Consider the following 54,466-nt stretch of genomic DNA (forward strand, 5'->3'; position numbering starts at 1 on the left):
GTTCGGGACGATCTATCTCGGTCGGCATACGTTGAATCTAATACAATAACAATACCCTCCTTCGCTTTCTCCTTTAATCGTCATGCGTCGTTTTTCCAAAAGTTCGTCCAACAGGCTGTCCGGTGACAGCCAGCGTCTGGTTGCCTTAGCCCAAGGCAAGACTCAGGCCGCAAGCCGCCTGGAGGAGCGCAGCTGGGAAGGCTGCGTGGATGCCTTGCTGCACAAGCTGTTGAAATCAGGGCATCAGGATACGATCGATGCCGCCCTCGAACACCTGTTCAAAACCGACCTCCCCGCGTACGACACGCTGATGGAATCAGTCGAAGCCAGCAGTGAATCCTGCATGATCGAGCACGATGGCGTTCAGTACGATGTGCTGCTGATCGCCGCGCCGATTCTGGCATGGACACGTTTTACCATTGCCTCCGGCACCATTCCGGATGAAATGCGCATGACGTTGTCAGCGCATCTGCACGGCCATCTGCTGGCACCCGATACGCGTCTTGCCCTGCAGCCGACGCTGTTTTCAATCGATCAATTGCCGCGTACCCATGTCGAAACCTTCGCCATGACTCAGCGCATGGCCCAGTCGGCCGTCAAGGGCGCCGCCCTTCGTCCGCTCGCCAATCCACCGGAGACGGCTCCCTTTCTCGCCGACACGCGCTACCTGCTGGCTGCCGTGGCCGCTCGCCGTGGGGAGCCGCTGTTTGCGTGGCAGGCATCGCTGCATCTCTCCGATCGCATGCAGGCACTGGCGCAATGGCGGGCGCAGGCGACGCCGAACATCATGTCGCTGATGCCCGGTTGCGGCGTCGAACTGCTGATGCCGGAAGCGTACTACGTCGCTTGCCGCGAGGCGGACAAGGAGATTCGGCCGGCATCCATTCGGGCGGCAGTGCATTACCTCACCAATACATTGGGCGTCGATACGAGCGGACTGCGCGCCATCATCGGCGGATTCAGCGAAGATCCGGTGGCCGGCCGCGTCGACGAATACCGCGTCTCTTTCACGCTGCGCCAGAATCCAGAAGTTGTTTATGGCGTCGTATGGCCGCTTTATGGGCAGGAGGATGAAGAAGAGACAGTCAGTCCCACACTGGAAGCCGTGATGATGCCGGAAAGCGTGTCGGAAGAATTGCGAACGCCGATTGAGGAAATTGTGGCCCTGCTACGCGCTTGCGGCATCGCGCACATCAAGCGGCATAGCGAGCGGTTTCCGATGGAGTTCTGCGACGATTGCGGCGCCCCTTTGTATCCGGATGCCGAAGGCGAACTGGTGCACGCTGAAATGCCCGAAGATGCACCGAGCGGAACCGAGCATTTTCATTGAAACTAAAGGCTTGGCACCTTGCGCATTACCATTTGGCATAGGGGTGGCGCAGCAGATTCGCATTGTAGTAGCGCGCATCGTGCGTCACCTCTTGCCCTATCCACGCCGGTTTCGCAAACGGCTGGTCTTCGCTCTCGAGTTCGACTTCCGCGACCACCAACCCGGCGTTTTCACCCAGGAACTCATCGACTTCCCAGATCAAATCCTGGTACGGAATGCGGTAGCGGTATTTTTCAATGATTGGCCGCTCGCACAAACTGTCGAGAAACACCTGCGCATCGTCCAGCGGAATCGGATATTCCCATTCGCCGCGCGAGGCGCCGACAGTACGGCCCTTGATCGTCAGCATTGCGCCTTCGCCTTCAATGCGTACCCGGACAATACGCTCCGGCGACGACGACAGGTAACCCTGGCGCAACAATACGCCTTGCCCCAGCGCCTTCCAGCTGTCGCCCACCACCAGAAACTTGCGTTCGATTTCGACGCCCATCACCGCCCCCGCGTTATCGAATGCAGAATCGGTTGCAGCATCGCGGCTCCTAGCCTGGCGCTGCGCGCCCCGTTCCAGCCGACTTCCGGATCGGGCAAGGATGCATTGTCCTTGAACGGCATCTCCAGGGTCAGCGAAACGCACTTGAACGTGTGGCCGATGTACTTCGATGCTAGCTGCAACATGTCAGCCCGGTATTTGCCGGCTTCATAACCATGCTCGGTCTGAAAATCCGGGCTGGCCAGTTTGAAGCTGTCGATAAAGACTTGTTGCTCAGCAGCCTGCCGCTCGCTGAATCCCTCCAGCATTTCACAGCCGGCGACAAAGACATGAGGCAGGCTTTCATCGCCATGAATGTCGAGGAATAGGTCGCAGCCGACTTCATGGATCTTGTTTTTGACCAAAAAGACTTCCGGACTTTTTTCCATCGACGGCGCGACCCATTCGCGGTTCAGGTTGGCGCCGGCCGCGTTGGTGCGCAAATTGCCACGCACGGATCCGTCCGGATTCATGTTCGGCACGATATAGAGTGCCGCATGCTGCAAAAGCTTGCGCGCAAACGGATTGGCACAATCCAGCAAAACGTCGATCATCCCCTCGATCAGCCATTCGGCCATGGTCTCGCCCGGATGCTGGCGCGCGATGATCCACACTTTGGCCGCCGCATCGGGGTTGCCGATCACGGCCAGATCAAGATCACGGCCGTCTACGGTGGCGCCAAGGCGTTCGACATGGGCAAACGGCACGTTCTCCACCTTGCCCAACAAGCGCAAATGGCGCTCCCAGGAATAAGGTTCGAAATACGCGTAATACACGCTATCGCGCTTCGGGACATGACGGACCGTTAACACCTGCCCGTCGTAAGTCGTCGGCACCCTGAACCAGTTTTCCCGATCGTAGCTGGCAACCGCCTGATAGTTTTCCCATCCCTGCGTAAATGCGGCCTGACCGGCATTCAAGAAGCGCATGACGCATTCCTGGCCGCACGCGCCCTGCAGACGGAAATAGAACCATTGCAGGAAATCGGCATGGCTATCCTTGCGCAGATTAAGATCGATCGTGGCAGGACTGTCGGCGCGAAGGACTTCAATAGCGCCGGCGTCGAACTGCTGGCTGATGTTGATGGGCATGATATGGAGTGATACCGGGTGAGCGGGCTGATGGTGAGTCAGGAGGGTAATGTTCGCGATTCACAATAGAAAAAGCCGGATTGCTCCGGCTTTTTCCACGTGCTTGATTCTAATGGTCGGGGCCGCGGAATTAAAACTCGGGACCGCTTGCACCCGGCTCCGTTAAACCGAATTCCGACATTATCCATCAAAAACTGGAGAGCGATTTTTTAAACGGCGCGCAGCTGCAGCCGTGCGATATCTCTTAAACAAGGGAAAGCATTTGACAGCCGCTATCGGGGGCAATCCTCGATGGGGGCGAGCGCCAGAGAGCCCATCGAGTGCGTTATCCCGTGTTTCCACTCATCACCGCAGGCGTTGCCTCAACCTCACCGCGTAGCGCCTGGTTCGCACGCAACAGGTCTTCGATCTGCGCTTCGGGGACCGGCCGGCTGAAGTAATAGCCCTGGATCTCGTCGCAATGATGCTTGCGAAGAAAGGCCAGCTGTTCCTCGGTCTCGACGCCTTCCGCGATGACGCGCAGGTTCATGCTGTGCGCAAGCAGGATCACCGCTCTGGCGATGGGCGCATCATCGTTCGCATCCGCAATGTCGCCGATGAAAGAGCGGTCGATCTTCAGGGTGTGGATCGGGAAGCGATGCAAGTAGCTCAGGCTCGAATAGCCGGTGCCGAAATCGTCGATCGACAGGCGCACGCCCATCTCATCCAACCGGGCAAGCGTCTCGGCGCCCGCCTCCGCATTCTTCATGATGACGCTTTCGGTAATCTCCAGTTCGAGTGCGTCCGCACTGCAGCCGGTCTCCTGCAGGATATGCGATACCAGCTTGACGATGTCCTGCCGCCCGAACTGGCGCGCGGACAAGTTGACAGCCGTGCGGATTGCCGGCAGGCCGGCACGTTGCCACTCCCGGCTCTGCTTGCACGCGGTCCGCAATACCCACTCCCCGATCGGCACGATCAGGCCAGTCTCTTCCGCCACAGGGATGAAATAATTGGGCGGGATCATAGGGCCGTCCTGCGGCTGCCAACGCACCAGCGCTTCCACGCCGACGATCCTTCCGCTCGCAATATCCACTTGCGGCTGGTAATGCAGCACGAATTCCTCCTGATCGAGGGCTCGGCGCAGCCGTGCGTCCAGTTGCAGGCGTTCCAGCACGCGAGCATTCATCTCATGCGCGTAGAACTGGAAATGATTGCCGCCTCGCTCTTTCGCCTGGTACATCGCCATGTCGGCGCTACGCAGCAGGCCGGGGCCGTCGTTGCCGTCCTTCGGATAGAGGCTGATGCCGATGCTGCCGCTCGGATAGAGTTCCTGTCCCTTGACAACGAGTGGCTCCGCCAGCGACAAGAGCGCTTGCTGCGCCAGTTGCGCCACGTCTTCTTCGTGCCCGATGTCGGAGAGGATGACCACAAACTCATCGCCGCCGAGGCGAGCCACCGTATCGCCATTGCGCGTGTTGCGGCTCAGGCGGCGGCCAATCTGGACGATTACCTGGTCGCCGACATCATGGCCAAGGCTGTCGTTGACGTTCTTGAAGCGGTCGAGGTCGATCAGCATCACCGCCACATACCGTTGCGCCCGGTGCGCATAGACGATTGCCTGCGACAGGCGGTCCTGCAGCAAGGCCCGGTTTGGCAGATCGGTGAGCGCATCATGGTATGCCGAATAGCGCAGCTCCAGTTCCATCCGCTTGCGCAGCGAAATGTCTTCGATCGCGGCGATGAAATAGGATGGCACGCCGGGCTCATCGAACACGAGCGACACCGAGACGCTAACCCATACATGGCTGCCGCTCTTGCGTCTGTACCGCTTCTGGATCGAGTAATTCTGGAGCTCCCCTGCCACGCTGCGCTGGATCAATTCCCGCGTCGATTCCACGTCATCGTAATGGGTGACTTCGAATACGGTCATGCCCAGCAGCTCTTCTTCCGAATAGCCAGTGATCTGCTGCAACTTCTGGTTGGCACGCAGCCAGCGGCCATCCACCGTCGCATGAGCAAGACCCACTGCGGCCTGGTTGAACGTGGCGATGAATCGCTCTTCGCTGGCGCGCAGGGCGGCCTGTGCCTGCAGACGCTCGGTGAGGTCCTTGATCAGCGCCATCATAACTAGACGCCCCCCTGAGCGCAACGCCCGCATCAGCATTTCGACCTGCACTTGCGTGCCGTCCTTGCGCCTGAGCACGGATCTGGTCACTGCCTGCTGTGTCGCACTATATGCAATGGCGTCGTAATAGGCTGCCAGCTGCTCCGGGCTGAGACCGACGCGGGTCAGGTATGGCGAAAGCTGCAGCATCTCCTCCCGGCTGTAACCCAGCATCGTGCAGGCGGTTTCGTTCACGTCGACGATGCGCAAGGTGGCACGGTCGACCACGTAAATGGCATCGGTGGAGTGCTCCATGCCAAGCCGGAAACGCTTCCATTCCTCTTCCGCGCAAACGCGCTGCGTGACATCCTGCGCCACCAACAGCCAGACCGTCTCGCCCTCCAGCAAGGTCTCGGAGATATGGAATTCGATATGCCGAGATCCCGTCGCCGGGGACATCATCAGCACCAGCTGATGGCCGGCGGACCGCGTCGAGATGCCATGGAGCAGCTGGTTGTTGTGGATGAGCTCATGCAGCGGCTGGCCCAGCGCGCCTGTTCCATCCTTGATGTCGCACAGCTCGCACATCGCCCGGTTGATTGACCGCACGCGACGCGCTGCATCGACCACCATCACGCCAGCCGGCATGGCGGCAATCATCTGTTCGGCAAAATTCTTGTGCTGCAGGATCGTCTGGCGGTCAATTTCGAAATAGGTTTCGAGTGCCAGTCCGATGTCCAGGAAAACGATCTTCAGCAATGCATCAAAGGTAGGCAGGAATTTTTCCGCGTCACCGTCCAGCAAGGACCAGAGCGTAGGCATCATGGCCGACAGGTATTTCCGGTAGGCGCCGATATACCACTTCGCATCGAGCCCGATATGCCGGTGCACCACACCCACGCGCACACGGTCCTGCAGGTACGCCTGCTCGTAGTTGCCCCCGGTAAGCTGGCTGAAATAGCGATCATGCGCCTGGCGCAGCCGTTCCACGGCATGCCGGTCCGTCAGCAGCGTGGTCAGGGGAGGGAACGCCATCAGGTAAGTGAAAAACTTCTCCGCCACGGCATGTCGCATCTGCGACAACGGAATGTCGATGGCGCGTAACAGCTCGACATCGCTCTGGCCGAATTCCAAGAATGCCTTGCGCTGGATAAGTTCATCCTGCGTCAGCCCGATTCTGTCGGCGATAGTTTGCACGTCTTCGTCAATTTTTTTCATGCGTTAGAACTGCTCTCATTCGTCATCGATGCCTGTCCGCACGGGAAGCGGCTTGGGCCTGCCTCGCCCCCAAATCCGCCGCAGCTTCTTCCGCCAGGGTCACGTTCTGCTGCATCGCTTGGGCCAATTGCGTAATGGGCTGATTGATCTGGTCGATGTCGGAAGTTTTCAGGCTACTGGACGATGATAGCCAAATGCATAAAACTTGCCAGATGGAAACTATCATGATTATGTAGCTGCTTTTTGTACAAAATCCTGTAGGCGATCCCCGACAGAGCGATTTCGTATGCCCCCTGCCTCGGCGAATCAGAATGCCGCAAGCTCCTGCATGATTTCCCTGCCAATGCCTCCGAGCGGGACGGTCTTGGCAACGGCGCCGCGCTTGATCGCTTCCTTCGGCATGCCGAACACGACGCAGCTCGCCTCGTCCTGCGCCACCGTGCGCGCGCCGGCATGGCGCATCTCCAGCAGGCCGGCGGCACCGTCGTCGCCCATCCCGGTCATGATCACGCCCAGCGCGTTGGCGCCGGCACACTTCGCGACAGAGCGGAACAGGACATCCACGGATGGCCTGTGACGATTGACCAGCGGCCCGTCCACTACCTCGACGAAATACTGTGAGCCGTGACGGCGCAGCAGCATGTGTCTGCCGCCCGGCGCAATCAATGCCCGTCCCTGGATGACGCGGTCGTTGTTCTGCGCTTCCCTGACCTCGATCTGGCAGATGCTGTCGAGGCGCGCGGCGAACGCCGCGGTGAATTTTTCGGGCATGTGCTGCACCACCACGATGCCGGGCGACACCCGCGGCAATCCCGCCAACACGGCCTCCAGTGCTTGTGTCCCGCCGGTCGAGGTGCCGATTGCCACGACGCGTTCCGTCGTCCGCGTCATCGCGTTTCCGGCAGGCGGAGGCAGGATCGCGCTAGCCGAGTGCTTTTCAACGACAGCGGGTGGCGCGTTGTTCGACACGATCCGCCTGACGTTCGCGCGGGCGGCGGCACGTATCGCGCTCAATAGATCGTCGGAGGCATCCTTGAGATACTGTTTCAGCCCGAGCTTCGGTTTGGTAATGACCGCCACGGCACCGGCAGCCATCGCTTCTATCGTGGTCTGCGCCCCCTTCTCGGTCAGCGTCGAACAGATCACGACCGGCGTCGGGTGCTCGCCCATGATCTTTCTCAGGAAGGTGAGGCCATCCATGCGCGGCATCTCGATATCGAGTACGACGACATCCGGCCACTCGCTCTTCATGCGTGCCATGGCGAGCAACGGATCGGCGGCCGTGCCGAGCACGGCGATGTCCGGCTCGCTTTCCAGCAGTCCGGCCATCACCTGCCGCACTACGGCGGAATCGTCAACCACCATCACCATGATGCGCTTCATTTCCCCCGCTCCCGGGCGGCACACCATTGACCGGCCATCATCTACGCACTCTTTCGCTTGTCGAGCGCTGCGATAATCTTGCCGTACAGGTCTTTCGCCGAAAAAGGCTTGACCACATAGGCGTCGACGCCGAACTCCATGAAGGCGCGGATGATGTCCTCGTTGCCTGCATTACCCGAAATCATGATGAATGGAACACGCCTGAAATTCGCGCGGGACCGCATCCACTTGACCAGGCTGTTGCCGTCTCCACCCGCCATCTTCCAGTCGCATACCACGGCATCGAAGTGCTGTTCATTCAATCTTGCGATGGCGCCTTCCAGGTCGGATGCCTGTTCAATATGGGCGAAAGGATTGATCCGTTCGATGCCTGAACTCATCAGGAAACGGTGGACCTGGACATCGTCCACCACGAGAATGCGCAGGTCCTTGGAATAATCAATGTTCATTGGCATGCTCATGCATGAGTTGGAAGGAAAAAATGCCTGCGACAACATCCCGCAAGACGGTTGACAGGCGGGCGGCTTCCTCTTCGATGCGCTTGTACGCTGCGGTGAAATCATGCGGAGGCGCGCCTTTCGCCTGTGTTTCCAGTGCCACGCAGGCATCGTGCGCCGCATAGGCCGCGATGCTGCCGAGGCTGCTCTTGAGGCGGTGCGCCCTGTCCTTCATGCCGCCTGCGTCCTGGTCGGACGCAAGCTGCCGTATTGCAGGCAAGTCGGTATCGATCTGCTCGAGCACCAGCCTTGCCAGCATCCGCAAGTGGGCGGCATCGCCGTCGACAGTGGCCAATGCTTCATCCAGGTCGAACACCGTCAGCTTGCGTTGCGCATGCGAGATTGCTCGGGCCGCCGCCGGCGTTCCAGGCACGGTGGGGCTCGCCGTGCCACGCATTACCGTATCGATCTTGTCGAGCAGCGCGCGCCCCCGGATCGGCTTTGCCAGGTAATCATTCATGCCCGCCGCGATGACGATGTCGCGATAGCCTGCCATCGCATGCGCCGTCAACGCGATCATCGGCGTGTCTATCCCCAGGGCGCGTATGCGCCTGGCGGCCTCCAGCCCGTCCATGACCGGCATCTGCACATCCATCAGGATCAGGTCGAAGCGCGCCGACTCTAGCAAGTCAACGGCGTCCTTACCGTTTGTCACCGCGGCGACACGGTGCCCCGCCTTCTGCAGGACCGTGAGCGCGAACTTGCGGTTCACCTCATTGTCTTCCACGAGAAGGATGTCTACGGCTGCAGTCGCACGAGCCGGCCCCGCCAGCGACGCGGGGACGTCCTGCCGCCCCACTTCTGCGGCAAGGCCGAGCCACACTTCGAAGGAGAACCTGCTTCCCTCGCCCGGCGTGCTTTGCACTTCGATTGTTCCATCCATCAAGCCGACCAGCATGCGGCTAATCGCCAGGCCTAGCCCAGTGCCTCCAAACTGCCGGCTGGTAGATGCGTCGGATTGCGTGAACGGCTCGAAGATCAGCTTGAGCTGGCCTTCGCTGATGCCGATGCCGGTATCCCTCACGGCAAACGCCGTCAGGATCCGGCCTCCTTCCCGTGCACGCTGCACCACCTCCAGCGTCACGCCGCCACGCTCAGTGAACTTGAGCGCATTCCCCGCAAGATTGACAAGGACCTGGCATAGCCGTAGCGGATCGCCCAGGAGCGATTCAGGCATGCATGGGTCGATGTATACGTCCAGCCACAAACCTTTCTGCTGCGCGCCCACAACAAGAGGTGCGATCATCGTGTGCAGGTTTTTCCGGAGATCGAAGGCGACCGATTCGAGCGTAAGCTTGCGGGCTTCGATCTTCGAGAAATCGAGAATGTTGTTGATGATCCCCAGCAGCCCTTCGGCCGACGAATGCGCGTAGGAGAGGTACTGGCGCTGCTCCGTGGTCAGGGCCGTGTCGAGCGCCAGCTCCATCATGCCCATGATGCCATTCATCGGCGTTCGGATTTCGTGGCTCATGTTGGCGAGGAATTCGGATTTCGCCCGCGTCGCCTTCGTCGCCCTGTCGCGTGCCTCGATCAGGTCACGTTCGACGCGCTTGCGTTCGGTGATGTCGGCAGTGGTCAGGATGACGCTGGCAAGGCTTTGCTCATGGCCGGGCGTCACGAAGCGCTTGATCATGATCTGACGCATCGTGCCATCCAGCCGGACCAGTTCGCTTTCGCGCTCGAACACCAGGTGCCCGTTGAACACTGTCACCAGCTGATCCGCAAAGCCGCGCATCGCCGCCTCGCTCAGGTAGTGCTCGAGCGTGCGCGGCAGTTGCTCCATGCTACTAGCCCCAATCAGGGCGAGTGCCGCATCATTGGCACTGACGATGCGTGCCAGCGCAGCAAGGCGTCTGATCTCGTCCGGCCTTTCTTCCAGCCAGTTCCGCAAGTGTTCGACGCCGTTCGTCCGCAACGCGAGCAGCGCCTGCTTGATCCCCGACCAGTCCATTTCCCAGATCGGTACCGGCGCATGGCGATACAGGCTGCCGAAGCGCTCTTCACTCTCCTTCAGTGCCTGTTCGGTGCGCCGCCGCTGCTCGATCTCGTTCTGCAAGCGTCGATTCAAGGCCATCACCTCAAAGGTGCGCGCACCGACGCTGTCGTAAAAATCACCCAGCATGTCAATAACCACGTCCTGCAAAGGTTCATTGGCTGGTTCCGGCTGCCCGGCCGCGCCGCCCGAGCGCAAGGCGATGATCTGCCTGATCAGCCGTGCGTCCACCCCGGCGATATGCCACTTCACCAGGAAGCCAAGCAAGTGATCCACCACGTCGATGAGATGGGTCGCCACAAAGGCGTCCGCCTTGTTAATGAGTTCCGTGAAGCTTCGATAAGCCTTGGCGTGCGCTTCCCGGTACGCGCTGTTGACTGGCCACGCCTGGATCAGCGCCGACTCCGACTCGAAGTGATACAAGGTATAGCGCCGCAAGTCGTCAAAGGCATTCCTCAGCTCGTGGTCTTGCGCGCCACTCCCGCGCAGCGCGCTCAGTGCATTGATCTTGTCGATCAAAACCCGGTGCTGCGCATCGATCTCTTCCAGGCCGGTAGCGAATTGCTCGCTCCACGCCAGTGCTGCCGTGCCGTTTGTTTTCATTTCCTGTCGTTCCGTGCTTCACTGCCGATCGGCCTGACCTGGCGTCCCCACACATGGCCGGTGCTGACGTCGAATACGATCTGCCGATGACCCACGCCAAACAGGCTTTCGGAAACCACCTTGATGTTGTGCCTGCGCAGCAGTGCGCGTGCCTCCTCGCCATTGCGATCGCCGATCCTGAGTACGTCTTTCTTGACTTGGCCGGGAAACATGTCGCCCCCGCCAAAGATCTTGGCATGGCACTGTTCCGCGGCCACGCCGGCCCGCTTGAGTTCCCCCAGCATCAGCACCAGCGCATCCTCTCCGTAGCGTCCGTCCAGGGACGCGCCGCGCCTTCTACCACCGCTCGCCAGGATGAAATGCGACATGGCGCCGACGCGCATCCCGGGGTGCCATAAGGTGATCGACACGCAGGAACCGAGCAGCGTCCGTACGCGGTACGTCGCGTCGCCAACGAAATATTCGCCAGGCTGCAGAAAGATGTCGAGCATGGGGGAAGCGCGCTTCAACATGGCATCAGCACTTTCGATACACCGACGGCATCACGCCTTTGACGGCATCGGTGACATCGCTCAGCGACTCCGAATGGCCAATGATGAAAAGGCCACCCTGCCTCAGCTGCGACAAGACCCTGGCCACGACCTGGCGCTTCGTTTCGTTGTTGAAATAGATCATCACGTTGCGCAGGAAGATGACGTCGAACGTGCCCAACTGCGGCAAAGCCGCATTGAGGTTGACCTGCGCGAACTGCACGCGGTTGCGCAGCGTGCGGTCAATCAGCAAGGTGCCCTTCTGGCCGTCGATGCCTTTCAGGCAATACCGCTTCAGGTAAGCCTGGGGGATCTGCGTCGCACGCTCCATGGGATAGTGCCCGGCGCGCGCTTTCTGCAGCACGCGGGTGCTGACATCCGAGCCAAATACCTCCCACGGCACGCCGTCCATACAATCAGCCAGCACCATCGCGATGCTGTAGGCCTCTTCGCCGGTTGAACTGGCGGCGCTCCATACCCGCATGGAACGCATATGGTTCCGCGACGCGCGGGCAAACTCCCGCAGCAGATCGAAATGCTTTGACTCCCGGAAGAAATAGGTTTCATTGGTCGTCAGCAGATCGACCGCCACCTGGGCCTCGTCCGGGACGTCTCCGCGTTCGAGAAGGCGAAAATATTCACCGTAACTGTCGACGTGATAGTGTGCCAGCCGCTTGGCAAGCCGGCCGACGACCAGCGCCTTCTTGGCGGGCGACAGGTTGATTCCAGCCGCATCGTAGATGAAGCGCTGGAATTGCCTGAATTCCTGGTCGGTGATGTTATTCGTCTTCATTCCTTGCTTGTCATGCATCCGGGGAGCCAAGGGGAAGCTCCGCCATGCGCTGTCCTACGCGGCCACCCCTGCGCTATTGCTGCCAATCAGCAACTGAGCCATCGTATTCACGTTCGCCAGCGTGGCGATGTCGTCGAGCGACAGGATCTCCCCGAGATTCAGCAGGATCACGAATTTGCCGTTGACCTTGCCCATGCCCTCGATGAAGTCTGTCCGGATCTTCGCTCCGAAAGCCGGAGGCGGCTCGACGTCTGCTGCGGCAATATCGAGAACTGCATTGACCGCGTCGACCATCACCCCAACCACCTGCTGCTCTCCACTGTTAGCGATCTCAACGATCACGATGCAGGTACGCTTGGTGACCGTCGTCGCCGCCTTGCCGAAGCGGGCAGCCAAATCCAGCACCGGCACCACCGCACCGCGCAGATTGATCACCCCGCGTATACATTCCGGCATCATCGGCACTTCAGTCAGTCCGCCGTATTCGATGATCTCTTTCACGGCAAGGATGCCGATGGCAAACATCTCGCCGCCCAGCATGAAGGTCAGATATTGCGTATGTTCCACAGCCTTGCTGGCGGCGGGCAAATTGCCTGCCGCCTTTGTTTCTACGAGTGCGCTCATCGCCATCCCTCCATCAGAATCGCGTGAACTGCGCTTCATCCACCTTGCCGTCGCCGCCGAGGGCAAGCGCAACGCTCGCCGGTTTCATTTCCGTATGCAGAGGGAAAGGTGCCTTGCCTGCCCGGGCAGACTTGCGCACCATTTTGGTGGCGCCACTCGCCTGCTTTCCGCTCTCCAGCTTGAAGAAGCTCATGGTGTTCTGGAGCTGCTCTGCCTGGCCGCTCATTTCCTCGGCGGTCGCGGCAAGCTCTTCGGAACTGGATGCGTTCTGCTGCGTGACCTGGCTCAATTGCGTCATCGCGGTATTGATCTGTCCGACGCCGGACGACTGTTCCTCGGAAGCCGCCGTGATCTCCTGAACCAGATCCGAAGTCTTCTTGATGTTCGGCACCATCGCATCCAGCAAGTAGCCAGCCTTTTCCGCTAGTTCTACGCTGCTGGTGGCGACTTCACTGATTTCCTGGGCTGCGACCTGGCTGCGTTCGGCGAGCTTGCGCACTTCGGCCGCCACTACCGCGAAACCCTTGCCGTGCTCGCCGGCGCGAGCAGCCTCGATCGCGGCATTCAATGCCAGCAGGTTGGTCTGGTAGGCGATATCGTCGATGATCACGATCTTCTTCGCGATCTGGTTCATGGCCGCGGCAGTTTCCTTGACCGCCGCACCGCCTTCGGCCGCTTCCTGCGCAGCCTTGGTCGCCATGCCGTCGGTAACCTTCGAGTTCTCGGTGTTTTGCGCGATCGAGGAAGTCATCTGCTCGACCGAGGCGCTGGTCTCCTCAACGCTGGCGGCCTGTTCGCTGGCGGCCTGCGACAGCGATTGTGCGGTGGCTGAGACTTGTTCTGATGCACTGGAGATGTTATCGGTTGCGCTGCGTACATCGTTGATGATTTCCGACAGCTTCTCCACCATGGTTTTCATGGAGAACATCAGGCTGTTCTTGTCGTTCGCCTTCACGGTCACGTCCACGGTGAGGTCGCCCTCGCTGATGCGGCGCGCGATGTCGGCCGCCACAAACGGTTCGCCGCCCAGTTGCTTGGTCAGGCTGCGGGTGATCAGGATGCCGAGCGCCAGGCCGGCGAGCGCGCTGCCGGCCACCAGAAGGATCATGAACAAGCGGCTCTCATGATAGAGATCGTTCGCGTCCTTGGCCGCCGCCACGCCGTTTTCCTCTTTCAATCGGGTCAGCTCGGTCAGCTTGTCGTCAACCCCTGTGGCCTGGGGCATGAAAGTGGTGAAGATGTATTGCGTGCTTTCCCTGTTTTCCTGGAGCTTCTCGCTCTCGACTTTCTGGATCACTTCCGGAATCAGCTTGTCGTAATCCTCCAGCATGCGGTCCAGTTCGGCCAGCTTGCGCTTGCCCTGCTCGGAATAGAACATGGGCCGCGCCTTGTCCAGGTTTTCCTTCATCAGCGAGCGGCTCTTCCGGATCGCATCGACTGCTTTCTTCCTATCCTCCATGGTCGGCGCCAGAGCCAGCGTCCGGACTGCACGTCCGATATAGATCAGATCGATATTCGCCTCCTTGACGTAGGAAACGCCCAGCAATTCCATTTCGTACAAGCGCTGGGCGGTCTCGCTGATCTTGCTCATGTTGAAAATCCCGACGCCGCCAACGATTGCTCCGAGAATCGAAACAAACAAGAAGCCGGCAATCAACCTTGTTCCCACTTTCATGTTCTTGAACATGTTTACTCCTCCCAAAATTCTTAAGTCATCATCAGCCTGCCCGGCCGGATCATGTTCGCGCTCAGGCCGCTTGCGTTTCCTGATTTGCCACCTCTTGAACCAGCATCGGCACATCGAGAATCAACGCTACCTCGCCATTGCCGAGGATGGTCGATCCGCTGATGCACCTCAGATGCCCGAACATCTTTCCCAACGGCTTGATCACCGTCTGAAATTCGCCCAGCAAGGTATCGACCACCAGGCCAGCCTTCTTCCCCGCGTAATTGACGACCACGATGCTTTCCCTCCGACCAGCCGCTCCTGCCACACCGAACAATTCGCGTAGCCGGATGAACGGCAGGACCTCGCCGCGCAGATTGGTATAGTCGTGCCCGGGCTCGCAAGAAAACTCGATGCATTCCTCGATCATGTCGAGCGGGATGACGAACGTCGATCCGCCGAGCCCGACCAGAAATCCGTTGATGATGGCCAGCGTCAGCGGCAGCCGTACGACGACCTTGGTGCCCGCGCCTTCCTCGCTCTGCACATCCACGCCGCCGCGCAGCGCGGTAATGTTGCGCTTGACAACGTCCATGCCGACACCGCGTCCCGACAGGTTGGTGACTTGGTCAGCGGTCGAAAAGCCGGGCTCGAAAATCAGCGCATAGATTTCACTGTCGGAAAGCGCACGCCCCGGCTCCACCAAGCCGCGTTCAATGGCACGCGCGAGTATCTTGTCGCGCTTGAGGCCGCCGCCGTCATCGCTGACTTCGATGACGATGCTGCCCGAGTCATGGTAGGCGTTGAGCTGCACCATTCCCTGCGCCGGTTTGCCGCGCGCGGCGCGAAGCTCGGCCGGCTCGATACCATGGTCTATGGCATTGCGCACCAGATGTGTCAGCGGATCGGCGATCTTCTCGACCACGGTCTTGTCGAGCTCCGTCTCCTCGCCACTCAATACGAGGCGGATATCCTTGCCGAGCTCGCGAGAAACGTCGTACACCACGCGCTGGAAGCGACTGAAGGTCGCGCCGATCTTGACCATGCGCAGCTGAAGGGCGCTGTCGCGCACTTCTTCGACAAGGCCGGACAGGATCGATGCCGCCTCCTGCAGTTCGTCGTTGCGCGCCCGGCGGGCGACCAGGTTGGCGCTGGCGCTGGCGATGATCAGTTCGCCGATCAGGTTGATCAGGTGGTCGAGCTTGTCGGCGTCCACACGGATGGAGCGCGCCTCCTGCGTTCTGAACTGGTCACTGGCATGGTGCTGCTTTGCGATGGCGGCATCTACCACGACGCCCGGGACAGCACCCTGCTCCACCAAGATTTCGCCGAGGCGCTGTGATGGCTTGGCGTCCGCCTGTTCCTTCAGCGCATTCTCAAGTTCGGCTGCCGTGACGCTTCCGCAACGAACGAGTATTTCTCCGAGGCGCGGCACTTCCTCGGGAAGCTCGCGGATCAGCCTCACGTAGTCGGAGATCCTGCTGTTCGGCGGCAGGATGCGCAGGCGGCAATCGTCGCGCACGAATTCGAATACGTTCTCGATGGCCGCCTTGTCAGCGTCGCTGTCAAAGGCGATTTCGAAGCCGAGATAGCAGCTTTCCGGATCCATTGACTCGTTTGCCGGCATGGCGTCGGCAAGCGTGGCGATGCCGACAATCCTGCCAATGGTGCCGAGGTAGCGGATGAATGACATAGGGTCCATGCCATTGCGCAAGACATCGGAGCCGAAACGCAGCGAGATATGCCAGTAGTCGCTGCTGCCGCCCGACTCGCCCATGCGTTCAAATGCGCTGGCATGTGTTTCCTCTGGCACGCCGGCGACCTGAAGGGCAGTCATTGGCGTGGCGTCAAGGTATTCGCGCAATTGGCGGATCAGCGGTGCTGCCGCTTCCGAGGCCGCATCGTCGGCTTCCAGCCGTCCGGCTTCAACCATGTCGATCAGGAGGCTGAGATGATCGCGGCATGCCAGCAGCAGCGTCACCAGTTGGCCGGTCAGCTGGATCCTTGCGTCGCGTACCTGGTCCAGTACGCTTTCCACGACATGGGTAAACGCGACGATATGATCGAGGCCGAACAAGCCGGCCGATCCCTTGATAGTGTGCGCGGCGCGAAAAATGGCATTCACCAGCTCCGTCCGGGATTCGGCCTGCTCAGCTGCAAGCAGCGCGCTTTCCATGTCCTCCAGCAGTTCCCGGCTTTCGACGAAGAATGTCTGCAATGCCTGTTCGAGATTCATGGGCCTCCCTCTTCTCTTTAACGGATGCCGCGGTTCAGGCCGCTGGGACGATCACGATGGGGTCGCCGAAATAGCCGGCAAGGTTCAACAGTTCGAATGCTTCCACCACCGCCGCGCTGTGCGCGGCCAGCCGCAACGCATATCCCTTGGCCTCGGCCACCTTCCTGGCGAGCATGAGCAGTTGGATGCCTGCGGTATCGATTTCGGTGACGGCGGACAGGTCAATTTCGAGCGTTGACGATTTCCCGATGGCCGCGAGCAGGGTCCCCTTCAGTTCTCCCACCCGGTAAATGGTCATCTCGCCTTCGATGCGCAGCACCGGGTCCTTGTCGTCGCTTGCGTCCAGGTTGTCCATGAGAGCCTCGTCGAACATGTCTTAGGGCAGGATCAGCTTCTGGACGGCGGTAAGGAGTTGATCCGGCTTGAACGGCTTCAGCACCCAGGCCTTGGCGCCGGCCGCCTGGCCTTCGCGCTTTTTCGACTCCTGAGATTCGGTCGTGAGCATGATCACGGGCGTGAACCTGTAAGCGGGCAGCTGCTTGACTGCGCTCACGAAGGCTATGCCATCCATGTTGGGCATGTTGACATCGCTGATAATCAGGTGCACTTTCTGCCCGGTCAGCTTCCCGAGCGCATCCTTGCCATCGCTGCCCTCGATGACGTCGTAACCGGCGCCCTTCAATGCGATCGCGACCACTAGCCGCAGCGACGCGGAGTCATCGACGATCATGATTGTCTTTGCCATCCCTGCTCCTAAAAGAATGTGATTTCGCTTGCGCCGGCCTGCGCGGCCTCGCCCTGATGCACTGCCCGCTCCTCGGCCATCGCATAGGTTCTCTCAAGTTCGGCCAGCAAGGGCAGCGCATCCAGCGGTGGCACTTGTCCCGTGCGAGCGCACTCTTCCCTGTGCTGCGCAAGCAGCCCGGGCAACTGTTCGATGTTGTGCTTGACGTGGCCCATGATCTGGCTCACGCGGTCCTGGAACTGCAATTGCACCAAGGCCTCGCCGATCTCCGACTTAATGCCGATGCTTTCCTCCTTGAGGAGGCTGGAGGACTCGACCAGCGCGCCGGTGATGCTCCTGAAATTGCCCAGCACCGAGCCGATCGCCGCCTCTGACGCCCGCATCGATTGCTCCTCATGGTCCATCGATTCCTGCGCAACCTGGCAAGCACCGAGGATGGCGTCGCTGATGACCTCGACCTTTTCGGCAATGCGCTTGCCAGTGTCGCCTGACAGGATCGAGAGGTTCCGGACCTCCTTGGCGACCACGGCAAAGCCGCGTCCCGCCTCTCCGGCGCGTGCTGCTTCGATGGCGGCATTGAGGGCAAGCAGATTGGTTTGCGCGGCGATGGTCTTGACGTCATCCGCCATCGCCTTCAACTCGTCGACGAACTGTTCGAGGTGACGAACCTTGTCGAGCATGGCGGCCTTGCTGCTCATGGCCGACTTGAGCGACGCCACCACCGATCCCAGCTCGGCTTCGCTGCTGACGAATACCGTCACCAGGCCGTTGTCGCGGTCGTTGATCGAATCGTCGGTCGCACTGCTCGATACCCGCACAGCCTGCTCCAGCCTGTCGACAATGCGAGAGAAACGGCCGGTCAGCGCGGTCACCGCGTTTTCCATCTGCGAGACCGAGGAATCGATCTGCCCAGCCCAGACCGGGACAACCGACGTGCCGAACGCGTCACGGCTGTTGAAATAGGCCCTCATTGTTTCGAGATGGCGATCGCTTGCGCTTGTCAATTGCCGAGCGAGGACGATCCCAGCCACCGCGAGGATCGCGGCGATGATGAAATTGCCCCAGCTCCATCCTGCGCGCGCAAGAATGGCGCCGCCCCCGGCAAGGCCTAGCAGGAATGCGCCGATTGCCAAATTGCTGCCCGCCCTGAAACGATATGCCACCTTGTCCCCTTCGATCCCTGACCAGCTATCCAATCGGCAGTAATCGCGTTCCCAAGCCTACTGGCTTCATCGCGTTGCCGAGAATTGTTTCTATCCCCTTACATCACGTGCTTGATTTTTATGCATCACTATTGCCACGCGTGCAGAGAGCTGCGGAGAGATCAATATAGCGAAGCGATGTAGTCGCTTGCCACCAAGAAACAATGATCCAATTGTCAAGATTGACTAGACAGTTCGGCGTAGTGAAAACCCTACAGACGAAAACGCAAGACAAAGGCGGACAACGGTTAGGTAAATCGATGGCGAGAGAGGAAGTTGTGCCTGATGCGGATCAAGAAACGGGAGAAATTGCGGCTGAATGAAGCTGGAACTACAAGAGGGAGATTGGCCGGCGCAGGATCGCCGGCATCCTCATGGCCCGCGCCGGCCTGACTTCACTGCCTACAGCCTCAAGCCATGCTCGATCGCATAGTGTGTGAGATCGCTGTTCGATTTGGCCTGCAGCTTGCCCATGATGCGAGCGCGGTAGGTGGTGACTGTGTTGGGACTGAGATGAAGCATCGCTGCGATCCTGACCAGGCTTTCGCCGGCCGCGATCAGCTTCAGCACTTCAAGTTCCCGGTCCGACAAGGTCTCATGCGGGAATGCGCTCTGGCCACCGATCAGACTCGCGAGTTTTTCGGCCAGTTTGGCGCTGATGTATTTGCCACCCGCCGCGGCCTTGCGGATCGCATCGATCAGGATCGAATCCTGGCTGTTCTTGGTCAGGTAGCCGGCGGCCCCCAGCTTGAGCGCGCGCACAGCATAGACCTCCTCGTCATACATGCTCAGGACCAGGACGGGAAGCTTCGGATGCGAGTCTCGGATCTGGCGCAGCAGGTCGAGCCCGTTCTTTCCGGGCATCGCGATATCGACGAGGGCAACGTCAAACTCCTGCTCCTTCAGTTTGCTAAACGCCTCCGCCGTCGACTCGGCGCAGGCTGCGACCTGGATGTCGCCCGTGGCATTCAGAATCAGCTGCAGGCCCTTGCGCACCATCGCATGGTCATCGACCAGCAATACCCGGATCGCCTTGTCAGACATGCTGCTCCTCCAGCGGAAGCGTCAGCACTGCCTTCGTTCCGCCGTTCGCGCTCCTCGTGAGCTTCAATTCGCCCCCGCAATAGCGAGCCCGTTCATACATGCCCATGATCCCCCAGGAATGTTCGCCAAAAATCTGCACCGGATTGATGCCCTTGCCATCGTCCGCGACCATAATTCTAACGTGATCGCTCATGCGTATGGCCTCCACCTCGATCAGCGATGCTTCGGCATGCCGGACCACATTAATCATCAGTTCCTGCACGATGCGGAACACCTCGATGCGTGCGTCATCACTCAAGCTGCTCTCGTCGAGATAGGGGTCGATCATGACTTGGCAGCGCAGGTGGGACCGTTCCGCAATCTGTTCGGCATAAGACTCGATGGCCGCCCATACGCCAAGCTGATCCAGCACGCTTGGCCGCAGCTCGACGATGATGTCGCGCACCGATTCCAGCGCCTGGTCGGCCATGGTCATGGCCTCGGCCACCAGCTGGCGTTTGGAAAGCTCAGGAGACAGGTCCTGTTTCAGCGCAACCGACAAGTGAGAGCGGATACTATGCAGCAAGCCTCCGAGATTGTCGTGGATGTCGCGAGCGACGCGAAGCCGCTCTTCTTCCTTCACGTCACGATGGCGTGCCAGCAGTTGCCGCAATTGCTCAGTCAACTGCAGCAGGTCTGATTCGATCTGCTTCTGGCGCGTGATGTCGGTCTGGACGATGAAATATTCCGTGTGCCGGCCTATGGCATCTCTGAACGGCACCGTCGTGCTTTCCACCCAGTAGAACGAGCCGTCCCTGGCCATGATGCGGACCTCTTCCTTCCAGATCTGGCCGCTGGACAGCATCGGCCGCATGGCTCCGGCGGGGAGCTGGCCCGACTGGTCCAGGTTGATCGCGTGGTAGTTCTTCCCAAGCAGATCCTCTCGCCGATACTGCGAGATGGCGCAGTACTTGTCGTTCACGAAGCGAATATTCTCCGCCTCGTCGACAATGACGACAATCGCATGCTCGTTGATCGCGCGCTCGAGATTCCTGACACGGGCTGTCGACATGCCCAGTGCCATCTGCGCCTTGAGCGCTGGTCGGATGTCGCGCACGAAGCAGAATATCTCGCCGCCCTCGCCATGACTGTAACTCAGTTCGACATCGATCAGGATGCCCCACTTCGAACGCCACACGGTCTCGAAACGGCCGCGACACTCTTCATCGAACCGGCTGCGTATCGAGCCCGGCTGGTCATTGGCTGACAGCGCATCCACATCCCCCACGGCCATGCTGCGCAATTCGTCCATCGCATAGCCGGTCAGCTTGACCAGCGCGGAATTGGCCTCCAGAAATTTACCTTCCGGGCTGAGCACAGCATAACCATCGATCGTCGTATCAATAGCGGTGAGATAGCGCCGCGAAGCGCTTTCAATATGGCTCAGGTCACGGATGACTGCAGAAATGATCGTGCCATCAAGCCCCTCAAGGAAGGTAAGAGTGACGTCGCATTTAAACAGTTCACCATTCTTGCGGCGCCCCTGGCACCCATCCGTCATCCGCCGCTTCGTAGGGAATGCAAAGTAATGCCGCACTTGCTGGGCATGAAGCGAACGGCTGCATTCAGGGATCAGGATACCCAGATCCTGGCCAATCAGTTCGCCGGGCGCATAGCCGAATATCTGGTGCGCTCTCGCATTGGCGAGGATGATCTTCGAATGCGTATCGATGACCACAACACCGTCCGACGATGCCTCGAACAGACTGTGATAATGCGCTTCTGCCTGGAGCCGCACATCCAGCATGTGGTTGAATCCTTGCGCGAACTCGACCAGTTCGGTCGGCCCTCTCGCCGTTATCCGGCGCGACAGATCTCCCTTCGCAACGAGGCCGACCGTCCGGGCCATTTCCTCGATCTGGCGTGAAAATCTCCGCCCGATGAACAGGGCCAGCATGATGCTAAGGCCCGTCAGCGTGGTCACGATCGTCAGCTGATGGAACGCATTGCGCTTCTCTTCCTGCGCGATATAGCGGGTCGGCCGCACGCCATACAGGCGAAATCCGGTATTGCCTACCGGGCTGACCGCGACGAGCCGTTCATCCGTCCCAGTACCGATCACGCGCGCGCTCGCCTTCATACCATCCGGCACGATCTGCAGAGCCAGCGTGTCGGCGAATCGCTTTCCCAGCGTTTCGGTGTCATTCCGGCTGTCGATGACGACCATTCCCTGCTGATCCGTAATCGTCAGTACCAATCCCTCCGGCAAGGGCAGCAACCGCGACAACAACGGCTGGTACCCGAGATCAAGGCTGTAGCCGACGAGGCCGGCGAACCGGTCCGTGCTGTCGTGTATCGGATAGTTGAGGCCTAGCACCCATTTCTTGGTAAGCGGGCCACGATGCGGCGAGCTGATCGAAAACCCATCGAACTTGATCGCTTCCGCAAACCAAGGCTGCGCGCCTATCGATATCGGCCGGTCGCGGCTAATCGGCGCTGCGGAGCAGACAACCATGCCTTCCACATTAACCACCACCACATTGGCATAGCGCGGGAACAAGTGCTTGATGTCACCCAGCAGGGGGGAGCAGCGTTTCGGATCGAGCGCCTGAATGTCGGGCCTTTGCGCCAGCTTTTGCAGGAGTTCGCGCGATTCGTTGAGCGTCCGTTCGAAAGCGAGCGCCTCGGTCACGGTGTACTTGCTCAACTGGTAGCCCGATTTGACAATGGCCTGCTCGTGATTCTTCTGCACGGAATAGGCGATAAGCCCGATCATGGGCAGGCTGAGCAGTACCGTGAGAAGCACCATGGAGCCGCGAACTGACAAGCGATCGATGATGCACTTCATCGGCTTGATGCACCTGCACTCAGTTTCATCTGATAAGGTTTCAGCCCTTCGACGGCGTCGGCAATTAGGTGGACCGGACTGGTCCGAACATTGCACTTTGCAACAAGCGAGAAACAACTACATGACCTGCCGAAAAACTGCATAGCAAATTCCCAGGAGAAGGAAAGGTTTATTTGTCAATCGATAACCACCCAGATCTCGCTCTATGCGTGAAGCGCAGGCACGAAGTACCCGATATTAAAGAAGGCATGGCTAGGTATGAAAGGGAAAAAGAAAAAAGGGCTACAGACTCGTGATCTGTAACCCTTTGATTCTATTGGTCGGGGCGGGGAGATTCGAACTCCCTACCCCTTGCACCCCATGCAATTATTTTACTGTCCATCGCCGTACAATGGAAAGTCGGGTTAAAAAAATAATACAACAAAAACAGACTCTTACACAAGTTATTTCCCAACACCATCCAAAGCAGGCCATTCCCACCTAATCTATCTGTTGGGGTAAATGTAGGGGTAAAATAAGAAATCCACTACCCCTTGCAGCCCCAAATGCCAAAGCTCCAGCCTAAACAACTCGAAGCCCAGCGCGCCGGTGACAACGGGAAAACTCTCCGCGACGACGGCGGACTGTTCGGACGGGTACGCGCCAAAGCTGATGGCACGGTCAGCATTTCATTCTATTACCGCTATCGCTTCGACGGCAAACTGAAGGATTATGCTTGCGGCACATGGCCAAGGGAGAGCCTAAGCAAAATCCGAACGACACGTGACGCAGCCAAGCTTTTGGTCAAACAACATATTGATCCGTCAAGTCATCAAAAGGTTGCGAAACAAGACGCAAAGGATGCAGTGACGGCGCGTCTGGCTGAGATCGAACGACAGAAAAGTGAAGCCCTGACCTTCCAAGATTTGTTCGATACCTGGCTACTTGACGGCGTACGCCGCGCAGATGGCAACGCTGAACTGAAACGTTCTTTCAACGCGGATGTGTTGCCCAAGCTGGGAAAAAAACAGATCAAGGAATTGACCGAGCACGACTTGCGGGGAGTACTGCGCGCGATAGTCACGCGCGGCGCCAACCGTACAGCCGTCGTCATGCGCAACAATCTCACCCAAATGTTCGTATGGGCGGAAAAACGCCAGCCTTGGCGTAAACTGCTCGTCGATGGCAACCCAATGGACTTGATCGAGATCGAGAAGGTTGTCAGCACCGACTACGACATGAACAACCGTCGCGAACGGCTCCTCGCAGAAGAAGAAATTCGTGAGCTGCACGATATTTTTCAGCGGATGCAGGCAGCGTACGATGCGGCACCCAAAAAACGCACTGCGGCGCAGCCGGTCGAGAAAACAACGCAATGCGCGATCTGGATCATGTTGGCGACGCTATGCCGCGTCGGTGAAACATCGAAGGCGCGCTGGGAACATATCAACTTCGATACCGGCGAATGGTTCATCCCGCAGGACGACACCAAAGGTAAGCGGAGCGAATTAACCGTTTTCCTATCGGACTTCGCCTTGGATCAGTTCCGCCAGCTATACAAATTGACGGGCCATTCGGAATGGTGCTTCCCTGCCAAGAACCGCGAAGGCCATGTATGCGAAAAGAGTATTTCCAAGCAGGTCGGTGATCGCCAGTGTCGGTTCAAGAAAGGCAAGGATGGCAATCCGCGCAAACCGATGAAACGCCGCCGTCACGATGACACCTTGGTGCTAGCGAACGGCAAAAACGGCGCATGGACGCCCCATGATATGCGGCGCACTGGCGCGACCATGATGCAAAGCCTCGGGATCGCACTGGATATCATCGATCGCTGCCAGAACCACGTATTGGAAGGTAGCAAAGTGCGTCGGCACTATCTACATCACGACTATGCGCCCGAGAAGCGCGAAGCGTGGCGCTTGTTGGGTGAACAGCTGACGTTGATTTTGTCTGCCTCCACTCACAACAAAGCTCCCCAGCAATCCTCCCAGCGAGAAGCACCGTCTCGTTCGCACTGACCTTATCGCGCTCCCCCCTTCTCTTTCCTGCTAAAAACACTGGATTGACTTTTTGCAATATACATTCCCGACTTGACGCCACGGTCGGCCAGTCGGCTTTTCGTCAAATGCACGGTCCGGTAAATGGCGTACTTTCCCATATGAAACTCCGTTAAAATAATGCCAATAGGAAATGTCAACCTATAATCATCGGTGCAGAAATTTAGGGAAAAGTAAAAAAATAATGAAACTCAGGGAATACTTCCTCATCGGACTTACAAGCCTACTTATCAGCGGCTGTGCAGTAAATCAAACTACGCGCGTCTCCATGTTGCAGGTACCTGAAGTACAAGAGGCCGCCAAATACCGTTCCATGTCTGTCGCTCGCTTCTCCGGTCAATATGGAGAAGATCTTAGCTTGGCCATTGAGTCGGCCATGATGAATGCCAAGGTACAAGATAAGCCGGTATATAGCATCGTCGCTCGCACCGTTCCATCGCGCTCGCTTAAGGGAGACGCTCGCTCAGCAGTTTCTGTGGCTAAATCGCAAGGCACTGACGCTATTCTCGTCGGTGAGGTGATCGCTGCCACTGCAACGGATAATCGCCGAACCACAAGCGAATATGTCTGCACTCAGCGTAAGGAGCCCAATAAACTCTTCTCAAGCTGCGTTTCCGGCTACAACAAGACTGTGTATTGCACGGATCGGAAGGCAAGCATGCAAGTGCAAGTGCAATTGCTGGACGGAAAATCAGGTAATCCGGTATATAACGAAGCTATTACTAAATCCCTTGACGCCACTGCCTGCGGCGATGAGGTATTAAAGGATAGTCGAGCCATGCTTGGCACGGTGGCCGGCGCAATCACTGAAGCAGTCATTAGCAAGCTCGTCCCGCACGACAAGCTCGTCGACATCCCACTCCTTCCTGCCGATGAGCAGTTACAGGCAAAGGAGCGATTTGCGTCAGGACTCAAGTTCGCCCAAGCGGGCCGCATGGACCGCGCCTGCGATATTTTCCGTGACATCTACGATCAAGAAAAAAATTCGCCGGCCCTTAACTACAACCTCGGAATCTGTGAAGAATCATCGGGCGCATTTTGGCGCGCCAGTGAATATTACGCTATCGCTGATCGGCTCAGCCATGAGCCGAATAAAGTCCTGGCACTTGCCTTAGAACGTAATGCTCGCAATATTAAGAATTCCAGCGCGCTTGCGGAGAATCGCCGAGATTTGAAACTGCAAAGCCGTATTGAATCAGGCGCAGCGCCGCAGACGGTGACACAATCAATAGGAAAGACGACAAGCCCACAAAGTGCCTCTCCTATAGTCAAGGTCGATCCAGAATCCTTGATGCTTGATCGGCGGGTCGCCCTCGTCATAGGCAATGCCAAGTATAAAAAGGGAGGCGCGCTACTCAATCCCGTTAACGATGCACGGGCAATGACCAAAGAACTTCGCTCCGCTCACTTCCGTGTCATTTCTGTTGAGGATGCTGATCTACAGAAGATGAACCAAGCCATTGACGAATTTAGCCGATCCATTAAAAAAGACGGTGTGGCGTTAGTGTTCTATGCTGGTCATGGCATGCAAGTCAAAGGGGAAAATTATCTTATTCCTGTCGACGCCGAATTCAAGGAAGAGTCGGAGATATCTTACAAAGCAATTAATGTAGGCTACATTCTTTCGAAGTTTGAAAACGCCCAATCTCGGGTCAACATCGTGATGTTGGACGCCTGCCGAGATAACCCCCTAGCCCGCTCATGGCGTAGTGGAAAAGGTGGCGGGCTGGCATCCATCGACGCACCGGCCGGCACTCTCATTGCCTATGCCACAGCTCCCGGCAAAACAGCCGCCGACGGCAGCGGTGCTAATGGCTTATATACCAGCCATTTACTACAACAGTTACGCGTGAAAAACCTCAAAATCGAGGATATTCTGAAGAACACCCGCAAGGCGGTGGCTGCTGCGTCAAAACAAGAACAGATTCCTTGGGATTCGTCATCACTTACCGGCGACTTTTATTTCCGGGCCAGCGAGTAGCAATTTTTAAGCACTGACGAACCAAATCAATTTATGAATTCATCCAACTCGCATGCGGCACGTATGCATGGAGGCGCGCACCCAAGCATCCACCTGCATGATGTGCTTCACCACCTGATTGTTGCCACAGTATTGGCAAGTACAATTTTGCTGGTCGAGGCCTATACGCCGTGGTTGCGGTGGCTAGACAGTCTGGCATTACGCGTGGCTTTGCCTACCACGACCAATACTGCGCTCGTGGACCAGAGCAAACAACCGGTGATCATGTCGATTACCGACACGCTGTACGAACAGGCCTTTGAACAATCCTCCCCTCTCAACCGCCGACGGATGGCGGAGCTATTAGAAAAACTCAAGGAGAGCCAACCTCGCGTAGTGGCAATCGACCTCGACTTGTCTCCATCGGCCAGCGACGAGTTGCATGCGACGGAGCGACGGCAACTCGACCAAGCACTATTAGCATTGGCGGGGCAGAGCCGCCTCGTGCTGGCCACCCCGTTTAGAACGGCGACCTTGCAAGAAAAGCAGCACTTGTGGGTACGCGCCATGTGCGAACACGGGATTCGTTTCGCACTACCCACTTTATCTTCCTCCATGAATACCGTCGTACGCCATGACGTTGAGTCACCACTACTGGCAAATGTTGCTCACAAGTTGGCGCTGGGGGAACCGAAGGATCCCCTGCTCACCCATGAAGTTTGTGAATGGGCAGCAGAAATGGACAGCAAGACCTTTTTCGATGCAACGGCCCGTTCGCATGGACATAACACTGAAACGATTCCCCTTAAGAGTGCGTTGCTATCTCCAATCAACCTACATCAACAAGCCGTAGAACCAGAATGGAGTGCAGCAAAAGGATTTGCCATTCCTAATCTGGCAGGAAAAACAGTTTTCCTGGGTGGCGCATGGGCTGACTCAGACCAATTTTTCTCCGCCTTATCCGAGCATCCTTATCCCGGGGTTTTTATCCACGCCGCAGCCTTTAGCACGCAACTTAATCCAGCCATCAATACATCCCATGGTTATGCCCTATTAGCCGATATGGTCGTTGGCACCATTCTAGGCTTCATATTCCATGGAATTTGGACCAAGATAGGACGGGCTAAGCCCTATTTGTTAGGAGCATCGAAGGGCGTGCGCAATCAAATGTTTCATACGTTGCTGTGGCGCGGAGTTCTTGTCATCGGCTGGCTACCACCAATATTAATTATTTGCCTGTTCTTTGGAGCATCAGCACTACTCCTAAAACTTAATCTTTGGCTGAATCCCGGCCCCCTCGTCTTTGGCATGTTCATTGACGCCATCATGGCAGCGAAAACATCACCTGACGGACATACTGAGCACCATAAGTTTAGGTTAAAAAAGCTCTTGCACTCCTTCCCCGACTTGGGCTGGCAGCTTCCCTTGGTTGGCTTTGCCATATCCACTCTATTCACGCACGGTCATTAGGTGCCTCATGGTCTATCGTCATCAGTTTCTCCCTGCACTCGTTGCACTTATCTGCACGCATAGTGCGCTCGCCTTCGAATGTTCACTAAGCGCAGACAGTGCGACAGCAACTGTCGTTAAACCGTCGGGTGAGAGCTTGCGTCTAGGCATCCGCAAGGAAAAGGATTGCCAAGGCATCCGTGTCTCATCAGGATCGGTGCGCATTGTGTATGCAGGTCAGTCCGGCCTTCAGGAATCGGTACTTGCTGCAGGGGCGGTGATCAACCCTGATGTGTTAAAACCGGTTACCAATAGCGGTTACCAAGTGGCGCTCAGGCAGCTCGGCCTGATACTTGCCGGTGACGAAAAGCAGCGCCCCGGTATGCTACGTAGCGCCCAATTACAAAGCGAAGACTACGCGGAAATTCTGCCACACGGCGACATCCTTTGGCGTGCGACTGATATGGTGATCGTCATTCCGACACATGATCCCAAGCAGATAACCGAACTGGAAGTGACTGATGACAATGGACGCGCAGTACCACTTCATAAGGTAAATAACGGATACCGGATTGCACATACCGATTTCTCAGAAGGAGCTAGTTACCGTTGGTCAACGACCATCGACGGCAATACACTGCGGGGTCGATTCACCCTCTCCACTGCACAACGAGCAGAACAAGTAGAGCACACAGCCCATGCCGCTCTTGTGTCAGGAAGTGGAGCATCGTCAGCGTGGCGAGACGCCTTAAACAAAGCTACTAGTCTGGCCACGCAAGGTTTTGTTTGGGATGCCGGCCGAATTATTCGTGAATCGTTATAAGCGATCATTTTTGCGTTTTATTACTGCTCTTTTGCCTCGCCAGTCCCTCGACTGCCAACAAACTGAGAGCAGCTAATATGCTTCCCCTGACGAACAGGTGCTCACATTCGTGCATAGCCAGTCCGTCAGTATGCAACAGTCATTTTCAGTTGCTCCTAGATAATTTGTGGCACGAAGCGATACAGTGGACTATCGAATACCCGTATCGAAGGATGCTGACGTACCCTGCCTCGGGGGCATAGACGTTGAATAGAAGACTGAATCGGCCATGGATTCGTAGACGCTGATGAGCCATTTGTAACACGGAGGTAAATGGCCGCTGACGGGTATATGTCGCTTCCACGATGGATCGATTTCTGTCCTTCAACTAAATTTCAGTAATGTCCGGCCATGAGCGCTTCATTGCCGGAATCTATGCACCGTCCACACTCCTTACCCTACCGATCACACCGATCCTGAGCATCAGCACGCCTCGATAAAGCCCGCCCTGCACTACCCTTTTGGGAGCGTGCACTACCCTAGAAGGATGATATTTTGACAATATTTTTCTGTTATCATAACTATCCTTGAGTTGCCATTCGGAAAGGGCTAGGGCGGAGGTCAGTCGTGCCGCCCTCGGAAATCATGGACAAAATTTCATTGCCGTCTTGGACCGAGACTTTTCTTCGCGAACATCGTGACTTATCGGATTTTACTGAGCAAATCGCCGCGATCGTGCCGGTAGATGTCGAAGATCGACAGTCTGTGATTGAACGCTTAAGACAACACCTGCTGGAAGCCTGTTATTGCGCATCCCGGTACGAAGCAAGCAAGGATCCGCACGCGGATGCGCGCAACAAAATTCACTCATTCAATACGGAACGCCAGCAAATAGAAAATTCCGTTGCCGATCTTAAAAGCTTTTTTATCCGCCACCCACAATTTATGCCGGAAATTGGCGCCACTTGGTTCAGTGCTCTTAAGGATCGCGGCATTTCTCTCAATGGGGAAAAAACGCCAAGTGAGTATTTGATTACTTGCATTTCCGCACTTGAAACAGCGTTTGCGTACGATTTCCTTGGTGGAAGTATGACGTCCGGCGAACGCATCCATCGCAGAGTACATGGATGCATTCGTTATAAAGACCCAATCAACAGTGGTCGATTGCCATCGGTGATAACGATGCTCGCATTTCACTTGGTCCTCATCATTCGCAAAGCATCCCGCGACGAGAATATCGAACATTTATTTCTAGAAACAATGCCCGTAAACGGGGACTCACACTACCCGCTCGTCACCTGCCTCATTAATGCTACTTTCGATATCGAATTGGATGAAGCCAATCTTAAAAGCCGATTAGACGCATTCCTAAAAAGAAACAACGATGCCCGCTTCTGCAGCTGGCCGTAACGAATTACAAAAAAATACATCCAGTTCGTTTTCGACAGAATCTCCTCTTTCAATCTATTCTGGGCAGAGTCAATGCAATAACGCATGACTAGATAATGTGAAAGGAGAACTTTATGCCGAAAAAGACTAAGAACAATGTGAATCACCCAGTAGCTGACAGCGCCGTTTTTGAAGCAACGCAGGCATCAGCCACCGGTGTTTTGATTCCTGCCAATGGTGTTTTCATCCGACGTTACCTGCGCCCGAAAGTCGCCGCAAAAAAGCTCGGAATTGCTGACAGCACGCTCTGGCTGAAAATCAAGACCGACCCCGACTTTCCCCAGCCCATCAAGATCGGACCGAATACCACGGTCCTGATCGAGGATGAAATTGACCACTACGTGTCCACGCGTTCGCGTGAGGCGCGCTAATCGGCAATTCCGATACGGCAGGGTCTACTGGTCCTTAGCCACAAGTGTGCACCAGACTAAACCCGACTAGCCGCCACATTTAGTTCAGCGGCTGCCACTCCCCACCATTCCAGACGAAAGCGCAACGTCGTTTCACAACGACGGTGGGATTGTTGCGTCTATCGAAACGGAATCGTGTGAAGCGCCAGCTGCCTTTTTTAAGAGGTGACCTATGAACAGTAACCAACCACAAGAAAACAAGCACATCGCTCCAGTCCTGCCCCCGGTATTTAACCGTTACCCGTACAGCGATGCAGACGCCGAATGCAATCGTATCCTCGCATGGTATGAAACGCATCTCATCCTGACGGTCGAGGACTGTATCTATGAGCTGAAAATCGCCTATCCGGATAAAAGGATCGCTTCGCTCCGCAAAAAGGGGCACAAAATTCTTACCAAGCGCGAGGAGGTCCACACGACGTGTGGCCACTTGAAAACAACAACAGTCTACATCCTGCACCGCAAACTCAAACCCATGTGTAACTCCTTCCCGGATCTGAAAATTTTGATCGAGCGTTTGCCGGGCTTCGAGACGCTGGACATCGATAGCATGACTATGGATGAGCAGGTCCGCCTGTACTTTCTCCTCAACCGACTCTAATAACTGCAAACCGCTCAGGCGGTGGTAGCGCAGACGTTCAACGACCACCGCCTGAGCGCTAGAGGTAATGCAGAGAGTCCGTCGCAGAAATCACGTTAATCGCTATATGGAGGAAAGGAGGAAACGATGCAGAACATAGTCCCGCCGAACGCAGCAGTTGTCGGCCATTGCAGCACGTGCTGGATCGCCCACTGCTGCGCATACGATCACACGAGTTCGGAGGCGGTAACGCAAGTTACGGTTTGCCGCCGCGCCACGATGACGTCTAGCGAGGGCGAATAATGGCCGAACTATTCACTACCGACATCGATCGCGTCCGTTCGGCCTTGTATTTCATCCCTGCTGAGGATCGCGATACCTGGGTGCGCATCGGCATGGCGATCAAAGCCGCGTTCGGCGATGGTGGCTTTGACCTGTGGGACGAATGGAGCCAACAAGCGGCATCCTACAATGCCCGCGATGCGCAAGACGTTTGGAAGAGTTTGCGCGCCGACGGTAAGGTGACGCTGGGAACGCTGTTTTACGAAGCCAAGACAAACGGCTGGTGTGATGACGGCACCTTCCAGCAACCGAGCCACGAAGAAATCACCGCACGCCAGCGCTTAGCTGCGGTGCGAGTCGAGCAAGAGCAATCCGGCATCGAAAAGGAACGTGCCGCCGCAGCGGCGAAAGCATTGGAAATCTGGAATGCATCCAGCACTGCGCAGCCGGATCATCCTTATCTCGTGCGTAAGCAAGTATCCCCAGTCGCCACCTTACGAGAGATTGACGCGAATGCCGTGGCTTCGATCCTCGGGTATACGCCGAAATCGAGTGGCGAGATACTGCATGGCCGTCTGTTGGTCGTGCCGGTCAAGGTGAACTCATCGCTGTCGACGCTGGAACTGATTGATGAGGACGGCCGCAAGGCGGCGCTAGCAGGCCGGGGGACGAAAGCGGGTGGTTACTGGGCTGCACAGCCGCTGCCTGGCGATAACGGCAGTGGTGCCACGCTGCTGATTGGCGAAGGAGTGGCGACCGTGCTGTCGGCCCAACACGCCACCGGAGCTGCCGTCATTGCAGCTCTATCGTCCGGTAATCTGCTTGCGGTTGCGAAAGCGATACGCGAGCGTTATCCGGCTGCGACGCTGGTGCTGCTGGCTGATTTAGTCAAGGCAACCGGTCTTCCGGATAATCACGCGCTTCAAGCGGCTGCGACCAATAACGCCAAGGTTACGTCTCCCAACTTCGGCCCGCTTCGCCCCGTTAATGCGACAGACTTCAATGACATGTTCCTGATGTTCGGAACAGATGCCGTGAAACGTTGCATTGAAGCTGCTCAGGCACAGTCCTCCAAGTCTCTCGCCGACGCGTGGCCTGTTCCGACGCCGCTGCCAGACGCTCTGCCGCCAGTTCAGAAGTTCGATCCTGACCTGTTGCCGCTGTCCTTGCGCCCTTGGATCATGGACATTGCCTATCGCATGCAATGCCCACCGGATTATCCAGCAGTGGGTAGCATCGTGGCGCTGTCCAGCCTCATCGGTGCGCGTGCGGTAGTACAACCGAAGGCACGCGACACGTGGCAAGTCGTGCCGAATTTGTGGGGGCTGGTAGTTGGCCGCCCCGGCGTCATGAAAAGCCCTGCGCTCAGCGCAGCGCTGAAGCCGTTGTACCAGTTGCAAGCCCGCGAACACGAATGCTGGGAAGCGGAACATGCAGCGTGGGCCATCGATACCAAGCTGGCAGACCTGCAAAAGGCCAATAACGAAAAAGAAGCTCGCCAGCTGGCAACTAAGGACCCTGAAAAGGCCCGCGCGTTGTTGCATTCGGAGGATCTGCCCGAGCCGACCCAGCGTCGTTACATCATCAACGACACCACTGTTGAAAAACTCGGTGAACTGCTGAAGGTGAATCCCTGGGGTGTTTTGTCCTACCGGGATGAAATTTACGGACTGCTCGCCAGTATGGAGAAATCGGGGCAGGAAGGATCGCGTGCGTTTTACCTGCAGGCCTATGACGGCGACAAAGGCTATATGTTTGATCGCATTGGACGGGGTGAAGTGCACATTCCGCGTGTCTGCCTCGCGATGCTGGGGGGAATTCAACCGGGCCGCGTGCAGGAGTATGTGCGCGGCGCAGTGTCGGGCGGCAGCAGTGACGATGGGCTGCTGCAGCGCTTTGGTTTGACGGTCTGGCCGGATGTGAATAGCGCGTATCGTCTTATCGACCAAGCGCCCGATGCAGCAGCAAAACAAGCGGTGCAAACAGTGTTCGAGCGACTGGCAAGACTGCACCCGAATAGTGACACCGAACCACAAATCTGGCGTCTTGATCCCGCTGCACAAACTCACTTTATCGAATGGCTGGTGCCATTTGAAACGGAATTGCGCGGTGATGAGCTGCATCCGGCGTTAATTTCGCACCTCGCCAAGTACCGCAAGCTGATCCCGGCGCTCGCGTTGATCTTTGCACTGGTTGAAACGCCAGCCAGCGGAGGCGTGATCGGCGAAGCGGAGATGATGCGCGCGATTGCGTGGGGCGACTATCTCCGTACGCATGCCAATCGGCTTTATTCCGCCGCAGTCACACCCGAAATCACCGGCGCGGCGAAATTGCTCAAGAAAGTGAGTTCCGGTGTGCTCGGATCGGAATTTACTCCACGCATCGTCGTGCAAAAAGAATGGGGGGGATTAAACACACCTGAGGAAGTACGAAAAGCGGCGAACGTGCTGGTCGAATACGGTTGGCTGCGCCCCGAAAAGTATCAAACCGGTGGGCGCCCGAGCGAACGGTACGTGGTGAATCCGGCCGCATTGCAGCAGGAGGCGGCATGAACTGGCTCGCACGATTGAAGGAACTGGAAGCGGCTCGTTCCAGTACCCCACAAAACCTGCAAAAGGATGCTTTCGTAGGTTTTGTAGGGGCCGGTCCCGAGCCTTTTCAGGAAATGAAGTATGGCGAATCGATTTTCACGACGCGTATCGTTTTGTTCATGGTACGGGATTTGGACAAGGATGAGGCCGAGGCAATGGTGGATCGCCTCGCCGTGCGCGACCAAGAAAAAGACGAGCGCCGCGTCTGTGTGGAATGCCGCCACCTCTTTGGCACCAAGAATCGCCGGTTTTGTCACCAGTGGGAAAAGACCGGAAAAATCGGTGGACCATCAATCCCGAGCGAGCTGACGACAATTTTGCAACGCTGTGCCGGATTCGAGCCGGAGGTGCTGGAGTGAGTAAGAAAGCCGATATGAAACCCACAGAAGCGGATTCATCAGTCAAAATGAATGGTGCAGATAAAGCAAAGCTGGCGCTTATTCCATCAGTGAATGCGGCATCAGTCATGTTGGCTTATCCCAATGACATTGTCGGCGCAGACGTAGAGCTTGCCACGCTGCTTGATGGATTGCGTGACTCCTGCAACGCCGTCAAGGATGGCGACTTGACCTCGCTTGAAGCAATGCTGGCGGCGCAAGCCATTGCTCTGCAGTCGATTTTCACGAGCCTCGCCCGCCGAGCCCAAACGCAGGAATACCAGCGCCAGCTGGAAGCGCTGTTGACGCTAGCGCTCAAGGCGCAATCGCAGAGCCGCGCCACGATACTGGCATTGGCCGAGCTGAAATATCCACGGCAGGTCGCGTTCGTCAATCAGGCCAATATTAGCCACGGGCCGCAGCAAGTGAATAACGGTGGCGTGCCCTCCTCCGCGCGCGCGAGGAAAAAACAAACTACGCAAAACAAACTATTAGAGGACCAAACCAATGGGCGCACGCACTTGGACGGCGGAGCAACGGCAAAGACAGGCGGACGCAATGCGGCGCTGGAAACCGTGGGAAAAATCCACCGGTCCGAAAAGCGCGGAAGGAAAAGCAAAGGTGGCGCGTAACGCATACACCGGCGGGAAATGGAAAGAGCTGCGACAGATGATCAAGGTCATGAATCATGCGTTGCGTCTACAACGAGATTTGCTGAGGTAGCCATTCAACAATTACGAAAGCAGGCGGGCGATGCCACAATTGGGAATACCCTTAAGCTGCTAACTCCTGTCCGATTTCGTCATGCCTTGAAACTAGCCGAACTTCCGAGTTCGGCCGAGGGTGTGTAAAAACATGGTTTTGCCGCTAGACCAGCACGAAATAGCGGAATAAAAGAAGAGCGCCTCGTGACATGTTGTGGTCGTGTCGTTCGATTTTCACGTTTTCACACGGCCTCGGTTGTGGGCGGACATACATGATCTGACACATCCTGTCGGATCATGTCACAACTTATACACATCAATCCACCGCCTGTTGTCGACGAATTTGACATACATTGCGCAGACCAGTCGCATATTCATCGTAAGTGCTTGTTTCTATGCTCTTCTTAATCTCGGCATACGTTGTGCTTCAGCGCTTCTGGACATTCAAACAACAACTGAGAGGGGTACGATGAAAAAATTCATGCTGGTGCTGTCCTTGCTGCTTGGTTTGCAAACCGCGCATGCTGCGCTGGTTGCCGAGGATTATTCGTCTGTGGGCGATGGATTAATCACGCTGGATACCGAATCCGGTCTGGAGTGGCTCGACTTCACTGCCACAAGGGGCCTCACTGTGTCGCAAGTCCTGTCAGGCATGGGCGGGTACAGCGCCACATTCCGTTATGCCACACGGAGTGAAATTCAAGAATTGTTGGCCCATGCAGGATTTTCGACCTTGAATACCTATGCGCCTGAATACGTGACGCTTGGACAGGCATTCAATAATCTTTTCAACTCGAACGGATCAGCTTGCGGAGGATCACTTCCTTGGGCTTGCGCCTTATCTATTTCACCGGACACGCAGCATCTTGACCTAATTAATGTGGGTGTCAGTCTTACAGAAGGTGGAGCTTTTCTATTCCCCAACTACGCCCCAACTGACTATCAACATGAGTGGTACGGCAGCGCTTTGGTGAGAGTTGACAATAATGGTGCCGTCGTACCGGAGCCTAGCGCAATCCTGCTGCTCGGCATCGGCCTTTTGGCTCTTGCCGCAAAACGTCAGCAACGGCAGGGTTAAGACATCAGTGTGACACGTCACGAGTTGATGCAAACAAAAACGCCGAGGATTTGCCTCGGCGTTTGTTCATGGCATCCTGATATCCCGCCCGAACGTTCTTTTGAACATCGGTATGGGCAGGGCTAAGCTGGATCGGGAATCAGGTAGTTTCCTGCCTGTTTCGCGTTCAGTGCCCGCTTATTGCGCTACTGCGGCAGCAGGCGCTTCCTTTTTCGCTGCGGCTTTCTTTGCTGTAGCCGACTTCTTGGCCGTCTTGGCTGGCGCATTAAGACACTCCACAAAGGGTCGAATTAACAATAGCCCTTTTCACTAACGGCGTTTGACTATCCACGATATACCCTGGTGGTTTGTGAATTCACGCACCCCAAAAATGTAGGGGTAAATGTAGGGGTAAAACTGCGCCAAATGAAAAGGGCTACAGACTTGTGATCTGTAACCCTTTGATTTTATTGGTCGGGGCGGGGAGATTCGAACTCCCGACCCCTTGCACCCCATGCAAGTACGCTACCAGGCTGCGCTACGCCCCGACGAAGCTCGACATTATAGCAGAGCGATAACGGTTTCTGCCATGCATGCCTAAAATGCCCGTCACAACTTCGTGTCGGCCACCTCGGGCACCACAAGCATCCGGGGCGTCTGCGACAGTCCCATGGTCCGTGCGATACGGATTACAGAAGGCTTGGTCTGGTCGAAGGCGTCGGCGTAATCATGTTCCTTGCGCAATGACCGGATGTATGTCTGCGTGAATGCGCCACCACCGAGGCTGGGTGATTCCAGCGACTCCTCGTTTTCGGATGCGGAAACGATCACGATGCGCGACGTTTTCATGTCCTTTGCCTTTTGCGCGAGGTCCGTGACCGCCTCTTGCGACAAGCTGGTCGTGTATTCGACTTCCTTCTTGTGCTGCGTCAGCGAACGCGTCCGGGAAGGCAAGTACCCCGGGATCGACACGAACGTCTTGCCGCTATAACAGGTGTCGAGAAGGACGACCGACCGCACGTTTTTCGCGGTGAGTTGCGCGACAAAGCCTTGCAGGTCTTCGTCGCTCAGCGCAGTTTTGCGATTGGTGATTACGAAATCGATCGATTCGCCCTTGGACGTGACTTTTTTGCGCGGGAATTCGGTATCGTAAAGCACGATATCGAACTTGTTCATCGCATTCGGCAAGCCGTGGGCAGCGACGAACAACACGACCGTGTCGCCCGCCTGGACCTGCTCCATGACGTTGTGCATCGCCGCTTTGACCGCGCCGGAAGTGGCATCCTCTTTTGTCAGCAGGCTCACCTGGTTGCTGGGCACCGATCCGCCGTCGGGAGAAAGGAGGAATGTATAGATATCCGCCGCGTCCTTTTCGGCACCGTCCAGCCAGTGTTCGGGCGGAAGATACCTGGACTTGCTGGCACCGACGATGACGCCCAGGGTTTGCGGCGTGCGTCTGGCAGCCTGCGGCGGCGATGCAGGTTGTGTAGCTACGGCAGCCGGACGCTTTTGCATCATCCGTCCGATGGTCGACGCAAATGCCGAATTGAAGCCTTTCAGTCGGTACGAGATATTGGCCGGCGTGGTGGGTGCAACACGTCGCAATCCGACCACGGCGCGCGCCGCCGCAAACGCGGTCTCGACCTCGTCGCGATCCTCATATTCGCCAATCAAGGAAATGCGTCCGTCATCTCCCAGCCGCACGTCGGCCTGCTGTAGCCCTACCGAACGGAAGGCGTCACGAATCGCGCTGATTTCCGACTGCGTCACTGCTTCGACAGCCGGCACGCCCACCCCTGCCCCTTGCGCTTGCGCTGCGCCCCCTTCCCAGGCCAGGCAAAGCAGTACGACCAGCCGGCCAAGAGCCATGCACCACCTGCCCGCCCGCATCACTTGACCTTCACAAGTGCGCTGGCAGGGATCCAGCCGCTCGTTCCCTGATCGGTATCGATCTGTACCCAGGAAGTCGGCTTCTTGGCGTGCGCCTCTTGCGCGATTCTGACGCGCGTACCCGCATTCAAGGATGCAATGGCCGTGCGCTTGGGACCGGAATTATCGAACAGGGACGTCTTGTGCTTGACCGCGTGCGTTGCGACGAAAGAGCCGTCCTTGAGCGAACGGGTGGCACCTGCTGCAGGCGTTCCATTCCCGTCAACCGAATTGACGGCGGGTGAGCCGGCGTAACGTTTCGGCCGGCCGGACTTGTCGAGCAGCGCGAAGTCGACCGTGCTGGCCGACTTCATGTGCTCGGCCTCGACAGTGAGCGTGTAGCGCATCGGAACCGGCAGCGGCAAGGGCAGTTGCGCGCGCGGCGGAATTTGCAGCTTGTGGTGGAACGTGCCGCGGCCCTGCTGGATGACCACGTCCTCGACATAATCGTCCTTGCCTTCATCGGCGATCGTCACCCATTGCAGGCGCTCGCGCGGCATCCTGATGGCGGCTTCGAGCGGAATCGGCTTGCCGGCCGCATCGAGCATCGCATTGCCTTTCGCGTCGGCCAACACCAGCTTGTCTTCCGAATCGGCCATGAAGCGCACGATTTCGACCTTGTGCCGGAATCGCGCCTTGATATCCTTGGCAGCGGGGTCCTCGGCCAGGAAGGTGAAGCTGAATTCGGGGACCGGAGGATCGTTCTCGGTGCCCTCAACGCGCATCTCAAGCTTGTCCAGATTGAGGCTCTGCTTGCGCTGGCGCCTTGCCGCTGCCGGCAAAGCCTGTGCCTCCGATTGTTGCGCTACCGGCTCGGACTTGCTGTAGACTGCCGCGCACTTGCGCCAGGCGGTCATGCCAATCAAGGCCGCAGTGGCGATGCCGGCAGCCGCGCCGACCGCGTTGGCGGAGCCCTTGTCGTTACCCAGGATATTCTTGGTCAGCAGGCCGACACCGATGCCGCCTACCGCCGCAAGGCCTAGATTGGAGGCAAAGCAGGATTCGAAACTGTCGAACGCCTTCTCCCCGCTCGGCATATGCGTGCAGCCTGCCGCATAGACCACCAGTACGGCACCTGCAGTAATGCGCTTGAACCAGCGCGCGCCGCCCATCTGCATCATGACTTTCTCCCTGCGCTGTACGCGTCGTCTTCCCGCCGCGCAGCCAACAGTGATGCAGCCGCGGGCGGCGGGGTAATTGTTGTTTTATTTGTTGCCGATATTGACTTGCTGGCTGTTCAGCATCCCGCCCTGCCCTTGGATGATGGCACCGGTCATGACCGTGGTCGATCCGGAACTGGCATTGCCGACGTTGACCTGCTGGTTGTTCAACATGCCGGCCTGGCCCTGGATCACTTCGCCGACAGCCACGTTGGAGGTGCCGTTGCCGGAGGCATTGCCAATCTTGGCCTGCTGGTTATTCAGCATGCCGGCCTGGCCCTGCACGACGGCGCCGACCGCAACATTCGACTTGCCGTTGCCAGAGGTATTGCCGAGTTCAAGCTGCTGGTTGTTCAGCATGCCGGCCTGCCCCTGCACGACGGCGCCGGCTGCGACATTGGATTTGCCGTTGCCGGAGGCATTGCCAATCTTGGCCTGCTGGTTGTTCAGCATGCCGGCTTGACCCTGCACGACGGCGCCGACCGCGACATTCGACTTGCCGTTGCCGGAGGCATTGCCGATCTGCAGATCTTGGTTGTTCAGCATGCCGGCCTGGCCTTGCACGACGGCGCCGGCCTTGACGTTGCTCTTTGCATTCTTGCCGCTGGCGTTACCGATGGACAGGTTCTGGCGCTGCAACATGCCAGCTTGTCCCTGCGTGACGGAACCGGCCGTGACCTGCGCCTTTCCGCCATCCTTGGCATTACCGAGGTCCATGCTCTGGGTGTTGAGCATGCCGGCCTGCCCCTGGTTGATGTCCTGTACCTGAACTTTGGACTGGGACTGTGCAAACGCAATCGATGCCGCGCATGCCGCAGCGAGAACTGCCAGTTGGGCCACTGCGGGCCGGATGGATTTGTTCATTGTTATCTCCCGTTGTTAGAGCCGGTCGACACTGCCGGCGCCTGAAACCGACTGCGTCACCTTGGCCTTGCCACGGTACTCGATATTGCCAGCACCGCTGATGTCTGCCTTCAATTTATCATCCGCATGGACCTTGATGTCGCCGGAGCCGCTGATATCGGCCTCGACCGTCCTGGCGCGAAAATTCGTCGTATCGATGTTGCCGCTTCCCGTAATGCGGGCAATGACAGTCTCGCCGCTGCCAAATGCGTCAACCGCACCCGAGCCTTCGATGAGGATCGCGAGGCGGCCCGGCTTGATGTCCTTCAAGCGCATGTTGCCGCTGCCGGCGGCATCGACCTCGATATTCCCGCCGGCGAAGTTCTCGATCACGACATTGCCGCTGCCTTCGCTTTTGACGCTTTGCAGAGAGCGGATGGTCAAGGTGAATTTCAGGTCCTTATCCGTCCTGAAGCCGCGCTTGCTGGCTAACACCAGTGAATCCCCCTTGACGGCGATATCCAGCATCGGGATGACCTTCGCGTCCGCATCGATCGTCAGCTTTTCCTGCGTTCCATAACGAATCTGCAATTCCCCCGGCAGCTTGAACTGCACGCGGGTCACGCCTGCCGCCGGCTGCGTGACGACGTCGGCACAGGCAGACAACGACATCAGCGCAAGCCCTGCCGCGAGCAGACCGCTGCGCATGCTTTTCAGCTTCATTCTTGTCTCCCGATTCGTCACTTCGACAGGATGCAGAAGGAATCCTTCTGGTCATACAGGATGACCGAATCGCCGTCCGTACGCTGTACGGTGACCGCGTTGGCCTGGCGTTCCGCGTCCTGCTTGAAGCCGGTACCCTCGTACAGCAAGCGGCCGTGCTGCCAGCAGCGCAGCGTACGCCCGCCAGTTTTTTTCGGCTCGCGCAAGGTTGATGCCTGCTCGGATGGCGCCACCGCCCCGGTATTGCCTGGCGGCGGCACCAGCGCCACGCCGCCCTTGTTGACCGTCAGCTCGGCCGACGCTGCGGCCGGCAGCAGAGCCGTTCCCAACATAACTGCTGCAATCAAAGCGATCCTGTCCATGTTGTCCTTATCGAACGTTCAAGGTGAAATTCGCCGTACCTAGCGACGGGCCGGCAGCCTTTTCAAAGACCGTCTTGATCTGTGCCAGCGACTGCAGCTGCGTCGGTACGTCGATGTCGCCGCCGCCGATCGATGCCACCACGTCGGCATACACGTCCTTGCCCGTGCCGAAGCACATGATCTGCTCCTGCACGCCCTTGTTGTTGGCATGCATACTGAATTGCTTGCCGTTCGGGAGCTGGATGCCGGTCTTCGCGCTCACCAGCGCATCCTTGGAAAAGCGGTTCGGGAAGAAGCGTGCGATCTTGCGCGTTTCATCCTGCATGAAGCAATACACATAGGCGTCACGGCTCGGCGTAACCTTCACCGCCACCTTTTCGCCGCGCGCGAACTGGTTGCCACCCTTTGTCGAGACGATGGACATCGAGATCGGGCTGGCATCCTCCCTGCTGGTGGCCGGCGCCGAACCCTGGCGGTTGGCCGCGAGCTTGGCCCGCGCCTTGGGCGCCACCTCATAGTGGTTGGCGTCGAGGTAAGCGGTAAAGAAGGCGAGGTCGACTACGGCACTCTTTTCCAGTCCCATCGCTTCGCGGTAGGCAGTGATTGCCTCGATCAGCGCCTCGTCATTCTGGCCGTTGACTTCGCCGGAATAGACGCCGCGAATGCGCATCTGCTGCTGCCAGTAGGAGACGATCTCGCCGTCGCTGTACATGCCGGAATACCAGTCGCCGATTTCGTTCTTGACCGCGTCAGTCTGGCTGTTCGCGCCCAGGCAGATCCAGTACGGTGTCTTGGTCAGCTTGCCGAACAATTCGATGACGGACAGTTCGACCAGATTGCGCAGCGCCTGCGCCGTACCTTCCGAGCGCGACAGGTTGGCTTGGTAATTGATGCCGAACTTCTTGTAGCCGGCTTCGCCTTCGACGCCAGCGCCGGACTTGAAGATGGCGACCGAGTTGCTCGATGTAACGCCGGAGACGATCGACAAGTCTTCCGTGCTCATCATGGTGAGGTCGAGGCCGAGAATGGTCGTGGCGGCAGTCGCGGCGCGGCCGAAGCCGACATCGCCGAAGGAAATGCCGCCGCCTTCGGTCTTCTTGGCGACGTTTTCGTCGAGCTGGCTGATGGAGCCGCGAATGCCATATTGCGGTGTCAGCTGGAACAGGTTCTTCTTCTCGGCTTCCTTCATGAAGCTGATCAGGTTGCTCGAATCCTGGCCATAGGCGATCAGGCGTACCGCCTTGCTGCGCTTGGTCATTTCGGACACGGCCGAGATCAGCATGTCCTTGGTGCCGGCGCTGACCTTTTTGGTGTTGTCGTTCAAGTCTTCGCTGATGACGACGAGGTCGCGCACGCCGTACATCAGGAACAGGTTATCCATGCAGCGTAAAGCCGGGGAAAAGCTGGTAATCGATTTCAACGGTGCCTGCTCCGGCCCCGTGCGCACCGCCTTCGTCACGTCGGTCGCTTCCTTGCGCACCGAATCCTCTGTCGTCACACAAGCGGTCAGCGCAAGCGCCAGACCGCAGACCAGTGTCCCTGCTTTACGATACATGCTCGATCTCTTTAAAAACGTGTTGGGTGGGGTGCGAAGCTTACTTGCAGTTCGCCATGTTGATGACGGGTCCGGTCACGATCGTGGTGGACTGCTTGCCGAACATGTCCTTGATGCCGCTGTTGCCCTTCTTGTCGTTGCTGTTGATGTTGACGGTGCCGCAGCCGCTACTGCCGCTGCCCGATCCCTGCTCCGAATTCATTCCGGCAGACATCATGCTTCTCTTCGATTTTTCCTTGCCGATCTTTGCATTGATTTCGGTCCCCATGTCCATCTGTTCCGGATTGACGACCGGCGGAGCGGCGTGAACGCCCCCGACCAGCAAGAACGCCGATAGGCCGGCGAGGCAAGCGTTAGCGAATTTCATGTAAAGCCCCTTGGTAAAACTCGAACGTCCAAATCAGCACGGGGCGCTCGGCCCCGTGTCATCGATAGCAGCAGGCTTATTCCGCGTTGCCTACGTTTGCTTTCTGGTTGTTCAGCATGCCAGCCTGGCTCTGGTTCACGTTCTTGAGGTTCACGTTGGACTTGCCGCCGTTAGCCGCATTGCCGATCGCTGCTTGCTGGTTGTTCAGCATGCCGGCCTGGTTTTGCGTGACCGACTTGACGTTCACCTTCGACTTGCCGCCGTTGCTGGCGTCGCCGACGGACAGCTTCTGGTTGTTCAGCATGCCAGCTTGGTTTTGCTTGACGTCGCCGATGGTCACTTTCGACTCGCTGCCCTTGCCCGACGCGTTGCCGATCGAAGCGGACTGGTTGTTCAGCATCCCTGCTTGATTCTGGGTGATGTTCTTGGCCGACACGTTAGACTTGCCGCCACCTTTTGCATTGCCCAGATCCATCGATTGCGAGTTCAGCATGCCTGCCTGGTTTTGCTTGAGATCTTCGGCGTTGACCTTGGATTGGGACTGTGCAAATGCGGCACCAGCAAACATGGAAACGACAGCAACAGCGATCAGCTTCTTCATTCTTATTTCTCCCTCAATGATTTTGAATTACAACGAAAATGCGCCTTAGTCCGGTGGCGCCACGAGGACGCATCCGCATTATCTTTTGCCCTTACTTCCTCGCGGGAATCGGTCGGTTGCCCCAATCAACATTTCCGTTTTTTGACAACCATCAAGATAACTTGCGCATGATAAACTCGATATTTACTATAGACAATAAGTCTGCAGAGGCAACGTTGTAAAACCAATTCAACACTCGCCCAGACACTTGCCGCAAAGAAACATCGACATCGAAACAGGGGATATTCCATGCGCACCATCTTCATTACAACCGCAGTTGTTGCCTTGAGCGCCGCCGTCATCGCTGGCGCGCATGCACAGGAAGTCAAATCATTGCGTGGCAAGCCGAGCAGCGACATGATTCTGCAGGCGCTCACTCCGAGCGGCGAGCCGGAAGTCCCTGTCGCCACCGGAAAGGTCCGCCGTCGCGGACTATCACTGAGTAACGACGAGTCTGAAGCGCCGGCACCTGCTCCGCAAGCCGCTCAGCCGGCGGCGCAACCCGTTGCCGCAGTAGCGCCGCAAAAAGCCGCGCCGCGCGCGCTCGACCTAGATATCCAGTTCCAGTTCAATTCTGATCAACTCACCAACGACGGCAAGGATGTGCTGGACCAGCTCGCCGCAGCACTGAAGTCCGACAAGCTGGCCGCGGCGAAATCGGTCATCCTGGAAGGACATGCCGATGCCAAGGGCAGCGCCTCCTATAACCAGGCGTTGTCGTTCAAGCGCGCCCAATCCGCACGCAACTACCTGGCCGTCCGCCATGGAATTTCAGCCGCCAAGCTTAAAGCCGTGGGCAAAGGTTCGAGTGAGCCGGCCAACCCGAACAATCCGGAAGACGAAGTCAACCGCCGCGTGCGCGTGATCGTCGATCTCTGATCGATACTCCTTTTCGAATACAGGCTGCGACGCATCACGCTCGCAGCCTTTTTATTTTCGAACGGACCATGCCATGAGAATCGCACCCGCTGCCGGCCTGCTGCTTGTTGCGCTATGCGAGCTGGCGCTACCCGCGTTCGGCCAGGATGCCTCTACCGTAAGGGCGCAAACCACAGCATCGAGCGCCATCACGCAAGCTGGACGCGAAGAAATTCTATCGACGGTCGTTACCGGCTTCACGCCTTATCTGCTGTCGGAAAATAGCCGTGTGGTCGTGATCGACTTCCCATCCTTGCGCGAACAAGCGCGGATGTTCGGACGCGTCGTACTGTTTGTGGAACGTCACGGCGCGCCGAAAACGCGCGTCATGACGCAATCCGAAGTGCAGCAATGGCTGGAACAGCATGCGCAACGCATCGAAACCCTCACGGTCGGCAATAACTTCCGCGCCAGCCAGCTCGCCCGGTTCTTCAATACCGCACGGTTGCAAGACGTGGCACTGAGCGGCGACGAACAGCAGTTGCGCGACTGGTTGTTGCAGGCCGGCTTGCTGCGGCCGGTGGACACAACACTAGTCGCCAGTGAGCCGGAAACTGTGATCATCACCCTGCCCCAGGTATCGGCAGTGCCCGGCTGCGTCGCGTGCACGGTCAAGGATGCGCACCGCAAGGTGATTCTGGAACACGAACTGTCGCACGCGCACTTTTCCACCGATGCGCACTATCGGGACTACGTCATGTCATTCTGGAGCGGCATGGCGAGCCAGGCAAGCGGCGGCAAGTTCGCGCACTTCCTGCGCAAGCGCGGCTATAACGCTGACGACCAGGAACTGCTGGCCAACGAGATGCAGGCTTTCCTGATGCATACGCCCGACGTGAAAATGTTCGCCGCGTCCGCAGTCGGAATGACGGATGCGGAGCTCGATGCAATCCGGCGCCAGTTCCGCGAGGGATGGGAAGCGCAGCAGCGAGCCGAACGCTAGCCGCCGGCCCCGTTATTGCGCGCTGCCGGTCAGGTAAAACGCCGACCAGAAATACGGATGCGGATAAGCCTTCTTGACCTCCAGCTGCGCGGCGCGCAACGCCTCGGCCTTCGGCTTGCCGGCGAGCTCGGAATAGAACCGCACCATCAATTGCGAGGTTGCTTCGTCATCAACCTGCCACAAGCTGGCAACCACGCTGCTGCTGCCTGCGTAGAGGAAGCCGCGCGTCAGGCCCACCACATCGTCACCGCTGTTGATTTGCCCCAGCCCGGTCTCGCAGGCGCTGAGCGTGACCAAGTCGGCATTGAGCTTAAGCGAATACAGTTCGCCCACCGTCAGCTTGCCGTCGTTCTGCTCATCTTTTGCCAGCAGCAGCGCCGAGTCGAGCGGCCTTTTAGTGTTGAAGACACCGTGCGAGGCGATATGCAGCACCGGATAATCGGCGGCGCTTGTCTTCAGCATCGTCTCGGTCGCCTGCTGGCGCAGCAACAGCTTGGCGCCAGCTGACTGGCCGGCGATCTTTTGCGCTTCCACCTGCGCGCTCGGCAAGTCGTACTTGGCGGCGCCCAGGTCAGGATTGCCCAGCACCAGCATCGATGCCGCGCTTTTCATCCGGGCCGGACGCAGGTATTCCAGCACGCTGGCGCTCGGCAGGGAACGCAGCGAATAGCTCTCCAGCAGATATTTCCGCCCGTCGTGCAGCGCGGCGAACGGCAGGTAATGCAGGGCGCCATGCGGGATGATCAACAAGCCCTGGCGCTGCCTGAGACTGGTTTCGAGCGGGCGGATCAGCCGCTCGTAGAGTTTCTGCGACAGCGCGATGGCGCCCTCGTCCTGCTGGTCCACCGCGGCGCGGAATTTTCGGACATCGTCTTCCAGGCCCTCCGCATCCAGCTTCACCATATGCACATCGGCATGGGTATAGACGGAGGCGTACAGGTTGCGGCCCTGATAGTAATACTGGATCAAGGCTTCATTGGGTGGGAGGACGTCGCGCAGGTGGTTCACCGGAATCGACGATACCGAGATCAGCGTGCTCAACTCCGGCGCAGCCGAGCGGATCTTGCCTGCTGTCTGTGCCGCAATGCTGCGCTGGCTGGCCTTGCCTTCGGCGGCGCTCACCGGCACCTGCGCCAGCAGTTCGGATTGCGACTCGTCGAACTGCTCCAGCAGTTGCGCGGTTTCCTGTTTGGTATTCGATGTCTGGAGCGCCGACACCTGCTTTGCCGCCAGCATATCCACCAGCGCGCGCGACTTGGAGCGCTCGATATACTCGAACGCCTCTTTCTGGTGCCCGCTTGCGTAGAGCGCATCGATCAGGTGTTCGTACACCTGCTGCTTATCGCCGACGAAACCGATCTTGCTGGTCTCGGTATTGATGCTGGCGCGCTGCAGTTCGATCATTTCGATCGACTTCTTGTAGAAATCGATCGCCTCTTCCAGCCTGCCTTCGGACTCTGCGATGCGTCCCCGCTCGAACAGGATGAGCCAGTAGATTTCGCCGTTGTCCTTCACCTGCGGCAAGGTAAGCAGGCGATCGTATCCCGCCTTTGCTTCGGCTGTTCTGCCGATGCCGTGCAAAGCGCGGTTCATCATGAAGGCGCGCGGCAATTCCTGCCACGCCCAGTTGTTTTTCCCGGTCAGGATGGCGCCGCTCACGACGCGATCGAGGAAGGCATGAACCGTGAACAAGCGATCCTGCGCAATCGCGTCCAGCGTCTTCTGATAATTGCCCAAGGCCATATTCGCCGCTGCCAGCGCCATGGCCTTCGCGGACACATAGCCGTTGCTCATAATGGTTAAGGTGCTGACCGCTTCCAGCTGCTTCGCGTATTTTTCACCCTGCTCGCGGTTGCCGCCCAAAGTAGCCGCCATCGACAGCAACCCCAGCGCGTTGAGCTGGATGTCGGTGTCGTCCGAGTCTTCCCGCTTGTACCAGTCCAGCGCCTTTTGCGCCTCGTCGGATGCTGCCTGATAGTTGGCAAGGTCGAGCTGCGCTTCCGCACGCATCAGGTGGACGACCGGCGTGGCGTCTTCCAGCCCGAACAAGCGGGTGCTGGTATCGCCGCCGGCGATATTGGCTGCCAGGCGGTCGAGACAGCCGAACAGCTTGGTGTAGCGCTTGGTTTTTGAATAGGAAAAACACAGCGCATGCAGATCACGGGTATTGAGCGGCCCCTTGGCCGCGTCCTGCTCCAGCGCCTGGCGCAGCTCCTCGTACCGCCCCGCCCCGGCCAGCTCGACCTGTTCGTTGCCGGAGATGGCGAATGACGCGGTCGAACCGAGCGCGAGAACAATACCGAGACCAAACGATGCGAGTGCTGGGATGCGCATAAGCCGTTTTCTGCGTTGCCGTATCTTGCCTATATGTTGCCTACGAATTGCCTGTCACTGCACGTTCAGAACCAGTAGCCGACATTGAGCGTGAAGCCCTTGCTGCTGGCGGAATGCAGGTAGCTGGCGCCGGCGCGGAAGAAGCTGCGCGCCGAATTGGCACGCTTGTTGGTGCCGAGCGTTACGCCCAGTTCGTCATAGCCCTGGTTGTACAGCTTGGTGCCGGTATAGCGGGTATCGATCAGTGAATACTCGATCGACATCTTCTTGCCGAATGCCGTCACCGGACGCGAATACATCACGCCGTTGCGGAATACCGTGTTGGCGATGCCGGGATTGTAAGAGTAGTCGCCGGCGGTCAGCTTGAGCGTGCGATAGTGGCCGACCATGTTGCCGATTGCGATATCGTAGCTCGGCTTGGTGAAGATATAGGTGCTGGCAATCGATGCGCCGACTGCCTGGCCCACCGCGCCCAAATCCCTCGATCCGGCCAGGCCGTAGTTGAGCGACGGCGTCAGGGTCCAGGCATCGTTCATCGGAAAACGGTACGATGCGCCGAAGCCGGCGGAATATGCCTTCGCGCCTTCGACCTCGGTGTAGCTCACCGGCAGGTTGAAGATCAGCTGGCGACGCGGGTCGATGTCCGAGCGGACGGTGTAGGAGAACGGAATGGCGAAGTTGTTGCTGTTGTTGCCGTTCTGGCGCAGCGAGGTGAAGCGCGCGCCGATACCGATCAGGTTGTTGACTTTCTCATTCGGAGCAGCACCGATATTCGTCGCCACATTGGAGAAACCGTTGGCAAAGTCATTGGCGACCATCTGGCCCATCAGGCTGTTCGGGTTGCCGGCGACCGGATCATCCGGCGACACTTCGGCCAGCTTCTTCATGATGCGGTTGAGGATGTCGCCGCCGTTCTTTTTCATGAAGTCGGAGAACTGCTCCTGGCTGGCATCGCGGGTCGTGCCGGTGAAGCTCTGCGTAATCCCGAGGGACGGCACTGAAAATACCAGTGTGGTGGAGTTGGCTGTATACGAAACCGCCATCGGCAGGCCGCGAAAACCCAACGTCAAATTGGCCTGCGCAGTATCCGTGTAGTTTGAAAAACGCGACTGAAGATTTTCGTTCTTGAACGCATCCAGTGCGTCTTCCGCGGTTTTGAAGCTATACGACTGAGTCTGTGTTGTTCCGTAGGTCACCGTGCCATCGACGGTAAACAGATCAGCGGCGAAAGCCGGAACGGACGTGATTGCGGCACTTACGGCGAGCGCCAGCAGCTTGATACGCATTATTTCTCCCTTGGAAGTAAAGATGATGCCTGACCAATGAATGGCCGGCGCGACATTAATGGCCGCTTCTGCAGAGCGGTTTTCATGCACCTTCGCAACTCGAACCAAGGGCCGGAAGCGCATGAGAACCGTTCTCGTAACATCTTGTTACAGCAGGCGGTTTTATACCATGCGGAAATATTCATTTCCAGAAGAACATATTTACATATGGAAATGGTGTTGTATGGGGCGCACTGGTGTCACATTTTGTGGCAATTTAATTTCCATATGGAAACAAATTAATCTCGCCTGCACCTTCTCCCGCCCCACATCGCAGCCAGCTTTTCCCACGCCGATCCACGCTGAACTTTTGAACAAACGGGCGACCGAATACCGTGACGCCGGCGACATTTGCGCGTCCACGGAAGCCTCCGCACAGACGCGCCATCGGCGTAGCAACGATGCAAGAGGCAAGCTATGTCTGACCATTCCATCCACGAAGCGCTGCGCCAGGAAGTTCATCCGATCGAGCGCGACGACGATTACGACTCCCTCATTGAACATCTCGGCGATGCGTCGATCGTGTTGCTAGGCGAAGCCACCCACGGCACGCGCGAGTTTTATCGCGCGCGTGCCGAAATCAGCAAGCATCTGATCACGAAAAAGGGGTTCGACGCGATTGCCGTCGAAGCGGACTGGCCGGATGCGCTACGCGTGAGCCGCTACGTACAGGGCTCCAGCCGCTACCATGTCAAACCCCGTTCCTCCCCTCCCGACATGCTGGCGGAAGAAGCGCTCGGCAACTTTCAGCGATTCCCGCAATGGATGTGGCGCAACACGGAAATCGTTGCGCTAGTCGACTGGCTGCGCACGCACAACCAGCAGATCGAGCAGGCCGAACGCCGGATCGGTTTTTACGGCCTTGACCTGTACAGCCTGCGCAACTCGATGGATGCCGTGGTGCGCTACCTGTCGCAAGTCGATCCGGAAGCGGCCAAGCGTGCCCGTGCGCGCTATGGCTGCTTTGATCATCTGGCGGAAGACCCGCAGCGCTACGGATATGCAGCGACCTTCGGCATGAAAAAGGATTGCGAAGATGAAGTGGTGCGGCAACTGATCGAGCTGCAATCGGACATGCAACGTCAGCTGGAAGGCCGGCTCGACGGCTTGCCGCAGTCCGAGATCGACGAGCTGTTTTACGCGCAGCAGAATGCGCGGGTGGCGCAAAATGCGGAAGCCTATTACCGATCCATGTTCCAGGGGCGCGACGAATCATGGAACCTGCGCGACACGCACATGGCCGACACCCTGCGCTTGCTGCGGGATCACGTCGCCAGGAGCAAGGGCAGCCGTGCCAAGGTCATCGTATGGGCGCACAACTCCCATATCGGCGACGCGAGAGCGACGGAGATGGGCGAACGCGGGCAGCTCAACCTCGGTCAACTGGTACGCCAGCAGGCGGGCGACGACTGCTTCCTGCTCGGGTTCACCACCCACGCCGGAACGGTCACGGCGGCATCGGACTGGGACGCCCCGGCCGAACTGAAGACGGTGCGCCCTTCGGCGGCGGACAGCTTCGAGCGCCTGCTTCATCATGTCCACGCACCCGCCTTTTTCCTGCCGATTCGCGGAATGCAGCGCGTGCAGGAACTGCTGGGCGAGCGCCGCATGGAGCGCGCCATCGGCGTAATCTACCTGCCCGAGACGGAGCGCGTGAGCCACTACTTCCATGCCTATATGGCACGGCAGTTCGACGCCGTCATCCATGTCGATCAGACGCATGCGCTGCAGCCGCTCGATCTCTCGCCGCACTGGACGCCTGGAGAAGTTCCCGAAACCTATCCGTACGGCGTATAGCGCATCCTTGAAAAGATGGTTGCGACATAGTAGCGTCCATCAAACCGCCGCGTGGCAGTCAATCTGCCGTGCGGCGGCCCCGATAGCCGACGTTTACTTGTAGATTCCGCAGCCGAGCAGGATGTCCTCGTATCGTTCGACATAAGTCGACTTGGGCTCGACTGCATTCGATACCGGATTGGGCCACTTGTAATCGACCCAGCCATGGCCCTTGGCACGGGCCACGTCGATGAACGACTTGACGATGAAATGGCCGTCGGCATCCTTGATGGCGCTGAGGTTCTTGCCGATCAGCTTGGGATTGGCGCCGTGCGCCTTGTTGTTGCCGCTCATGTCATACACCATGATGTACAGGTCGCGATCCTTGAACTGCCCGGACGGGTCGCTGAATTCGGCAAATGCCTTTTCCCGGCCATTGGCCTTGATGTAGGCAATCGCCTTTCTGACCAGCGCCACCGCTTCGTCCGCCGTACCGCGCTCGGCTGCGTCAACTGTCCCCTGAAAGCCGATAAGACACATGCACATCATTATCTTGCCAATTAATTTTTTCATTTTCGTCTCCCTGAATAGCCAGTGTTCCCCTCAATGGCTGTCTTCGGTTAAATACGGGTGCCCTTCTCCTTCCAATATGCATCGCGCAACTCACGCTTGAGAATCTTGCCCGCCGCGTTGCGCGGGAACTCGTCAATGATCGCCACCGCGCTCACGCGCTGATAGCGGGCACTGACACGGTCGTTGATCCAGTCACGCAACGCTTCGGCGTCGATCAAGCCGCGCTCCTTGAGCACGACGGCCGCCAGCGGCGTCTCGCCCCATTTTTCATGCGGAATCCCGAATACCGCCACTTCCTGCACCAGCGGATGGCGCACGACAATGTCTTCGATATCGCGCGGATAAATCTTCACGCCACCGCTGTCGATCATTTCCTTCTTGCGGTCGACCAGGTACAGATAACCGTCCTCGTCGGTGTAGCCGAGATCGCCGGTATAGAGCCAGCCATCGACCACCGCCTGCGCGGTCAGATCGGGGCGTTTGAAATAGCCGGGCATCAGCAAGGGGCCGCGACCGACGATCTCGCCGATCTCGTTGGACGCCGCTATGCGCCCGTCTTCCAGCATGATGCGCATGTCGGAAAACGGTGGCGGCACGCCGACCGAACCCTGCTTGCGCAGCGCGTCGTCGCGGTCGAGGATGGTCATAAAACCTTCCGTCAGCCCGTACAGTTCATAGAAGCGGCCAGGCAAATGCCGGTTCAGCCTTTCCTTGTGCTCGTTGTGCAGTGGCGCGCCGAGCGAGAGGATCATTTGCAGCGAACGCATCGCTTCCGGCTCGAAGCGCGGCGACGCCATCATGGCGACGATCTGCGACGGCACCATCATCATGTGCGTCACCTTCTCGCGCTTGACCGTATCGATCAGGGCCTCGACGTCGAACTGCGGATGGAGGATGTAGGTGGCGCCGCTGTAAAAGCACGGCATCAGCGTGGTGAATGCTCCGTTGAAGACGATGGAGCCGGTATGCAGCACGACCGCATCCGGCCCGATACGGAACGCATTGGCCAGCAGCGTGCCATAGTTGGCGCGGATGCGGTGCGTATGCACGATGCCCTTTGGCAGGCCGGTGGTGCCGCTGGTGTACATGATGTTGTAGACATCGTCGCCTACGAGGCCGGCATCCTGCGGCTCGGTTTCCGGTCCATCGGTGAAGCCTTCATAATGCAGATAACCGGCGGCGCCGCCATCGGTGAGCACGATACTACCGTCCACCATCTGCGGCAGCATGTGCCGCGCCTCGTCGACCACCGGGCGCAATGCCGAATTGGTAAACAGCAACACGGCATCGGAATCGCCCAGCAATCCGGCCAGTCCGGAACCAAGCAGCATCGGCGACAGGGGAACGACGACAACGCCCGTCTTTGCCGCCGCCCAGTAAATTTCAAGCAGCTCCAGGCAGTTGGGCAGCAGCGTGGCGATGCGCTGGCCCTTGCTCACGCCGTGCCGTTGCATCGCATTCGCCAGGCGGTTGACGCGACGGTTGAACGCGTCGTAGCGGAGGCGCTTTCCGCCGAAAATGACAGCCGGATGATGCGGCCGATAGCGGGCATGCCGCGTGATCAGGTTACCGATGTGCATTTGTCGTCTCTTCTGTTATTGGAATATTGAAAATCGCGTACTAGCGCAGCAAGCGTCCGTCCTTACCGATGACTGTGATTTCGACGAAGCGCGAGCCGATCCGGTTGTCCGATGAAAAGTTCAAGGTGAAGCCGCCGACGTCGAATGCGTGGAGCGATTCCAGTGCCTGGATGACTTTCTCGCGCGTCGGATTTGGCCCTGCGCGGCGCAATCCCTCGACCAGCACCTTGGCTCCGATAAATTCCTCCAGGCTGGCATACGACGGCTCTGTGCCGGGCGCATAGCGCTTCATCGCCTGCTGGTATTCCTTCACGATCGCGACCGTCGGCGAGTACGGATACGGCATCACCTGCGCGATGCCGATGCCGCGTGCGTTGCTAGTGCCGATCAGGCGCGCCAGCTCCGTCGGATTGACAACCGATATATTGACCAGCTGCAGAATGGTTGCCGCCGCTCTGATCTGCTTGCTGAAGGCGGCGGTGCTCTTGTTTACCGAGATCATGATCACCGCCTGCGGATTGGCGGGGGCGATGGCGCGCACCGTCTGGGCAACCTCATCCGTGTTCTTTGCATAGGCACCGGTGGCTGCCACCTTCAGGTTGCGTTTTTTCAGCGCCGCTTCCACGCCGGCCAGCCCGGCCCTGCCAAACGGATCGTCCTGGTACATAACCGCGATGCTCGTCATGTTCAGCATTACCAGCTGATTGACGATGCCTTCCGTCTCGTCGGCATAACCGGCGCGGATATGGAAGATGTAGGGATTGAACGGCTCGCGCAGCACTTCGCCGCCGGTATAGGGAGCAACCAGTGCGATCCCGGCCTGTTCCAGCACCTTCTGCGCCAGCAACTCTGCGACGTTGCCTGTGCCTGCAAAACCGATCAGCGCCAGTGCGCCGTCCTTGGCGATCACCTCTCTTGTCAGGCGCACCGTTTCCGCAACCTGGTAGCCGTCGTCCTTGACCACGTGACGGATCTTCCTTCCATGCACGCCACCGTGATCGTTCACGTAATCGAAATAGACTCTGGCCCCCAGCACCATATCCCTGCCGGTGTCTGCCAGCACGCCGCTCAACGGCGCTACCTGGCCAATCACCAGTTCCTCGGCGCTTGCTGAACCGCAGGCAAGGGACAATGCCAGGCACGCGCCAGCCAGGCGCGGGATGATGGCGAACATGGCCTCAGCCCTCTGCCGTCTTGACCACCGGCGCGTGCAGCGGGACCGGCGCCGGCTTGACCCTTTTGCCAAACGCGGCCAGCTCGCCCACGATGCCGCGCCGGAACAGCAGCACGCAAACGATGAAGATGAAGCCGGTGACGATGGTGACCGACTCGCCGATCGAGCGG

General features: G+C 58.0%; 45 protein-coding genes and 1 tRNA gene. 15 read left to right on the top strand and 31 right to left on the bottom strand.

Translation table 11 applies throughout. The features are described from left to right. Positions 1 to 82 precede the first annotated feature (82 nt). Positions 83 to 1,330, top strand: a complete 1,248-nt coding sequence (locus tag TSA66_RS19185; protein ID WP_040041142.1) for a DUF2863 family protein — start codon at positions 83 to 85, stop codon at positions 1,328 to 1,330. 25 nt (positions 1,331 to 1,355) lie between these two features. On the opposite strand, the gene TSA66_RS19190 is transcribed toward TSA66_RS19185, so the two are convergent. The 17 genes from TSA66_RS19190 to TSA66_RS25760 all read right to left on the bottom strand — a co-directional run bounded on the left by TSA66_RS19190 (position 1,356) and on the right by TSA66_RS25760 (position 22,397). Continuing rightward, positions 1,356 to 1,820, bottom strand: coding sequence for a CYTH domain-containing protein (locus TSA66_RS19190; protein ID WP_040041143.1), 465 nt, complete (start codon positions 1,818 to 1,820; stop codon positions 1,356 to 1,358). Beyond that, a complete protein-coding gene (locus TSA66_RS19195; RefSeq protein WP_040041144.1) occupies positions 1,820 to 2,950 on the bottom strand; it encodes a M14 family metallopeptidase in 1,131 nt (376 codons plus the stop codon). Before TSA66_RS19195 ends, TSA66_RS19190 begins: the two co-directional genes overlap by 1 nt. 325 nt (positions 2,951 to 3,275) lie before the next feature. Then, positions 3,276 to 6,254, bottom strand: coding sequence for an EAL domain-containing protein (locus tag TSA66_RS19200; RefSeq protein ID WP_052452442.1), 2,979 nt, complete (start codon positions 6,252 to 6,254; stop codon positions 3,276 to 3,278). Between the two features lie 22 nt (positions 6,255 to 6,276). Then, positions 6,277 to 6,480, bottom strand: coding sequence for a hypothetical protein (locus tag TSA66_RS19205; protein ID WP_040041145.1), 204 nt, complete (start codon positions 6,478 to 6,480; stop codon positions 6,277 to 6,279). A gap of 80 nt (positions 6,481 to 6,560) precedes the next feature. After that, positions 6,561 to 7,637 (bottom strand): protein-glutamate methylesterase/protein-glutamine glutaminase, encoded by a 1,077-nt coding sequence (locus TSA66_RS19210; protein WP_040041146.1) that lies wholly within the window; start codon positions 7,635 to 7,637, stop codon positions 6,561 to 6,563. 41 nt (positions 7,638 to 7,678) lie between these two features. Beyond that, entirely contained in the window at positions 7,679 to 8,086 is a 408-nt protein-coding gene (locus tag TSA66_RS19215) for a response regulator (RefSeq protein WP_040041147.1), read from the bottom strand. After that, positions 8,076 to 10,730 (bottom strand): response regulator, encoded by a 2,655-nt coding sequence (locus tag TSA66_RS25755; protein ID WP_052452443.1) that lies wholly within the window; start codon positions 10,728 to 10,730, stop codon positions 8,076 to 8,078. The genes TSA66_RS19215 and TSA66_RS25755 overlap by 11 nt, the downstream gene beginning before the upstream one ends. After that, positions 10,727 to 11,221: a chemotaxis protein CheD gene (locus tag TSA66_RS19225; RefSeq protein WP_052452444.1), complete on the bottom strand. Its 495-nt coding sequence runs from the start codon at positions 11,219 to 11,221 to the stop codon at positions 10,727 to 10,729. Before TSA66_RS19225 ends, TSA66_RS25755 begins: the two co-directional genes overlap by 4 nt. 25 nt (positions 11,222 to 11,246) lie before the next feature. Continuing rightward, positions 11,247 to 12,053 (bottom strand): CheR family methyltransferase, encoded by an 807-nt coding sequence (locus TSA66_RS19230; RefSeq protein ID WP_040042772.1) that lies wholly within the window; start codon positions 12,051 to 12,053, stop codon positions 11,247 to 11,249. 54 nt (positions 12,054 to 12,107) lie between these two features. After that, positions 12,108 to 12,677, bottom strand: coding sequence for a chemotaxis protein CheW (locus TSA66_RS19235; protein WP_040041149.1), 570 nt, complete (start codon positions 12,675 to 12,677; stop codon positions 12,108 to 12,110). Positions 12,678 to 12,690: 13 nt separating this feature from the next. Continuing rightward, positions 12,691 to 14,364: a methyl-accepting chemotaxis protein gene (locus TSA66_RS19240; RefSeq protein WP_040041150.1), complete on the bottom strand. Its 1,674-nt coding sequence runs from the start codon at positions 14,362 to 14,364 to the stop codon at positions 12,691 to 12,693. A gap of 61 nt (positions 14,365 to 14,425) precedes the next feature. Continuing rightward, entirely contained in the window at positions 14,426 to 16,579 is a 2,154-nt protein-coding gene (locus TSA66_RS19245; protein WP_040041151.1) for a chemotaxis protein CheA, read from the bottom strand. Positions 16,580 to 16,613: 34 nt separating this feature from the next. Further along, positions 16,614 to 16,934 (bottom strand): STAS domain-containing protein, encoded by a 321-nt coding sequence (locus tag TSA66_RS19250; protein ID WP_052452678.1) that lies wholly within the window; start codon positions 16,932 to 16,934, stop codon positions 16,614 to 16,616. Positions 16,935 to 16,955: 21 nt separating this feature from the next. Next, positions 16,956 to 17,324, bottom strand: coding sequence for a response regulator (locus tag TSA66_RS19255; RefSeq protein ID WP_040041152.1), 369 nt, complete (start codon positions 17,322 to 17,324; stop codon positions 16,956 to 16,958). A gap of 8 nt (positions 17,325 to 17,332) precedes the next feature. Further along, entirely contained in the window at positions 17,333 to 18,487 is a 1,155-nt protein-coding gene (locus tag TSA66_RS28060; RefSeq protein WP_269748400.1) for a methyl-accepting chemotaxis protein, read from the bottom strand. A 441-nt stretch (positions 18,488 to 18,928) separates the two neighbouring features. Beyond that, positions 18,929 to 19,570: a response regulator gene (locus tag TSA66_RS19265; RefSeq protein WP_040041153.1), complete on the bottom strand. Its 642-nt coding sequence runs from the start codon at positions 19,568 to 19,570 to the stop codon at positions 18,929 to 18,931. Next, complete coding sequence (locus TSA66_RS25760; protein ID WP_052452445.1) at positions 19,563 to 22,397, bottom strand: PAS domain S-box protein; 2,835 nt, start codon at positions 22,395 to 22,397, stop codon at positions 19,563 to 19,565. The genes TSA66_RS19265 and TSA66_RS25760 overlap by 8 nt, the downstream gene beginning before the upstream one ends. Positions 22,398 to 22,942: 545 nt before the next feature. Here TSA66_RS25760 and TSA66_RS19275 point away from each other — a divergent pair. The 11 genes from TSA66_RS19275 (at position 22,943) to TSA66_RS19325 (ending at position 36,115) form a co-directional block, all read left to right on the top strand. Continuing rightward, entirely contained in the window at positions 22,943 to 24,394 is a 1,452-nt protein-coding gene (locus TSA66_RS19275; RefSeq protein WP_040041154.1) for a tyrosine-type recombinase/integrase, read from the top strand. A gap of 223 nt (positions 24,395 to 24,617) precedes the next feature. After that, entirely contained in the window at positions 24,618 to 26,414 is a 1,797-nt protein-coding gene (locus tag TSA66_RS25765; RefSeq protein ID WP_052452446.1) for a caspase family protein, read from the top strand. A gap of 33 nt (positions 26,415 to 26,447) precedes the next feature. Then, positions 26,448 to 27,863: a CHASE2 domain-containing protein gene (locus TSA66_RS19285; protein WP_084199741.1), complete on the top strand. Its 1,416-nt coding sequence runs from the start codon at positions 26,448 to 26,450 to the stop codon at positions 27,861 to 27,863. Between the two features lie 7 nt (positions 27,864 to 27,870). Beyond that, positions 27,871 to 28,665 carry a hypothetical protein gene (locus tag TSA66_RS27110; protein WP_157691730.1) on the top strand — a complete coding sequence of 265 codons (795 nt, stop codon included), beginning with the start codon at positions 27,871 to 27,873 and terminating at the stop codon, positions 28,663 to 28,665. A 624-nt stretch (positions 28,666 to 29,289) separates the two neighbouring features. Then, positions 29,290 to 30,054 (top strand): hypothetical protein, encoded by a 765-nt coding sequence (locus TSA66_RS19295; protein ID WP_040041157.1) that lies wholly within the window; start codon positions 29,290 to 29,292, stop codon positions 30,052 to 30,054. Between the two features lie 113 nt (positions 30,055 to 30,167). After that, positions 30,168 to 30,464 (top strand): helix-turn-helix transcriptional regulator, encoded by a 297-nt coding sequence (locus tag TSA66_RS19300; RefSeq protein ID WP_084199743.1) that lies wholly within the window; start codon positions 30,168 to 30,170, stop codon positions 30,462 to 30,464. A 211-nt stretch (positions 30,465 to 30,675) separates the two neighbouring features. Then, positions 30,676 to 31,104, top strand: coding sequence for a helix-turn-helix domain-containing protein (locus TSA66_RS19305; RefSeq protein WP_040041158.1), 429 nt, complete (start codon positions 30,676 to 30,678; stop codon positions 31,102 to 31,104). Positions 31,105 to 31,385: 281 nt separating this feature from the next. Beyond that, the gene (locus tag TSA66_RS25770; protein WP_052452447.1) at positions 31,386 to 33,917 is read left to right on the top strand and encodes a DUF3987 domain-containing protein; all 2,532 of its coding nucleotides are present in this window, start codon (positions 31,386 to 31,388) and stop codon (positions 33,915 to 33,917) included. Then, the gene (locus tag TSA66_RS19315) at positions 33,914 to 34,315 is read left to right on the top strand and encodes a hypothetical protein (RefSeq protein ID WP_040041159.1); all 402 of its coding nucleotides are present in this window, start codon (positions 33,914 to 33,916) and stop codon (positions 34,313 to 34,315) included. The genes TSA66_RS25770 and TSA66_RS19315 overlap by 4 nt, the downstream gene beginning before the upstream one ends. Continuing rightward, positions 34,312 to 34,965, top strand: a complete 654-nt coding sequence (locus TSA66_RS19320) for a hypothetical protein (protein WP_157691731.1) — start codon at positions 34,312 to 34,314, stop codon at positions 34,963 to 34,965. Before TSA66_RS19315 ends, TSA66_RS19320 begins: the two co-directional genes overlap by 4 nt. A 541-nt stretch (positions 34,966 to 35,506) precedes the next feature. Next, positions 35,507 to 36,115, top strand: coding sequence for a PEP-CTERM sorting domain-containing protein (locus TSA66_RS19325; RefSeq protein ID WP_040041160.1), 609 nt, complete (start codon positions 35,507 to 35,509; stop codon positions 36,113 to 36,115). A gap of 450 nt (positions 36,116 to 36,565) precedes the next feature. Here TSA66_RS19325 and TSA66_RS19330 read toward each other — a convergent pair. The 9 genes from TSA66_RS19330 to TSA66_RS19370 form a co-directional block, all read right to left on the bottom strand. Continuing rightward, positions 36,566 to 36,642: transfer RNA gene (locus TSA66_RS19330), tRNA-Pro, on the bottom strand. Positions 36,643 to 36,703: 61 nt separating this feature from the next. Continuing rightward, positions 36,704 to 37,963: a caspase family protein gene (locus tag TSA66_RS19335; protein WP_040041161.1), complete on the bottom strand. Its 1,260-nt coding sequence runs from the start codon at positions 37,961 to 37,963 to the stop codon at positions 36,704 to 36,706. A gap of 20 nt (positions 37,964 to 37,983) precedes the next feature. Further along, positions 37,984 to 39,144 carry a GW dipeptide domain-containing protein gene (locus TSA66_RS19340; RefSeq protein WP_040041162.1) on the bottom strand — a complete coding sequence of 387 codons (1,161 nt, stop codon included), beginning with the start codon at positions 39,142 to 39,144 and terminating at the stop codon, positions 37,984 to 37,986. Between the two features lie 84 nt (positions 39,145 to 39,228). Next, positions 39,229 to 40,047 carry a hypothetical protein gene (locus TSA66_RS19345; RefSeq protein ID WP_040041163.1) on the bottom strand — a complete coding sequence of 273 codons (819 nt, stop codon included), beginning with the start codon at positions 40,045 to 40,047 and terminating at the stop codon, positions 39,229 to 39,231. A 15-nt stretch (positions 40,048 to 40,062) separates the two neighbouring features. Further along, entirely contained in the window at positions 40,063 to 40,749 is a 687-nt protein-coding gene (locus tag TSA66_RS19350; protein WP_040041164.1) for a head GIN domain-containing protein, read from the bottom strand. 17 nt (positions 40,750 to 40,766) lie between these two features. Next, positions 40,767 to 41,081 (bottom strand): hypothetical protein, encoded by a 315-nt coding sequence (locus TSA66_RS19355; protein ID WP_198358853.1) that lies wholly within the window; start codon positions 41,079 to 41,081, stop codon positions 40,767 to 40,769. A 37-nt stretch (positions 41,082 to 41,118) separates the two neighbouring features. Then, positions 41,119 to 42,666 carry a DUF4384 domain-containing protein gene (locus TSA66_RS19360; RefSeq protein ID WP_084199747.1) on the bottom strand — a complete coding sequence of 516 codons (1,548 nt, stop codon included), beginning with the start codon at positions 42,664 to 42,666 and terminating at the stop codon, positions 41,119 to 41,121. A 40-nt stretch (positions 42,667 to 42,706) separates the two neighbouring features. Next, positions 42,707 to 43,033: a hypothetical protein gene (locus TSA66_RS19365; RefSeq protein WP_040041167.1), complete on the bottom strand. Its 327-nt coding sequence runs from the start codon at positions 43,031 to 43,033 to the stop codon at positions 42,707 to 42,709. 76 nt (positions 43,034 to 43,109) lie between these two features. Beyond that, positions 43,110 to 43,634 carry a hypothetical protein gene (locus TSA66_RS19370; RefSeq protein ID WP_040041168.1) on the bottom strand — a complete coding sequence of 175 codons (525 nt, stop codon included), beginning with the start codon at positions 43,632 to 43,634 and terminating at the stop codon, positions 43,110 to 43,112. Between the two features lie 288 nt (positions 43,635 to 43,922). On the opposite strand from TSA66_RS19370, the gene TSA66_RS25775 reads away from it, so the two are divergent. Together TSA66_RS25775 and TSA66_RS19380 are read left to right on the top strand one after the other, a co-directional pair. Next, entirely contained in the window at positions 43,923 to 44,552 is a 630-nt protein-coding gene (locus TSA66_RS25775; RefSeq protein ID WP_052452449.1) for an OmpA family protein, read from the top strand. Between the two features lie 73 nt (positions 44,553 to 44,625). Further along, entirely contained in the window at positions 44,626 to 45,534 is a 909-nt protein-coding gene (locus TSA66_RS19380; RefSeq protein WP_040041169.1) for a hypothetical protein, read from the top strand. A gap of 12 nt (positions 45,535 to 45,546) precedes the next feature. On the opposite strand, the gene TSA66_RS19385 is transcribed toward TSA66_RS19380, so the two are convergent. Together TSA66_RS19385 and TSA66_RS19390 are read right to left on the bottom strand one after the other, a co-directional pair. Continuing rightward, on the bottom strand, positions 45,547 to 47,868 hold the full coding sequence (locus TSA66_RS19385) for a CHAT domain-containing protein (RefSeq protein WP_040041170.1): 2,322 nt from the start codon (positions 47,866 to 47,868) through the stop codon (positions 45,547 to 45,549). Positions 47,869 to 47,933: 65 nt separating this feature from the next. Beyond that, positions 47,934 to 49,154 carry a hypothetical protein gene (locus TSA66_RS19390; RefSeq protein ID WP_040041171.1) on the bottom strand — a complete coding sequence of 407 codons (1,221 nt, stop codon included), beginning with the start codon at positions 49,152 to 49,154 and terminating at the stop codon, positions 47,934 to 47,936. A gap of 456 nt (positions 49,155 to 49,610) precedes the next feature. On the opposite strand from TSA66_RS19390, the gene TSA66_RS19395 reads away from it, so the two are divergent. Beyond that, positions 49,611 to 50,990 carry an erythromycin esterase family protein gene (locus tag TSA66_RS19395; RefSeq protein WP_040041172.1) on the top strand — a complete coding sequence of 460 codons (1,380 nt, stop codon included), beginning with the start codon at positions 49,611 to 49,613 and terminating at the stop codon, positions 50,988 to 50,990. A gap of 93 nt (positions 50,991 to 51,083) precedes the next feature. Here the strand turns inward: TSA66_RS19395 and TSA66_RS19400 are convergent, their stop codons facing one another. Genes TSA66_RS19400 through TSA66_RS19410 form a run of 3 tightly spaced genes read right to left on the bottom strand, consistent with a single transcriptional unit; the run spans position 51,084 to position 54,296 of the window. Beyond that, positions 51,084 to 51,542 carry a cache domain-containing protein gene (locus TSA66_RS19400; protein ID WP_040041173.1) on the bottom strand — a complete coding sequence of 153 codons (459 nt, stop codon included), beginning with the start codon at positions 51,540 to 51,542 and terminating at the stop codon, positions 51,084 to 51,086. 47 nt (positions 51,543 to 51,589) lie between these two features. Further along, positions 51,590 to 53,122, bottom strand: a complete 1,533-nt coding sequence (locus TSA66_RS19405) for a class I adenylate-forming enzyme family protein (RefSeq protein ID WP_040041174.1) — start codon at positions 53,120 to 53,122, stop codon at positions 51,590 to 51,592. Between the two features lie 40 nt (positions 53,123 to 53,162). Beyond that, on the bottom strand, positions 53,163 to 54,296 hold the full coding sequence (locus TSA66_RS19410) for an ABC transporter substrate-binding protein (protein ID WP_040041175.1): 1,134 nt from the start codon (positions 54,294 to 54,296) through the stop codon (positions 53,163 to 53,165). Between the last annotated feature and the right edge of the window lie 170 nt (positions 54,297 to 54,466).

Origin of the sequence: Noviherbaspirillum autotrophicum, assembly GCF_000818395.1 — a bacterium.
Lineage (GTDB): Bacteria > Pseudomonadota > Gammaproteobacteria > Burkholderiales > Burkholderiaceae_D > Noviherbaspirillum > Noviherbaspirillum autotrophicum.

Excerpts from the sequence above, each read along its gene's own strand:
- TSA66_RS19340 (WP_040041162.1), bottom strand. The coding sequence starts at position 39,144 with ATGATGCAGATGGGCGGCGCGCGCTGGTTCAAGCGCATTACTGCAGGT.
- TSA66_RS19210 (WP_040041146.1), bottom strand. The coding sequence starts at position 7,637 with ATGAAGCGCATCATGGTGATGGTGGTTGACGATTCCGCCGTAGTGCGG.
- TSA66_RS25775 (WP_052452449.1), top strand. The coding sequence starts at position 43,923 with ATGCGCACCATCTTCATTACAACCGCAGTTGTTGCCTTGAGCGCCGCC.
- TSA66_RS19255 (WP_040041152.1), bottom strand. The coding sequence starts at position 17,324 with ATGGCAAAGACAATCATGATCGTCGATGACTCCGCGTCGCTGCGGCTA.
- TSA66_RS19300 (WP_084199743.1), top strand. The coding sequence starts at position 30,168 with ATGCCGAAAAAGACTAAGAACAATGTGAATCACCCAGTAGCTGACAGC.
- TSA66_RS19395 (WP_040041172.1), top strand. The coding sequence starts at position 49,611 with ATGTCTGACCATTCCATCCACGAAGCGCTGCGCCAGGAAGTTCATCCG.
- TSA66_RS19190 (WP_040041143.1), bottom strand. The coding sequence starts at position 1,820 with ATGGGCGTCGAAATCGAACGCAAGTTTCTGGTGGTGGGCGACAGCTGG.
- TSA66_RS19225 (WP_052452444.1), bottom strand. The coding sequence starts at position 11,221 with ATGCTCGACATCTTTCTGCAGCCTGGCGAATATTTCGTTGGCGACGCG.
- TSA66_RS19345 (WP_040041163.1), bottom strand. The coding sequence starts at position 40,047 with ATGAACAAATCCATCCGGCCCGCAGTGGCCCAACTGGCAGTTCTCGCT.
- TSA66_RS19305 (WP_040041158.1), top strand. The coding sequence starts at position 30,676 with ATGAACAGTAACCAACCACAAGAAAACAAGCACATCGCTCCAGTCCTG.
- TSA66_RS19350 (WP_040041164.1), bottom strand. The coding sequence starts at position 40,749 with ATGAAGCTGAAAAGCATGCGCAGCGGTCTGCTCGCGGCAGGGCTTGCG.
- TSA66_RS19200 (WP_052452442.1), bottom strand. The coding sequence starts at position 6,254 with ATGAAAAAAATTGACGAAGACGTGCAAACTATCGCCGACAGAATCGGG.
- TSA66_RS19235 (WP_040041149.1), bottom strand. The coding sequence starts at position 12,677 with ATGAGCGCACTCGTAGAAACAAAGGCGGCAGGCAATTTGCCCGCCGCC.
- TSA66_RS19400 (WP_040041173.1), bottom strand. The coding sequence starts at position 51,542 with ATGAAAAAATTAATTGGCAAGATAATGATGTGCATGTGTCTTATCGGC.
- TSA66_RS19390 (WP_040041171.1), bottom strand. The coding sequence starts at position 49,154 with ATGCGTATCAAGCTGCTGGCGCTCGCCGTAAGTGCCGCAATCACGTCC.
- TSA66_RS27110 (WP_157691730.1), top strand. The coding sequence starts at position 27,871 with ATGGTCTATCGTCATCAGTTTCTCCCTGCACTCGTTGCACTTATCTGC.
- TSA66_RS19325 (WP_040041160.1), top strand. The coding sequence starts at position 35,507 with ATGAAAAAATTCATGCTGGTGCTGTCCTTGCTGCTTGGTTTGCAAACC.
- TSA66_RS19265 (WP_040041153.1), bottom strand. The coding sequence starts at position 19,570 with ATGTCTGACAAGGCGATCCGGGTATTGCTGGTCGATGACCATGCGATG.
- TSA66_RS19230 (WP_040042772.1), bottom strand. The coding sequence starts at position 12,053 with ATGAAGACGAATAACATCACCGACCAGGAATTCAGGCAATTCCAGCGC.
- TSA66_RS25770 (WP_052452447.1), top strand. The coding sequence starts at position 31,386 with ATGGCCGAACTATTCACTACCGACATCGATCGCGTCCGTTCGGCCTTG.
- TSA66_RS19370 (WP_040041168.1), bottom strand. The coding sequence starts at position 43,634 with ATGAAGAAGCTGATCGCTGTTGCTGTCGTTTCCATGTTTGCTGGTGCC.
- TSA66_RS19285 (WP_084199741.1), top strand. The coding sequence starts at position 26,448 with ATGAATTCATCCAACTCGCATGCGGCACGTATGCATGGAGGCGCGCAC.
- TSA66_RS19385 (WP_040041170.1), bottom strand. The coding sequence starts at position 47,868 with ATGCGCATCCCAGCACTCGCATCGTTTGGTCTCGGTATTGTTCTCGCG.
- TSA66_RS19365 (WP_040041167.1), bottom strand. The coding sequence starts at position 43,033 with ATGAAATTCGCTAACGCTTGCCTCGCCGGCCTATCGGCGTTCTTGCTG.
- TSA66_RS19295 (WP_040041157.1), top strand. The coding sequence starts at position 29,290 with ATGGACAAAATTTCATTGCCGTCTTGGACCGAGACTTTTCTTCGCGAA.
- TSA66_RS19245 (WP_040041151.1), bottom strand. The coding sequence starts at position 16,579 with ATGAATCTCGAACAGGCATTGCAGACATTCTTCGTCGAAAGCCGGGAA.
- TSA66_RS19275 (WP_040041154.1), top strand. The coding sequence starts at position 22,943 with ATGCCAAAGCTCCAGCCTAAACAACTCGAAGCCCAGCGCGCCGGTGAC.
- TSA66_RS19205 (WP_040041145.1), bottom strand. The coding sequence starts at position 6,480 with ATGATAGTTTCCATCTGGCAAGTTTTATGCATTTGGCTATCATCGTCC.
- TSA66_RS19360 (WP_084199747.1), bottom strand. The coding sequence starts at position 42,666 with ATGTATCGTAAAGCAGGGACACTGGTCTGCGGTCTGGCGCTTGCGCTG.
- TSA66_RS25760 (WP_052452445.1), bottom strand. The coding sequence starts at position 22,397 with ATGAAGTGCATCATCGATCGCTTGTCAGTTCGCGGCTCCATGGTGCTT.
- TSA66_RS19250 (WP_052452678.1), bottom strand. The coding sequence starts at position 16,934 with ATGGACAACCTGGACGCAAGCGACGACAAGGACCCGGTGCTGCGCATC.
- TSA66_RS25765 (WP_052452446.1), top strand. The coding sequence starts at position 24,618 with ATGAAACTCAGGGAATACTTCCTCATCGGACTTACAAGCCTACTTATC.
- TSA66_RS25755 (WP_052452443.1), bottom strand. The coding sequence starts at position 10,730 with ATGAAAACAAACGGCACGGCAGCACTGGCGTGGAGCGAGCAATTCGCT.
- TSA66_RS19405 (WP_040041174.1), bottom strand. The coding sequence starts at position 53,122 with ATGCACATCGGTAACCTGATCACGCGGCATGCCCGCTATCGGCCGCAT.
- TSA66_RS19185 (WP_040041142.1), top strand. The coding sequence starts at position 83 with ATGCGTCGTTTTTCCAAAAGTTCGTCCAACAGGCTGTCCGGTGACAGC.
- TSA66_RS19355 (WP_198358853.1), bottom strand. The coding sequence starts at position 41,081 with ATGTTGGGAACGGCTCTGCTGCCGGCCGCAGCGTCGGCCGAGCTGACG.
- TSA66_RS19335 (WP_040041161.1), bottom strand. The coding sequence starts at position 37,963 with ATGGCTCTTGGCCGGCTGGTCGTACTGCTTTGCCTGGCCTGGGAAGGG.
- TSA66_RS19215 (WP_040041147.1), bottom strand. The coding sequence starts at position 8,086 with ATGAACATTGATTATTCCAAGGACCTGCGCATTCTCGTGGTGGACGAT.
- TSA66_RS19195 (WP_040041144.1), bottom strand. The coding sequence starts at position 2,950 with ATGCCCATCAACATCAGCCAGCAGTTCGACGCCGGCGCTATTGAAGTC.
- TSA66_RS19410 (WP_040041175.1), bottom strand. The coding sequence starts at position 54,296 with ATGTTCGCCATCATCCCGCGCCTGGCTGGCGCGTGCCTGGCATTGTCC.
- TSA66_RS19380 (WP_040041169.1), top strand. The coding sequence starts at position 44,626 with ATGAGAATCGCACCCGCTGCCGGCCTGCTGCTTGTTGCGCTATGCGAG.
- TSA66_RS19240 (WP_040041150.1), bottom strand. The coding sequence starts at position 14,364 with ATGTTCAAGAACATGAAAGTGGGAACAAGGTTGATTGCCGGCTTCTTG.
- TSA66_RS19315 (WP_040041159.1), top strand. The coding sequence starts at position 33,914 with ATGAACTGGCTCGCACGATTGAAGGAACTGGAAGCGGCTCGTTCCAGT.